Below are 42,273 nucleotides of genomic sequence, written 5' to 3'. Positions count from 1 at the left end.
TATCCGTGCCAACGGGTGAACGAACGATGAGAATTCCTCAACGAAATAAGGGATTTCCCGGTAATGATATTCGGCCAGTCGATAAAAATAAGGGATTTCCCGGTAAATTTAGTGGGGCCTGTAGAGATAAATTATGGATTTCCCGGTAAAGAGAGTGGGGCGAGTCGAGATAAATGAGGGATTTCCCGGTAATGATAGTGGGGCGAGTCGAGATAATTTAGGGATTTCCCGGTAATGATAGTGGGGCGAGTCGAGATAATTGAGGGATTTCCCGGTAATGATATGCAGCGACTCGCCCCTACATCCCCTACATCCCCTACATCCCCTACATCCCCTACATTCCCTACATCCCCTACATCCCCTACATTCCCTACATTCCCTACATTCCCTACATTCCCTTATTTCTTGTCTGTTTTTAGCGAACATCAGTATAAGTAAAACTTGATAGTCTGTCGGTTAACCTTTTAAATCTGTCAAGTAACGCAAATGATACTTTCTATGTTAAGGAATGTGAACACCTAAAAAACAACTGAAAACCCTGATATTGCCGTTGTACCGGGACTGTAGTATGATTTGTGAAGATAGATTAAACATGAGACGTTGGGTTTTTATTCGCTTTTATCGATAAATTGAGTCAAAAAATCTCCCAATTGCCGATTACGCCAACAATCTGATAGTTTTAAGAATCAAGCACTACAAATACTACACGCCGATCTCAATGACATAATTTTGGCAACGCCATCCGTGGCTGATTTGACAAAAAAAACGCTATATGCAGGGGAGTCAGACTAAAAAATGAGCATCCATATCTTTGGCATACGTCATCATGGACCCGGATGTGCGCGATCGCTCTGTCATGCTCTGCACAATCTCAACCCGGATATCCTTTTAGTTGAAGGTCCTCCGGATGGGGATGGGATGCTGCCTTTCGTGACTCATTCCCAGATGCAACCGCCTGTGGCGTTATTGGTTTATAGACCCGACCAACCTCAACGGGCGGTTTATTATCCCTTTGCTATTTTTTCCCCAGAATGGCAAGGGATTGATTTTGCCTTAACTCAAGGGATTCCGGTGCGGTTTATGGATTTGCCCTTGGTGCATCAGTTGGCAGGGGAAGCTGGGGGAGCTCTTGAAGCAGGGGGAGCAGGGGGAGCTCTTGAAGCAGGGGGAGCTCTTGAAGCAGAGGAAGCAGGGGGAGCAGGGGGAGCAGGGGGAGCAGGGGGAGAGGATGAGATTCAGGTTGATCCGTTGGGTTATTTGGCAAGAATTGCTGGGTATAGTGATGGGGAACGTTGGTGGGAACAGTTAGTTGAACATCGCCAGGAGAGTACAGATGTATTTGAGGCGATTTTAGCGGCAATGACGGCTTTGCGTCAGGATTTACCCCCCAGAGATGATCCGAGGGAAGCGCAACGGGAAGCCTATATGCGGAAACAGATTCGGGCGGCGCAAAAAGAGGGGTTTCAATGCATTGCTGTTGTCTGTGGTGCATGGCACGCTCCTGCATTGGTGGATATGCCTGCGGCGAAAGCGGATAATGCGTTGCTTAAGGGATTGGCGAAAACGAAAGTTGAAGCTACTTGGATACCGTGGACTTATGGGCGACTGGCATTTAAGAGTGGCTATGGGGCGGGTGTTGAATCTCCGGGTTGGTATGGTCATTTGTGGGATTGTTATCAGGATGGGGGAGATGGGGGAGCAGAGGGAGCAGAGGGAGCATGTAGAGACGCGCCATGGCGCGTCTGGGGAGCTGGGGGAGTTGATTCAAGTCTGAGTCAGGGCGGGTTTTGTACCAACGTTACTATCAATCGCGACAAGAAAGTCCCTAAACCCGCCCCTACAGATATGTCAGGACACATATCAAAACTCAACGATCAACAATCAACGATCGCGATTCGGTGGTTGATTAAGGTGGCGCAGTTGTTGCGTCAGGAAGATTTAGATGCCTCATCTGCTCATATTATTGAAGCGGTACGGTTGGCGGAATCTTTGGCAGCATTGCGCGATCGCGCGATGCCGGGTTTGCTGGAGTTAAAGGAAGCGACGCAAACGGTGCTGTGTTTTGGCTCTGATCTGCCAATGCGCTTAATTCAAGACCAACTAATTGTCGGTGAACGATTGGGAGAAGTTCCCGATGAGACGCCCATGGTTCCCTTACAACGGGATTTACAACAGCAACAGAAACGGTTACGCCTCCGGGCTAATCCCACCGAGAAACAGTATGAACTAGATTTACGCAAAACAAATGACTTAGCGCGATCGCATTTACTCCATCGTCTGGATTTACTCGGCATTCCTTGGGGGATACGACAATCGACAAGGGGAAAAGGAACCTTTAAAGAAGGATGGCGGCTGCAATGGCATCCAGAATTTGCCGTTAAACTCATCGAAGCCGGAATTTGGGGGAATACAATCGATTCGGCGGCTACAGCATACACCCGACATCAAGCACAACAGGTGCAAGCGTTACCGAGTTTGACTCAGTTAGTTGAAACTGTCTTATTGGCAAATTTACCCAATGCGTTACCCGAAGTGATGCATCGCCTACAAACTGAAGCCACCCTTAACCGAGATGTCGCCCAATTAATGGAGGCATTACCCCCATTGGCGCAAGTCTTACGCTATGGAAATGTCCGCCAAACCGACACTCGGATGATTATCTCGGTGGTGGATGGATTGGTGACTCGGATTTGTCTGGGTTTACCTCTAGCTTGTGCATCTCTGGATGATGAAGCAGCACGGCATATCGATCAGCGTATCCAACAAATGAATTACGCGATTTCACTGTTGAATAATCTGGAGTATAAACAATCCTGGCAACAGGTATTATTACAACTGACCGATCAAGCCAACCTGCATGGGTTACTCGCAGGTCGAAGTTGTCGATTATTATTGGATGCTGGAGTCTTTAATCGGAATGACGCCTCCCGTCGGTTAGCGTTTGCTCTCTCTCAAGCCAGTGAACCCCCGCAAGCGGCGGCTTGGATAGAAGGGTTTTTGCAGGGGAGTGGATTGTTACTCCTGCATGACTATCCCTTGTGGCAAGTTGTCGATGATTGGATGATTCAGCTTCCAGGGGAAACCTTTACCGAGATATTACCGTTATTACGTCGCACCTTTGCCAGCTTTTCCATGGCTGAACGACGCCAAATCGGGGAACGAGTCAAACGGGGAACTTCAGTTGAGACACCGGGGATAGGGGAGGAGGAATTGGATTGCGATCGCGCGAATGCGGTTTTACCCATTGTGGCGCAATTGTTAGGTGTTCGTAGAGACGCGCCATGGCGCGTCTCTACATAAATGATGTGTCCTAACCGCTATGGCGATTGCTATATAAATAGTTGGGGTGAGGAGAAGCTGGGGGAGAAGGGGAAGCCAAGGACAAATGACGAAGGACAAATGACGAATGACTTATTCCCGATACAAAAATAACTCGTCCTCAATATCTTGCTGCACCTCAGTATTTATCTCATCACTGATCCTTAAACAATCCACCAATAATTGATTCGCATCATAATAATCCCATAGCGATCGCGTCTGGTTTCTGCTAAACTGCCAATCATGTTCCCCTTGCTCATGTTGTCCCATGAAAAAGCAAACTTGCTCGATCCAAGAGTGACGATGATTAAACCACCATTGGTTCAACATCTCCACATTCGATTGAAACTGAAACACGGGATGGAGTAAAGTTGTTAGCGATCGCGCTAATGTACCCAGACGCTCAGGATCAACCGCTAGGTTAAATGCTAGACTATAATTCAAGGTAGCGTTCAGGATTAATGCCCGGTATAACGGTGGCGAAAACGACTCATTGGGCAAATACTCCTTCGTTTTAAACGCTAACGCCTCCGGTAATGTAAACTTAACGTCTAACTTTCGGGGTAAGGATAAGCATGAGAGTAATTGCTGTAACGGTGGCGCTTCCAAAGGTTGATCAAGCAGATATGAATTGAGTGTCTGGGCTAACGCCTGATCCAAAATTAAAGCCAGGGCAAAATCAAAGGCTCGCACGGCGGATGACTTGTGGGATAATGGACTAGATTTGGATTGATGGTCTATCCAGTTCACGAATTGCCCTAATCGCTGATCCGGTATCAATAACTGATCCACCCCTTGTTTCATCGCCTGGATTAATTGTTCAGGGTGACGCAATAGGGTGACAGCGAATAAAAATACCTCTCGCCAGGATTGTTCAGTCAAGTGCGTCACTAATTCCGCGATCGCGTCAGGCTTCTGCTCAGTTGTCGTGGTAAACTCTCTAGCGGTGAAGTATTGCTGAACACTCAAATTAGCAAAAGAATAGATGCGCCGCGATCGCTCCACCAATACTCCATGGTGACATTCAATCGCTTTTAAAATCCCTTGACTCTGTATCTGTAAGCCAACCGGATCAACCTCCTGATAATCTGGGAGTGTTTGCAGATAGTCACCAATATAGTGTTCCAACTGAGATTGGGCAAAGCAATACTGCTGTTGGGTAAAGGTAACAGACGCCACTTGATCCAACAGCTTCAACCGATTTACCCAAGCCAACGGTTGTTCAGCAGAATCTCGCTCAACCCCTTTCGAGTGATCCCATTTCTGGAGCAGAAGATCCAATCCTTCCTGATAAAGTCTAGCCTGTTGGCGAGGAAAACGGGCTTTGGATTGGAAGACATGGCAGATGAAACTGAGCAATAGAGGGGTTCTCACCATGTCCTTAATCGTCACGTTTTCCGGATACTCCAGTTGGGCAATAAACTCAGTCGCTTTCGCTAACCCCCTCTCCCAATTAACACCAGCCAAAGCCACAAAGTACTTCCGGGCAAAATGACTAATTTGAGTCAACGTCCAATCGGCAAGTTCCACCTCAGTAAATCCGCCAAACCGATACAATTCCACCCCAGTGCGACAGGTGATCACATAGCGATTTTTAGCATAACGATTACAGAACCAACGCAGTTTGTTGAATAGAGAGAAACGCCTCAACGGGGAGATTTCATCCCAGCCATCTAGCAAAATCAGCAGTTTCCCCTCCTGGAGTAAGGTTTTCACCGTTTCCCCAGAGACACCGCGATCGCTAAAATCTTGGCAGATATAATCCAGTAAGCTTAGAGTATTGGCTTGTTGCACCAAAACCCTCAATTCAATATAAATCGGCACCTGATCCACCGCAAATTTACCGTGAATACACTGAGTCGCCACATACTGCAAAAACGTAGTTTTACCCGTTCCCGGTTTCCCCCAAAGGATTAGGTTGGTTTGTCTTGCCAACACCACCATTGCCAACACTCGTTCCTGAGAGATTCCATCCACACTCAACCCATAACCCCTCTCCCGATTCACTTGAAAATGTCGCCGCCAATCCATCAAGTCGAACCAGCATCGGTTGGGGATATCTTGCAAAACCTCCACATCAATATAAATATCCGCTAGGGAAATTGGTTTCGGCAAATCCCATAACTGCACGGTATCCAATTGAGTCTCAATCTGATCCTGGCAGCAAGCACGAACCTCAGCAACTAAGGCGTTGAGTTCAACCGGCTGATTTCCCGAAAAATTCATCGGTTGGGATAGCCTCTCGTCTGGAACCTGAGTCGCCACCTCTTGCCAGGATAAATCCAGTTGCGAGCAAATCTCGATGAAAATCCGTCGCTCAACGGGACGACCCGCAAAAAATTTACTGATGGATAGGCGAGTCTTAATCCCTACCTTTTTCGCCAGCAGTTGATGAGTCCACTGTTTCCGCGCCATCGCTTCTTTGGCTTGGACGATACCCTGTGCATTTGCCGAAAGCGATCGTTTACCCATATCACACTTCCACCCTTGTTAACTACCGATTCCGCGATCGCAGTCGGGGAGGTTCTGAAGAAACGGTAACACCGCTATACAATAATCCCTTTGTTGATGTTGAATGGACACGACAAGGTGCATCTCAACATCCTATCTGGTTCTCCTCAACTGACTAAATCGGTACTCGATGATACCTCAATTCGGTTCTCTGATTGGCGCTACCGATTTAGGTGATATAGAAAAAACACGCCAAATCATACCAACTTATACATATTGACCATAAATCTCAACGCGATGTTGATATATCACCTTATAGACTAGGATAAAGCTTCTCAAACTAGAGCATAGCATAAGTTAACCTAAAGTAGCACTTTGTTATATTCATTAAAAAAAACAAGCAAATAATTAAGTTATGCAAAAAAGCACAAACGCAAACCATTTTGATTTAAATCATACACATTAAAGTCAAAAAGAATCGACAAGAACCTTGACGATCTCCGGGGATCGTGTACTGTATAAGACAGATTAAAGATTACAAGTTTACAAACTTTTGAAAAATGAGAAGGTAGGTTTTCATAAAATGCAACTTTTACAACAGATAAGAGCCACTGAATCCCGCCAAACTAACTTGAGTCACTTAAAGTACGGATTTACCGATAAAATCTCCCAAGAGCTAGAAGAGTAGATGCTCCTGAGCAAGATTTTCCTCAAACTCCTAGAAGATTTCCGGGGACACCTGAGCGACGATTAAGAGTTAGAGTATCTGCAAATGATTCAAGACTCGGTACACCAGATGACTCAAGCCTTACAGGAGGCGATCGAGGATTTTGTCGCCGAAACCACTTAACCTTTAGTTAACCAGTCCTCCGAGAACATTGAGGGAGATAATCATGATATGAACTTAAAAAAAGAACAGTATTTAGAAATCTTGTCCAAACTGGGATTAGCCTATTGGCTGGAAGTGATTACCCATGATCCTGGGTGTGTTTACTACTTTGGTCCCTTTGGCACAATCCAAGACGCTGAATTATCCCAGCACGGTTATCTGCAAGATATTCTCGAAGAAAGCGCCCAACTCATGAGCGTAACCATCAAACAATTTCAGCCTCACACCCTAACCATTTTTGAAGATAGTCTGGTTTGATATTGGGGTGAACCTGAGTCATTTGTCTCTGGATTTATGGCATTAATTTCTGTTCAAACATGAGGTAAGCGGGTTAAAAGGACAGTATCCTTTTACTGTTTTTATAACCCAATCATTTTTTTAATTAACCATAGATGTAGCTTGCTTCTTTTCGGGAAGCGAGTATGAATTTTCATCGTTAACCTTAATTTTGTCTGACTACTTATAGACACGTAGACACGAAATGCTGTGTCTAGTCAAGACAATTTTGGGGTTAAAGTTCAACGACTGAATCGATGTCCTTGACTTGTGTTACAACCTAAACACCTGAATCGACTTGGAAGTTATAACCATGAGCAACAATGTGCCAGTCCAAACCCGCCTCTTGAAAGTCATTCAAGAAGAAATTGAAAACGCCTTAGACGCTTATCCGAACAAGTTTTGCCGAATTTTTTTTACCTGTACCAACCTACGCCAGGACTTACTATGCTACGTTTTGTGTAAACTCTCGAATGATCCCCAGGCTGTTGCGGTTAAACAAGGCAAAAAACTGTGCAGTAAGCATACGTTTCCCTATTATTCGTTGGAGATGCGATTACACCTGGAATCGTATATTCGTGAAGGCATGAATTGTTTATTGTCAGATACCTACCACGGTTTCAATTTCGGGAATAGGGAATAGGGAATAGGGAATAGGCAATACTCTTCTTTCCCTTCTACTTTCATTGAATTCTTTTTTAATCAACCCATTTTAATCAAATCATGAGAACCATCAACTATGCAGTATCAATCTGTCGTCATTGTGGTCACTATCAACCCCAAAAAGGCTGGGGATGTCACTGTCAACAGCTAGGCGTGGCTGTACAGGGAAAATGGAAAGCTTGTCCTTTAGCCATTTCCCCCTTTGTCACCTGTGCTGAACACCTCGATGGGGTGGACTGTGGCTTAATGCATCGATAATTTGTTCCTTCCTGTGGTATCACTTCCCATGTTTAATTCCTTACCGACTGAATACACCAATCGAATTCTCTGCTACTATACAAATACCAGTAAACAGATTCAGATCATTCGGATCACTGATATTCCCAATTGGTACTTTGAGCGGATTTTATTTCCCCAACAGCGCCTCCTGTTTGAAGCGATTCCCCATGCTCATTTAGAAGTCTATAAAAAGAGATTTGGCGTGGCAGATTTAGCGGCTACGATTCTGTGCGATTTCTTGCAAGTGCAAGAGGAAGCAGAAACGCCTTCTCCTTTATATAGTGCTACGCGCTAGGCAATAGGCAATAGGCAATACTTGTAGTGCGAGCATCTTGCTCGCTCCTACTCCCATTACGGCATAAAACTATGGAACTAAAATCTAGCACTGATCAGGATTTCAGCCATTAACATTACCTAATCTTATAGTGGGAAGGGAGTAAGTCGTCTGATTCTCCATTACTCCGTCAATTCCCCCCGCATCACAGTAACCGCTTGTCCGCCCAAAATGACGCGATACGTTCCTTCGGAACAGGCTCCGCCAACGCTCCCGGTATAACGTACCTTGACTACCCCGCCTCGATGGGAGGCTTGATAGGCTAAGAACTCATTTTTACTGATGCGATCGCGCCAGAAAGGTGCTAAACAACAATGGGCGGCACCCGTCACCGGATCTTCGTCAATCCCTAACCCCGGTGCAAAGAAACGAGAGACAAAATCATACTCCGAACCCGAATCAGCCTGACTGGTAACAATAACATCAGATATCGGTAAGGTTTTGAGTAAGCCAAAATTGGGCTGTAGATGTCGCACCATCTCTTCCGATTCCACTTCCACCAAATAGCCCAAAGAATTCTGCCAAACGGACTGAATCGGTACGCCTAACGCTGACGCAAGGTTTGGCGGGGCGGTTATGGATTGGGAATGATTTACCGGGAAATCTAACTCAATCCATTCACCCTGATGCTGGGCAATGAGTATCCCGCTTTTGGTATAAAAACGGGCGGGTTTATCCGGGGACAGATGACCCTCTGACCACAAAACATGGGCGCTAGCTAAGGTAGCATGACCACAAAGCGGGACTTCTACTGTCGGGGTAAACCAACGCAGATTAAACCCATCCTCTTGCGGAACCAAAAAGGCAGTTTCAGACAGATTCATCTCCTGTGCCACATTCTGCATCCAGCTATCCGGTTGGGGAGCCGACAAAACACAGACAGCGGCTGGATTTCCAGTGAATGGAGTATGGGTGAAGGCATCAACTTGAATGATGGAGTGTTTCATTGCTTCATTTCATGTGCGGGTGTATTGTGCAAGTCTCATCTAGAAGTGCTACAGTTCTTCAATCTCTTCTCTAGTCAGTCCAGTTGCTGCTGTGATGGTGTCAATATCAGTCCCTTGTTGTTTTAAGAGTCTGGCTATGTTAATCTTTTCCTGCTTTTTACCTTGCTCTATACCCTCTTGGATACCTTGCTCTATGCCCTCTTCTAAACCCTCCAATCTTCCCTCTGAGCGGGAACTTTCGATTAGACTAATTTCGTAGCGTCGATTTTCCATAAATCTCAGGTAGTTGGCTCTTTCGGCTTCACTCAAACTATCGACGAGTAAGTTTTCCTTCGCTTCCGCTAATCCTTGAGCAGTAAATTCATCTTTGATTTGGCTCTTTTTCAGAAAATATATCCATTCGTCTAGAGTATCCTTCGCCACCTCGTTAAAGTTGTTAACTTTAATCACATAATACTCTGGAAAAACCTCATAGACATCTTGGATATTAAACAGTTTCCGCTGGTTGATTGATAGCCCCAACCTGTCTTCTATATGCAAGCCCCGAAAATCTAATATCCCTTTATAAATATAATCATCTCCCTGTCCTAAAGAAAAGTAGACGATATTCACTGAATAGACTTTCTTGACGTTGCCGTAAGGTTCTCCTTTTTCCAGAAAGTCGGTAATTAATCTGGATGTGCCGTAGAGCATCCGATGAAAATAATCTTGCTCTGTACTGTTTTGCACTTCAATGAGAATTAATTCTCCCTGGTCATTTTCGGCGAGAATATCGACTCGATTTAGCTTGTCATCTTCGGCTTGTTGATTGCTTTCACCTTCGAGTATTGATTGAATCGTGATCGGTTTCCTCAATAACTCGCTTAAGAAACCTGCCAAAACACCATAATTGGCTTTGTTTCTCAGTAATTTTTTAATCGCCCAATCAAATCGGATGTGTGTTTGGGGCATAACGGCATCGATAGAAACATCTACTGAATCTATTTTGACAGATTTCGTCCTAATGATTCAAGATAAGCGGCTCAATTGCTAGAGTGTCGGTCAAGTATTCCGAGAAACCGGGTTTCTCGTCAGGATGACAACGCAATATAAACCTTTCACCTGGCATAACCCGGTTTCTTGACCGATGTTATAGGACAAGAGTACAGGTTCTAAATGAACCACCCTATCCTCTATGCCAATTGTGCTATAGTTGCTCAATCTCTTCTCTAGTCAATCCGGTTGCTGCTGTGATTGTGTCAAGGTCAGTCCCTTGTTGTTTTAAGATTCTGGCTATGTTAATTTTTTCTTGCTGTTTGCCTTGCTCCATACCCTCTTGTATACCTTGCTCCATACCCTGTTTAATACCTTTCTCAATTCCCTCTTCTAAACCCTCCAATCTTCCCTCTGAGCGGGAACTTTCGATTAGACTGATTTCATAGCGCCGATTTTCCATAAATCTCAGGTAGTTGGCTCTTTCGGCTTCACTCAAACTATCGACGAGTAAGTTTTCCTTCGCTTCCGCTAATCCTTGGGCGGTAAATTCTTCTTTGATTTGACTCTTTTTCAGAAAATATATCCATTCGTCTAGGGTATCCTTCACTACCTCGTTAAAGTTATTGACCTTAATCACATAATACTCTGGAAAAATCTCATAGACATCTTGGATATTAAACAACTTCCGCTGATTAATTGATAGACCTAATTTATCATCTAAATGAAGACCCCGAAACTCTAATGTCCCGTAGTAAATATAATCATCTCCCTGTCCCAGAGAAAAGTAGACGATATTCACGGAATAGACTTTTTTGACGTTCCCGTAAGGCTCTCCTTTTTCGAGAAAGTCGGTAATTAATCTCGATGTGCCGTAGAGCATCCGATGAAAATAATCTTGCTCTGTACTATTTTGCACTTCAATGAGAATTAATTCTCCCTGGTCATTTTCTGCGAGAATATCGACTCGATTTAGCTTGTCATCCTCGCCTTGTTGATTGCTTTCACCTTCGAGTATGGATTGAATCGTAATCGGTTTCCTGAACAACTCGCTTAAGAAACCTGCCAAAACACCATAATTGGCTTTGTTTCTCAGTAATTTTTTAATCGCCCAATCAAATCGGATGTGGGTTGGGGACATAACAGCATTTAGGGGAACGTCTACTCCATCTATTTTGACAGATTTCGTCCTATTCTTTCAATATAAAGCACTTTCCGCTCTTATGGGATACGTTTGATCCCCCTCGCATCCCCCATAAAAAAAAAGCGAAGCAACATCACTAAAAAATCTCCAAGAGCAGACAAGTCACTTATCTACACTACAAGTCTATTTTTGCTAATGACCAGTTAATACCGGGGACATTGGGCAACTCACTCCCATCATCTTTACCAATTTCGGATTGAATACGCTGTTGCAACTTTTGATTCATTGATAAAATTAAATCTTCATTGTCAGACTTGTTCAGAGCAAGATTATTCATTTCTTGTGGATCGTCTTTTAAGTCAAATAACTCCACATCATTGGCAGCATATAAGTCTTCGATACTTGATGGCTGATTGTGTTCAGTTGGAGAAAAATATCGAGTGAATTTATACTGACCATCAAAGACTGTGCGAAGACTACCTCTTTTCTTCAGATTGGGGCGAGTTCCTTCTTTAATCGCTTTTCTTATGCCACCATCTTTATCTTTGACAATAGACAGAAAGCGAACCAGTTCACTATCATTGGTCATTAAACCGCTATAGGTAAATAAAATACTGTCACGTACTGCATCGACCGATACTTGTTCGGGTTGACTCAGTAAAGTTGTTAAATCTTTACCCGGCAACTCCCTTCCTGCTAGATCAGCTTGTTCCTCAACCTTCACTCCAGCCATAGAAAGTAATGTGGGAACTAGATCAATATGGGAGGTTAACGCCTGACAGTTTTGCCCTCCCTCTACATCAGGATGCACGATGTAAAAGGGTAAATGAATGGATTCCTCATAAGCAAACGGTCCTTTCCCACGCAGTCCATGAGCCCCCGCCATTTCACCATGATCTGAGGAAAAAATGATGATCGTCTGACGGCTTAAATCTAGATGATCTAATTCTTGTAAAATTCGATTAATGTGTTGGTCAACCTCTCGAATACAGTTGATGTAGTAGTTATTTAAACGCTGCCAAGGTTCTTCTTCAGGTGGAACTGTACCCAAAATATACCCCCACATTTTATGAAACTCATTGTGAGCTTGGGGACGACCTAATTCGTCAAAGGATTGGTATAAATTACTCGGTAAAGGTAAATCCCAGGTCTTTTGATAAAGCTGATGATCCGGGGCTCTGGCAGCTTCCATTGCTAGATTGCCATTATCTTGTCGGTTTTCCCCCTTAGCGTCGGTGTTGAAGTACATAACATCATGGGGATTGACTAGGCTAACGGTCAAACACCAAGGTCGCTTCTCATCATTCAGCATACGCCCACGATTTCGTAGCCAACGAATTGCGCTTCCTGCTACTAAATGGTCATTGAGATAGCCGCCTAAAGTATGACCAATGATATCACCCGGATCGTAGTAATCAGAGAAGCCATACTCTGCCATTGCCTGGGTTAAATCCAAAGGTTTATGCTCGGACTCAAAATCACGGCTGAGATGCCACTTCCCTTTATAGGCAGTGTAATAGCCAGATTGACGGAGTAGATGCCCATAGGTGGGAATGTCAGTGGATAGATTGGAAATGTAGCGTACATCGGTATTTTCAAACATACCCGTGACTGGAGTCGATAGCCCAGTTAAAAGCACTGATCGTGATGCAGTACACATCGTTGATGAGGTGTAGTGATTGTGGAACGTAATACCGGTTTGTTGTAACCGTTCATGTCCCGGCAAAGTGAGTCCTGATGGTTTTTGAGGAAAATATCTTTCTTGATCGGTGAAGATGAACAAAATGTTGTAACCCTCGGCTTGGGGAGATAAAGGCGGCAACTCCAAGTCTTGGGATTGAGAGTGCGATCGCTTTTGGCGGCAACTCCCTAATAGGCTTACCGTGGCGGTTCCGGCAACGGCATACTGAATAAAAGAACGTCTAGACAATGAATGATGGGTCATTTGATTGGTTAATTATATGAATAAATCAGTGCCGATAAAGTGGCAACATCCAGAACAGTATCCCATCTACCTGGTAAAACTTGGAAGGAAGTCGAATTTAAGCTGTCATAGCTAAGAATACTCTTGCCACTTGGACTAAATATTAGAAAACAATCATTATAGGGGCAATTGTCAAATACAGCGGCTCTCCAGTAATCAGGGTGATAAGTCTCCCGGTGAAGGTAGGTAGTGCATCGCGGCAAAAATACTTGAGCAGCTTCGTAGAGACGATGAAGCTGGGGGAGCTGAGGGAGCTGGGGGAAATATTAGCTGTTCAGTTATTTCTGCCTTCTTGCAGTAGTTAGGTATTAGGTGAGTGTTAGATTGTAGTGCGAGCGTCTCGCTCGCGATTTGGGGGATTTGATCTCTTTTAACTTAAAAGACGGTCAATCAGCTTGCCGCTTGATGATGGGACTTTAATAATTTCTTTACAGTCTCGACGATTTCTTGGGGATGACAAGGCTTGGCTAAGTAAGCATCCGCCCCTTGCTTCATTCCCCAGTAGCGGTCAAAATCCTCTTTTTTCGCCGAACACATTAACACTGGGATATTCTGAGTGTCAGGTTCCGATTTCAGACGACGACAGACTTCATAGCCATTCATCCGGGGAAGGACAATATCCAAAATCACCAAATTTGGGTGAAACTGCTGAATTTTCTCCAACGCTTCCACCCCATCCCCAGCCGCAATCACTGTCAGCCCTACCCGCTCAAGCAGCTTAGAGAGCAAATGTTGTTGGGTGAGATCGTCTTCTACGACTAACACTGTACTCATAACAACCTATACCTACTATAGCTCTCTAGCTTTTAGGTATTATAACATTTACTCTGAGCGACAAAATATCGTCATAAGGCTGATTTCAGGTCACTCAAGTTCCGCAATCTGGCTGAATTTGGGAGTGCAGGGGTGCAGGAATGATCGTGACGTATTCAGCACCGCTGTTCCTTCGCTTCTCTCAGGAGGATAAGGGAGATGGGGACGTTCCAGACGTAGCCGACATCTGGAACAGTCACTCAGACATCCGTCAAATAAACTTAAGATTACCGAATCGGCGGACAATTCAAATCAATTAAATATCCCCCTGCCTCAATCACAAAATCATCGAAATCATCATCACTGCCAGCTTCTACCTGTCCTCCATCTTCCCAAGACACGCGACTTCCTGTGATATTACCCTTTCTCCCCCCGTCCAAACGACCATTAAACTGAGCCAAGTTTTGGGTCGAAACAATACGGCGTCGGGTTTGACCCGTAGGACTTACGGATTCAAGAAAGAAAACATAGCGGTTATTGGCTTTAAACATAAACTCGTTGAATTGATTCGATATCGTTCCCCCCTCAACTGTTCCGACAAAATCCGCTTGCGTCCCCAGATCGTTTTGACCACGAGAGGTTTGTATCGGCTGGTTTGTGCCAAAAGCATCATAGGGTTTGACTTCCTGAAACAGAATCGTTTCTTCCCCGGTTGTTTCATTCCGTACACCAAGCGCGGCTTGGTATGATCCATGAGATTGCAGGAATTCAAATTCCACAATCGTATCCTCTGGGAATTGCAGTGTCCGATTATCAAAGATATCCTGAGCTTGCACAGACGCTGCCAAGGTACTCATTAATCCAGTCGCGATCGCGCCAATGAACCAAGATTTGCTGTAGAGTTGTCTCATTGCGAATTATCCTTATTATCAAAACCCTGTTCTTGAGCGAAGCGAAGGATCAAAACTTAATCCTTTACCACGCCAACAGCGCCAGATTTGACCAAGAACATCTCGCATCTAGTCCGGTAATCTGAATCATCTTTTAGCTTCAGTTCTCAGTTGTTCTAACGCTGACAAGCAACAGGTACTGGTAACGTTAACATCATCATCTCGCACCCTAGCTTAATAACTACTATTATAGAGTGTTGCGATCAGTACTATATTCCACGGAAATATAAACACTTAAAGTTATAAACACTTAAAGTTGGCGACTCGCCCAACTTTTATAGCAGTAGACACATCGATTAGGACTTTCCGAACTGTTGTTCTCCTTCGTTGCAACGAAGGAGAACAAATGATGCTTAATGCTTCCCCCGCCGTCAATCTGCCCCCAACAGGACGATGCCTACAAGCAGAGCTAATCAATGATAATAGTTTTTTATATTTGCGCCGTCGCTAAATTGGGTTAAATTATGAATAGAGACAAACAAACCACACACACGGAGCAAATCAAACCATGTATACCACCTACCAAAACGGACTGATCAATTCCACTCCTGTTGAAGTCAAGACAAACCCCATCACCCCTCCCACCTCGCCCCAACAACCCATCAAGCCACTGCAAACCATCAAGCAATGGTTAGAGAACATCGAAATTCACAACCCCACCAAAGCTAGATTCTTCTGCAAAATGATTCCCGCCCAATGCCCCTTTGAACGCGATATCTGCCTCTTTGGGCGTCGGGTTGCCCACATTCCTCCCTTGTGCAAACTCAATCCTTTCTATGACGAATTCGTTAGCCTCCGCTTTCGCGCCCTTTGCTACTTGGCTGATCAATGTGGGGAAGATATCAGTGCTTATTGTTAGTCATTTGTTATACTCGCTTCGCGAGAAGCAAGCTACATCCTTTGTCATTCGTCATTCAAGACTAAAAATTCATGACTCGCTGCAAAAATGCCCACTTATCGGCAATCTCTTCAATAATCTTAGCCGTCGGTTTTCCCGCACCATGACCCGCCTTAGTTTCAATGCGAATTAAGACCGGATTATCCCCAGCATGTGCCGCTTGTAACGCTGCTGCAAACTTAAAACTATGGGCTGGAACCACGCGGTCATCATGATCTGCAGTCGTAATTAATGTGGCTGGATAAGCCGTTCCTGGCTTGAGATTATGTAACGGAGAATAGGCATAAAGCGCCTTAAACTCCTCCTGATTTTCCGGTGAACCATAATCAGAACACCATGCCCAACCAATCGTAAACTTATGGAAGCGCAGCATATCCAGAACCCCAACTGAAGGAAGTGCAGCACGGAATAAATCGGGACGCTGAGTCATACAAGCCCCGACTAATAAACCACCATTACTTCCCCCACCAATTGCCAGTTTTTGCGGATGAGTATATTTATTCTCAATTAACCACTCCGCTGCGGCAATAAAATCATCAAACACATTTTGCTTATTCAGCTTTATCCCGGCTTGATGCCAATCTTCCCCATACTCTCCACCGCCTCGGAGATTTGGAATCGCATACACGCCTCCCATCTCCATCCACACCAGATTACTAATCGAAAAGCTGGGAGTGAGGGAGATATTAAACCCACCGTAACCATAGAGATAGGTAGGATTATTGCCATCCAATGCTAACCCCTTTTTGTGGGTAATAAACATCGGCACTTGTGTCCCATCTTTACTCTGGTAAAACACTTGCCGCGTTTCGTATTGAGTCGGATCAAAGTCTACAGTCGGTTGGCGAAATAGGGAACGTTCCCCAGTTACCATATCGTAGCGGTAAATCGTGGCTGGGGTGGTGAAACTGGTAAACACATAGAAGGTTTCCGTATCATAACGCTTCCCGCCGAATCCCCCGGCTGAACCAATTCCCGGTAATTCCACCTCCCGGACGAAGGCACCATTGAGGTCAAAAATCTTAATCGAAGAACGGGCATCTTTGAGGTAATCGGCGACAAACTGGTTATTCAGAACGCCGACACCTTCTAAAGTTTCTTCGGCTTGGGGAATAAGTTCTTGCCAGTTTTCCCGTGCTGGGTTATGAATATCAATGGCAATCACCCGACCTCGTGGTGCGTCTAAGTCAGTTTGAACCCAGAATATTGACCCGTCATTGTCAATTAGACTGAAATTTGCTTCAAACTCGGAAATCAATTCGACAATAGGAGAATCGGGAGTTTGTAAGTCTTTGTAGAAAACCAGATTCTTCGGATCAGTTCCTTGACTGACATAAATAATCAGATAATGCCCATCTTCTGTCACCGACCCATTAAACATCCATTCTTTCTGGTCAGGACGATGATAAATTAGCAAATCATCAGATTGGTCTGTGCCGAGTTTGTGATAATAGAGTTTGTGATAATAATTAGCATCTTCTAATTTTGTGGCATCATTGGGTTCGTCATAACGGCTATAGAAAAATCCTTGATTATCGGTTGTCCAGGATGCACCGGAAAACTTCACCCATTGGAGATGATCGGATAAATCTTCTCCGGTTTCTACATCCCGCACTTTCCATTCTTGCCAATCGGAACCGGAGGTGGATAAACCATACGCCATGCGGTTCCCATCATCACTCATAGCGGCACCCGATAGGGCGATAGTCCCGTCTTCGGAGAGGGTATTGGGGTCAATCAGGACTCTGGGTTCTCCATCGAGAGAGGTTAAGGTGTAGAGAACGCTTTGGTTCTGAAGTCCATCATTTTTGAAATAGAAGTAGCGGTTCCCTTCTTTATAGGGAATGCCATATTTTTCGTAATTCCAGAGTTGGGTGATCCGCTGCTTCAGGGATTCTCGTTGGGGGATGTCTTCGAGATAGCCGAAGGTGACTTTATTTTGCGCTTCTACCCAGGCTTTGGTTTCTTCGGAGTCGGGATCTTCTAACCAGCGATAGGGGTCAGCGACGTTCGTGCCATGATAGTCGTCTACTTGGTCAGCTTGGCGGGTGGTGGGGTAGGTCAGAGGTTGGTGAGAAGATGGCATAGTCGGGAATGTGAGGCAGTGTTTTCTAGGGTAGCACTCTTTGGGGAAGGGTTAGGAAGCGGTAAGCCTTGTATACTTTTGGGGAAACAGGATTAGGAATCCTGAATCGTGGTCAGTTCTTGTAGGTTGGGTAGAGCGATAGCGAAACCCAACAGGCTAACCCGTTGGCGTTGGGTTACTCTCCGAGAAGGCTTCGCCTACGTTTCTCAACCCAACTCTACTGGCGTGGCACAGCTAAAATGGTGGATTAGATTGGACTATTGAATCGGGCGCACGTCTGTGCGCCCCTACAGTTTCCGGGCGTGGGGTTAATTCATCTTGCTAGGTGTGCCACGCCACTACACAGGTGACATTCTCCCTAATTTTTTTTGCTGTTGAAGGGCATAGCTGATGATGTTATTAGCTAGGGTATGAGTACTCGCCGTTTTGCCCGGTGAATCAGCCAGTTGCAGGGCTTGTCGAGATGCTGTGATGGCTTCTTCCCAGCGACCTTGAGCCGCCAATGCTATACCTAAATAAATGTAAGTCCAGCCATTATTTGGTTCATTTTCAATAGACTCCTTAAAGGATATAATGGCTTCTTCCATGGAGTCTGGATCACCGGTGAGCATGGCTCGATTTAGCAGCATAATACCGAGATTGTAGTTAGCTACGGCAAGAGCTTTAGTGTTCAACTCATCTGTTGGTTCTGGAATAGTCTCGGTTTCTATGAGCATGATATCTTCTAAGCCTAGATTTTTGTAGACTTGAGCATACTTCGGTACAGCCGCGATCGCACGATTTATTGTCTCCTGGGTGTCTTCCCTAACGTCTTCTAACTGTCCGAGGGATTGAGCCGTAAATTGCAGGTCACAAAACGCCGATTTATATTGCCTGATGAGAAGCCGATGGGGAATGTCTAAAGTGTCCATCGCTTCTGATAATAGGTGACAACTTGCGGCATTACCGATGTAAGGGTTGATTTGAATCCCACGGCGAATAACCTGAATAGATTTATGGAATTCACCCACCTGACGCCATGCGATGGATAGATCGGTGTAGGAATTGAGATCCTCTAAGGAACGCATCTGTTCAGGTAGACGTTCGACAGCACGCTGAAACTGAGTTGAGGCGTCCTCAATTTGTCCCTTATGGTGGAGAGTCACCCCTAGATTGAGGTAAGCTTCAAAGGAATGGGGTTCAAGTTCAAGGGCACGACGAAACGAGGCGATCGCCTCTGCTAATTGTCCTTGATCACTCAGGGCTTTGCCTAGATTTGTGTAAACTTGAGCGTTGTTGGGTGCAAATTCCAGACTTCGACGAAACGACGCGATCGCGCCCTGAAATTCTTCCTTCTGGTAAAGGGCAATCCCTAAAGCGTTGTAAGCTGTGGCATCATCAGGGATATTCACAATACGGCGATAGGTTTTAATCGCTTTTTCCCATTCCCCTCTCTCACCCAAAGCATTTCCCAAAAGTTTATAGGCACGATCTAGGCTAGGATCTAATTCGATGGCGCGACGGTAGGTTTTAATCGCCTCATCCAACTGCCCAGCCTCGGCTAGCGTCATGCCTAGATTGGTGTAGAAATTAGCATTTTCCGGGTTGAGTTCGATGGCGCGGCGACTGGCGGCAATGGCGTCTTCAAACTGCCCCATTTCTGATAGGGCATTGCCCAGATTGTTGTGCGCTAAAGCCCAGTTGGGTTCAAGTTCAATCGCCCGACTAAACGCCGCGATCGCTTCCTGCCAATGTTCACTTCTAGCCAGTGCTATGCCTAAATTGTGGTAAATGCTAGCATCGTTGGCATTTCTCTCCAAAGCATAGTTCCAAATCTCGGTTGCTTGTGCTTGGGTTTTCAGCATAAGGGCTAATATGTTTGGGTCAAGTTGAATAGCCTCATACAACGCCTCGGTTGCGGCATCTTTTTGATCCAAATCACGCAACGCTTGAATCAAACCGCTACGGGCGACGGTAGATTCAGGATCAAGTTCGATGGCACGGCGGAAGGCTTTAATGGCTTCCTCTAGTTTCCCTTGAGCGTAAAGATTGAAGCCCTCTAATCGATAGTTCCCCGCCTGATCAGAGTCGAGTGCAATAAACCTTTGCGCCATTATTTCCGTGTTAGCCAAGTTTTCCGGGATTGCCGTAAAACGAGAGTATTGAATTAGTGTCTCTAGAGGGGACAAGTGGTGTCCTGCAGTTAGTAGAGAGGTAGGTTCAGCCTTGATATTCCCTGTTCCCTGGGAGTTAATAACTGTAGGCAGCAAATAATCTTTTTTAATACTAGAAGCAATGGCTTTGTGTTTAGCAATAGCCAACTCTGCCTGCCATAAAACTGTTGTAGCTGTCAGTGCCAAACCGATTTTAATCCGTTTCATTATCATAAAAGCCTTCATCTTGCCAGAAAGCCGTAAATTCGCCGAAGTGCTAGTGATGTTGAGCATCTCGTTGTTGCTTGTACGCCATGCTATCTACATTGTAGTCTGTGTTCTCTTATACTACTCTGGACAGCAATCTCTCACCTCCTGAACATCAAACCCCAACACGTCCGCTACTTATCCCACACTCAACCCCATATCCAACAATTGAGGTATTGATTGCCTGTTCCCTCAGCGAAGCTTAATGATTAATGATTCAGGTGTAGAGAAAGATATGATCCCAAATGTAATCAATTAATCGTTTAGCATCATCTAAAGGCAGAACCTGACAACATCCTCGCTTATCTTTCGTCAATAACGGAATGTCCGGGAGACTTGCCGTATCTTTGCCATCTTGCATCAGTTTCCCCCGGATATTCTCTAAATTATGAATCGGACCATTGATATCAAAATCTATCTTTGTGCCAAACTTATTATCCATCCAACTTTCAATTTGGTTGTCCAACTGTGCAGGAGTTAGGAGATTATGGCTAATTAAAAGATGGTAATAAACTAGAATGATCTCTTTACATTCCTCTTCTTCTGCCGCATCAATTAAGGCATGAAACACGCTGGCATTATTTGCCATATTCTTAAAAAACAGGGTTTCGGTTACAGTTTGACGGAATTTAATCTGCTTACTCTTATAATTGCTATACTGCTTATAGGCAAAACCTCCTAATGTCACCAGTAGCGATAACACAGCAACTAGGACGGGCATAATATCACGCACCTCCTCTTCACTTGCCTGAATCGTGTCCAGAACCGATGGTCCCATGGTAAAAAATAAAATAGCCCCAATCACAACGAGAAGTTTAGGCAGAACTCTTAGGATGACTGGAACAGCGGCACCAACAGCCGGAACGATTAAGAAGAGACGGTCTTTCCAGGTCATGCTAATTTTGATATTAGGGAAAAGGATTTCCAAGTCAAACTTAGGGATATTCTTGTAAAAATAGAGATACATTTTCCCTGGTGTGAACTGGAGAGAATCTAGTTCATCGCCTTTGTGTTTTAAATAATCGGCATCTTTGAATTTAATCAATAAAACAACTCGTTCAAAAAGACTTATTGTTTTGTCTTTTTTCTTCAAAAACTTTTTAACCTGAATCGTTTTTTCATAATCCCCGCGACAGTAGCAGACGAGTTGATCAAATTCATCAAAATTAACCTCCGTTTTCAGTTGAATTAAAGACTTTTCATTAAAGGCGCGTTGTAAACTATTCGGAGAGAGGGGAACATAATTGGCGCGTTCGAGAATCGTCTGAAAGTCGGTAACCACATTCGCTTCGCGTTCGGCTAACTTATCGGGAGTGAGTTCAATTCTCGATTGAGTATCAGCATCAGGGTTGAACGGATCATAATTATTCTTGAAGCGTTCCAAATAGGCATGAAACTTAAAATGATAATAGGCGGAAAGTAGGGTACAAAAATCCCGGAATTGTTGCACCTTCTCGTTAGGCAACTGTCTATCGTCTAGGCACAGTTCGATTAAATCGCTACGGCTATAGGGAATAAACGCTTCTCGGTCTTGATAAGTTGCCATATCTGACAATAGACTAAGTAGTCGGACTTTCATTAAAGTTTACAGTTGAGACTAGGGAAAAGGGAACAGAAATGACCCTTCGCCTCGCTAGTCGGATACGGCGCGTGATTGTGTAGGGGCGGGTTTCACCACTATCCTTTCCTTAGCACCTAGATGTAACTAAACCCGCCCCGACTGAGTGCGAGAGTTTTGACCCTTCACGTTGGAAAGAGAGCATGGTTTTGACAATCTTTAACTCAGTTAACAAAATTGATGTCCAGGTACTTATTTCACAGACACAAATCCAGCACTAATTCCCTGTGACGGGTCACGAAGCCTGATATTTTTAATCGGTACGGCTGAACAGGGTAACGGAGATGCCCAACATCGGATTGTAAAGTTGGCTGGATAGACATAAGTAACATCATTCACTTGGTCAGATACTAGATTAACACTCGGTAAGGGAGGAGGTAAAATCAACCGGGATTGAGCATTATCCTGAATCAGACCAACGGTAGTCAAACCAAGTAAAAATAGGGAAGTCAACAGGATTCAGTCCTAAAGCTATAGCTGTCAGTCCAGACTCATCTGAATCCGAAAATACCCACCAAAACTTGATGGGTTGAGTTTCCTTTACAGCTTTTTCGATGGAAACTGACCAAGGCAGGTCGAGGCACATAAAGGTTGAAGGATACAGGGGACATCCGGATGTGGTCAGGCTATATAAAACCATGGGTGAGAGCAGTAATATCACAATGGCACTGCCTGTCAATAGCCGCTTAATTTTTATTGTTAACTGATTTCCCATTAGATAAAATAGAAATCCTATGGGGAGTAGCGGTAGCGCCGAAAGTTTAATAGTTACGGCTCCGGCTGATAGAATTAGGGGAATGGTTTTAGCCAAAGTGATAAAGTCCGGTGTCAAACCAGACTATTTTTTGACTGGTAAAAGCGGCAATAATTAGTTCTAAGGTAATAAATCCCACCATAAAGCTGGGAGAAAAAATTGAGCGAAGTGTCGCCAGTTCACGCCGGGTTGACTGAGACAGAAGAGATAGGGCGACTAAACCAACGACAAGGGCGAAACCAACGGCGCTAGATAAGGGTAAAATCAGGGAGGTTGCTAGCATAGAGACGCACAGGACAACGATTCCCAGCCAGACGGCGGCGATGAAGCGATCGCCTCTGCGATCAATGCGATCGGCTTGCAACCCATTTACGATAGCTGTGCCAATTGAGAAACAAACACCAATCAGAAAAAGCCAAGTGATAATAAAATAAAGCATTCAGCACCTCTAGTCATAATCCGCGCGATCGTCGCTATTTCTCATTTTCATCTACTTTACGCCCAAAAGGTACGTTATTAGACCGCGTGGACTGTAGCAATTTTATTGCTAGTGCCACATTATTATAGGCTTCCAGATGACCGATGAGGGCGAGTCGATCAAATTAATAGGCTTCCCCATGCAAGACAATCCAGCAACTCGCCCCTACAAGACATACTTATTGATTTGAAACTCCCTTCGGATCAGCACTAATTACCTCTTTCCCATCTCCCCCAACCCTATTTGTTTGCTCTCCAGCATTCAAGTAGAAATGATTAGGTTCGTTTCTTGAGGATTAAACAGTTGGCGTTGAGAGGCATTGAGAAACTCGATACTAATGGGTTCGCCAGTTTCGTCATAACTAACAATCACGCCTCCTGGTTCAGAAATAGCATTGGCTGGAAAAGCATCACGCAAAACAAAGATGAGAATATCTGCATCTGAATCATATTTAACATTCATCAGTTTACCCCTGCCAGTATCGATTGACTTGATTTGTCCAGTACAAGGTCAAAATTCGTTTTGTGTTACCAATTTCAACAAAGATAACTCTCAGTAAACCACCTCCACGCCTAGATTGTGCAACGAAGACATTATCTTCTACTATAACTTGTTGAGGATTCATCAATACTGTTTCAACTTCTTGGCGAGTGATCTCTAATCGTTGTTGCCATTGTTGCTGACGCTCCTGTGCATGTCTTGTCCAAACAATCTGCATTTCGGTGTATTGTCCTCATCGAGTTTCCAGCTTTTAAATATTCTTCCAATTCTATAAAATGCAGCAATCCACCCGTTCTGTAAATAGACCTCAAACCATTACTAATGACAAATGACCAATGACCAATGACCATCAGCGCCGTTAACTTTCCGGTGTGTCTACCGACTTAGTGAAGTAATCTATTGACTTCCACTTCTACTTCTGGCAAGGCTAATGGTATAATTATACCCGTCGAATACTTGACCACAGATTGATACTTTCCCTGGTTAGGTTCACGATGCACCCACAACTGACTCCCGATAATATCGATCACCCAATAGTCTCGTATGTGATGCCGTGCATATATCTGAGCCTTATCGTTTAAGTCATAGGAAAGGGTCGAATTTGATACCTCAATTAGCTAATAAATATCCTTCGGTTGGGGATGACGCTGATCATAACGAGATTCCGGGGGTATAGCGATACAAATATCCGGTTGCGGCTCACCATCGCTGGGTAGTGTAACTGGAGCTATGGCAAAGACAACCGCTTGAGTCCCTAAAAGAGCTTCTAGATACTTAACACCCCGTCTATAGGTAACCCGATGAATCGGAAGTTCTGGAGACATATCGATAATTTGTCCATCGAGTAGTTCAACCTGGCGACCTGCCAAAATGCCGCTTTCAATCATCTGATGATAATCGGCGACAGTCCAGTGGGTTAATGTTCTGACCATAGGGATTTTCGGCTATTGGAATATTCAGCTAAATCACCGGAAAGGCATAGTGCGATCGCAGCAAGTCCTATTTTACTCTCTGATAGTGAACGCGATCGCGGATCAACTGGTAGCGTTAATCACAGGCAGTTTGAGACAGTTGGCGTTTAGCCGTTGACGTTTGAGCTGATCGTTCCCAGAAAAAACCTGCGACATTTGCTATCTGTGACAATAAAAACAAGATGGCAAGCAATAAAATGGGTTGTTTGGAGGGCTGGGAAAATGGATAAATCAGTAGGTTGAAATAAAAGGAGAACGGTTCTACCTTAATCTTGTCTAAAATCTTGTCTAAGCCACGTTTAGCACGGAGTTGGTGAAAATGGAATGCACCCCGCCCATAGTTGAAATGCTGTCGCCAGAAGCGTCTGAGTGTTAGATGATGAGCATGGTAGACTTGGGCTTGTGGAGCATAAATCATCCGGTAACCATGATGTAACCAGCGATCGCACCATTCCCGATCTTCTCCTGCGGCTAGGGGAAAGGTGGTGTCGAAACCGCCTAACTGATGAAAAGTTGCTTTGGCAAGGGCGAAGTTGTTGGAGGCGAAGAAGGTGGCTTGATCGGGATTGGTATTGTAGTAGTCGTAGAGGTAATCAATGAGTAATTGACTAGCCGTGGAGAATAGGTTCCCCAAGCCGCTCCTTTTATACCCTGCGCCAGCCAGTCATGGTGAAGGGAAAACAAATCAGACTGTTGAAACCCTGTTGCGAATAACGCCAGTGCAATATAGCCTACACTAACCATTAAAATCGGTCGCACTCTTCCAGGCACAAATAATACAATCCAGAAAAAGGGAACGGCTAGGGTGGGTTTGACCAGTGCTGCAATCACGAGTACACTTGCCCACAGATCCTTACCCCAGCCAATTGGCCTTCGGCACATCAGAGTTAATCCAGCGACTAAACTGACGAGGATATGAAGGGTAAGTTGACCATTGCCAATGGTATCTCCTGTTGGATACATCGCTAAGAGCAGCATGACTAGCAAGACTCTTGGCATCACCTTTTTGATCTGAGTTTCATTAATTAGCAAATAAGCCAGCCAAATCAGTGCCGCGATTGATGTAATTGCCCAAAGCCACCTCGTGAAACTGAGTGAGGGATAGCCAAGGAAGGGCAAGAGCATCGTATAACTGGCTGGTGGGTATACGGCACTGCCTAGTTGGTCATATATAGGCTCTCCAGCAAACCAGAGATTTACTTCTTGGTAACGCAGCTTGAGGTCAATTGCCCCATTAAAATCATCAGATAGCCAGACCAGTCGCGCAAACTGGTAAGCTAGCCGAGAGAAGGCAATAGCACTTAAGAGTGCGATCGCGCCACCCAGTAGTAGGGAATGGTAGTTTGCCAAAATTCTCTGAACTTGTAACGTGGTGTTGTTGATCCATTGGTTAGGGAAACGTTTCATTTAACTTGCGGGGGTTGGGGGAGAAGTCTTCAGGAATTACTGAATTGACGGTTTAAATAAGAGCGAATCATAGAACGAACTAAGGCAATCTCGCTGCCACTGAATTCACCGAGTATGAAGAATAATAAGGGAATTAGAACACTGATAATTAGCAATTTCAACAGCAACCAAAAACCGGGAACCAACCAGTAAACTGCCACAATGTACGCGCATCCACAGACTAAGAGACTGCGCCCGATGGTTAGGTAGGGAGGCAAAATCTGCCAGATATGGTAAACCGCCAGTATAGTTGCGATCGCGCCCAAGCTGGCACAGACGGTTGTGACAATCGCAGCGCCCATGGCTTCCCATCGAGGAATCAATAAAATGTGGCTGATTGTGGCGATAGGTATCAGGGGTGCAACTAAAGTAAACGTCCAATTTGGCTTACCCGCAGCCGTTAAAATAGCGGTGGCAACCGAAACCATGACTAACGCTAAAGCGCCGCATATCAATAGCGCCAATAAGGGAGCTGCTGGTAAAAAGGCTTCACCATAGATTAAACGTACAATTTCTGGGGCAGCTCCCGCACTCATCGCCGCAAAAGGTAGCAATCCGATTACCAGGCGCAGGGCGTTGCGTCCCATTTTCTGGGCTTGAGAGAATTCTCCACTGCGGAGGATACGGCTTAAAGTCGAGAGTAACAGAGGGGAGAAGGAAATGGCAAAGATACTGGGAACAAAGGCTAAATTCTGGGCAGCACCATAGATACCCGACTGTTCAGCTGTACCACCGAGTATCTTGAGCAGGAGCAAGTCCAATTTATCGTAAAGCCGCAGACTCAGGGCAAATAAAAATAATGGCACAGCATAGCCAAATAATCGCTGGGGGGGAAAATGAGATTGACTGAATAGAGAAGGGCGGACAAAGCATCGGCTAATGACTAATTCCATCAACGACGCCCCGATGCTACCTAAAATCGCACCGGACACAGAAAAGCCCAATTCTAAAAATAGGATAATGAATACCAATCGACCGATCCAACGTCCGGCACTGGCAATCGCCCGCTGTTTGAAGTCACCAATTCCGATTAAAATTTGGCGATGGGCGCTGGCGAGACTAAATAAGGGAATGTCCAGAGCAAAGAGTTGGAGATAGGTGGCGAGTGCGGGTTCATGGAAAAGGAGTGCGATCGGGGTAGCGAAGAACCAGAGTAGTAAGGTAACCCCGATACTTACACCTAGATACAGCCGGATTAACGTTGTGCCAACGGGTTGCCAATCCTCCGCTTCACTGACAAATTTGACGGTTGTGCGGCTAAAGATTGAGGTGATACTCCATTCTACCCAGGCGATCAGGACTGATGCTAGGGTAAATAATCCGTATCCTTCTGGACCCAGTTTACGAGTGAGGAAACCCGCTGTAATTAAGCCAGTCGGCAGAATCAGGGCTTCGGCGAGGAAGATCCAGATTGTCCCTTTGACGACATGACGACTTGACGGTGATGAGGCAGAGTTCACAAAGGGTTCTGCCCAACGTGAAGGAACCGCTTGTACCCAAGCTTGGGCAAAGTATTCTTCCATCTGCGAACGGGACAAGTGACCCAGCATTGAGATAGACTCAGATAGCCCTAGATCAGCAATCAGTTTTTCCAGGCGATCGCGCTCTGGTCCATCTCCAGCGATTAATAGCCTTGCGTCGGGAATTTGGGATACGACTGGGGCAAAAGCTTTGACTAATACATCGACTCCTTTTTCCCACACCAATCGACCTGCAAACACGACGGTTGGTGGTAGGGTAAAGGGGAGAGGGCGTGAGGATTGGATGGGAATGCCATACCAGACGACTTCTACGGGTTTAATCCCTTCCGCCAACAAGCGTTCCTTGACAGCGTTACTGTTAGCTACAACCAGATTGAATACATCGCGCCAGCGTTGCCAAAGCTGCATCTGTAGCATCAGCGGTAGCCAATCACACCCAGGTAGGCAATGATGGCGGTAACAGGCGACACCGGCTGAATACTGACAAACGTTACCATCGGGTAGTGTCTTATTGCCCAGGGGACAGATGGGGCGATACCAGGCGACATGATATAGGGTGGGGATCTGCCGCAGCAACGGCAAGATTAAGGGGGACAGTTGGGTGAGAAATATTTTGACGTGAACCACATCGGGCTGAAATTCGGCTAAGACTCGCTTCAATTGGACAAACGCCCAAGGGTTGGCAGTTTGGAGCAAGGTGCGAAAACTAGAGGTTGTCCCCAAGCATTCGTAGTCGGCTAAACTATCAGAGGTTTGGCGTTGGGCAGAACTAGCAAAGAGTCGAGCATCATGTCCCCGTTTCCGTAGTCCCTTTCGCAAGGATAGCATTGCCAGTTCCGCTCCTCCTGTGGGTGTGGCGTAGTCATTAACCAGCAAAATTTTCATTTGTCATTTATCATTTGTCATTTGTTTGCCTATTACCTATTGCCTATTACCTATTGCCTATTGCCTTCTGCCTTCTGCCTTTATATATAGCCTTTTTCCCGATACCAGGCAATTAACCTTGACATCCCCTCCTGGATTGATACCTTGGGACTGTATCCTAATTCATGTTGTGCTTTAGACATATCCAGGATTTTATCTTGGAGAAATAAGTCATACCGATGAGACAACGGCAACTGAATCGAAAATGTTTTATACACTAAATTCGCGAAGTCATTAAATAGGTTAAAAGGAGCCACCGATATCTGAGAATAGTCGCGTTTAATTCCTAATTCTTGGGCAATGATCGCGACTAACTCCCTTAATTTTATCGGGTATTGACCCCCAATTAAATAAATTCTTCCTTCAATGCCCACCTTTTCGGCACAGAGCCTGATTCCATCAATTACATCCGTGATGTATCCTAAGTGATTGTGGTTATTCCCTGAACCGATAATCTGAAAACCCGGGGCTGATATTGCCCGAATCAGACCTAACCAATTAAATGATCGGATGCCATAAACACTAGATAGACGGGGAATTACCACAGGCAATCCTTCTTGCTTATACTTTGATAAAAGCACCTCCTCTCCTAACAATTTTGTTGTTCGATAAAAAGAGTTAGGGTTTGACGGAGTATTTTCATCAACGGGGGGATTTTTGATTGTGCCATAAACCCCAGCACTACTACAATAAATGACCCGATCAACCCCAAATTTTATTGCCGCACAGCCTATATTGTTTGTTCCTTCCACATTAATCGCATAATACTGATTTTTCGATAGTTTCGACCGTGAGGCAGCGGCGGCGACGTGATACACTTGTTGACAGCTTTTCACGGCTTTATTGACAGCCTGACTATCTGTAATATCTCCAGAAATGATTTCCACATCCAATGGTTTCAGAAATGAAATATCACTCGTTGACCGCACCAGCGCCCTGACTTCATAGCCGTCATTAACTAGCCGTTCAGTTAGGTGACTTCCGACAAATCCGGTTGCCCCTGTGACTAAAACTTTCATCTTGATTCTAGGATTAACGTTTCATTTGTTCAGAACCAGGGTTTTATTTTTGTACTTGACGTCGTTATTCTTTTTAAACCCTTCATCAATGAGATCTAGCAGAACCTTGCCTTCCATATAATCCGGAATTTCTTGTCCCATCAAATACAGCAGTGTTGGTGCCAAATCCACAGCTTTAACATCAGTCAGCGTTGAGGCTGGATTAATTTTTGAGCCAGTAGCAATCAGAAATCCATTGCCAGTATGTTGGGTTTTTCGCAAGCCGTAATAGGTTCCAGAAACTAAACCAAAGTCTGGGTGTTCAAGCTGATTTATTGGTGCATCTTCCGCCCATTGAATAATCAGATCTGGTAACTTGTGAATATTTTCGCCTTGGAGTAATTGGTGGGTTTTGATCACATTTGCCACAGCAGGTTTTCCCGTTTCTGGATTAACCAAGCGTTTTAATTCATCGGTTATTTGTTGGCAAATCTGTTCATACTCTGCTCCTGGCTCGACGACACCATAGGGATCACGCCCTTTTAGGTTGATACTAATAAATCCCTGAAAATGACCGATCGGTAAAAAGAATGCCTTGGTGTTGCACCAATCGATACTGCTAATAAATTGCTGGGAATGCATCTTATCGTGGAAATGCTGAGGCAGTATCCAATCATTGATAAAATCCCGAACTGGCATCGGGATTAATGATTTTAATCCTTGGATCAGTTTCTGAACTGAAAAATTGCTCTGATTCTGTTTCGCTTTCGGCTTAGCTTGAAAACCCAGTTTTTCTAACACCAATGGCATTAAATGGTTAGCCGAATAATTCGTATCGACACCGTGAACAGAAATAACAAAAACAGTTACGTGGTCAGAAACATCTTGAAGTAGGGTTTTCAGAGCATTATCCAGTTCCCCATAAATGTTAGGTAAGGCATCACTTAATTGAGTGGATACTTGCGGATCGTATGCCCAATGATCTTGATTAAACAGATGATAGAACAGGTGATTACCATAGTGAGCTTCGCCGAAAGACGTCATGAATAAATCCCACTCTCCGGCATTCATGACAAACTGAACCGCCTGGAGCTTTTGTTGGATATTAGACATCAACGTTTGATATCGTCGCACCTGTTGTGAAATCAATCGGGGATTGAGGATTTCTCGGGGATGATGATAGTTACCAAATCGTGATGATAGTTCTGAAATAAAATTAGCAGGTAACGAACAGGATTCAATTAGAGGGTATTCTTCTCCCCAGGCGGAAACTTGGATGCCTTCCAATCCCTCAATCGGATACGTCTTAGGTACATCAAATGTTGTTACCCTTTTGCCTGTATTTCGCAACCGTGACCAGAAGGGCAAGTAAGGACAAGAACGAGTACTCACTCGGAGAATTTCCTGACAACGTTCCCACATCATTCCCGGTCCCAAAATCGGGTATTTAAATTCCTTAATTAAACTTTTGGCATTTTGGCTGCCGAACACAGCATTGATCACCGCTCGTTTGAGAGACATATTTTGAATACGCTGTGCTGCCCAGTCGGCGCGAATTTGAGTACAGGGAATTCCCCAAACTTTCTCAGTGTAGGTCTTAAAGAAAATTCTATAGAGGCGACGCCCAAAGCAGTCAATCACCCACTCTTCAAACGTTTCTGGCTCAAAATCAGGGTTTAATCTAGCTCTGAGTTTTGCCCTTAAGTAACTCAATAGAATTAAGCAACTATCGGCTTTTTCCAGGACGATGGGTTTAATTCCTCGTTTGAGGAGTTCGTAACCCGCCGTCAAGCCAGCAGGACCTCCTCCAATAATGACAACTGGATGATGGGTCAAGGATTTGCCTCCTAAATTTTTTATAGTCTTTGATACGTAGAGGACTAGAAAGAGTTGCCAATTACTAAAGAAACGAGAATTGAGGCACCGACTAATTCACGAGAAATTGACGCAAAGATCCGTTTCTCAATCGCTAACAAGTTGCCGGGAACTGTTTTCCAGGTTGGGATAATCGGTTGATAGGTTTGCCAGTGGTGACGAACTAGACCGATGGCAAAGGCTAATCCGCTATAAAAATAGTACAGCCAGTGCCAGGGTACGGTTTGCAGGGCGAAGAGGAAACCGCGTTTTTGATAAAAGAATTGATAGACGGAGGCGTTGATTGCCAATAGCCCTAGACTCAATCCCGCGACGCCAACCCATGCAGTCGGTATCCACCAAACGGCGATGAGTGCCGCTAATAAGGTATAGACCAAGACTACACTGATGCGGTTGGAGAGGTTGAGATTTAAGTCATTGACCATTTCGCGATCGCGTAATATGATCGCTGTCCAAGGGATTGCCCGATAAAAGATATCCGCTCTCAGCAGGGAGTAGGTTCTCCAGCATTTCAGATGTTTGACTTGGATGGTTTTTCGTAAGCCAATTTGATACCCTTGGCGTTTGAGTCTATTGCCTAATTCAATATCTTCTACACAAGGGAGACGGTAACTCTGATCAAAGCCGCCAATTGCTAAGAAAATATCCCGCCGGATTGCACCACAAGCGCCCCAGAAAGTAGAGGCGTCTTCTGATCCGGTTTGGTGGGTATAGTGATGGAATAAATTTTTATACTGGGACAATAAATTAGGTGCCCCTGGCTGATCATCGTAGGAGCCAATTAGGGCGGCGAGTTCAGATTCCTGGTGGAAGGTTGTCGCAACTTTGCCGATGGTGTTATTATATACTTCGACATCGGCATCGACGAAGAAAAGAATATCACCACTCGCTGCTTTAGCGCCTAAGTTACGAGCTTTCGCCGGTCCGCCAGAGGTGGGAACTCGAATCACTTTAGCTCCGAAGTCTTGAGCGAACTGCCCAGAGCCGTCAGTATCACCGTCAGCAACGACAATCACTTCTAATGGCTGGGGTGAGGCTTGCGCCAAACTGGAAAGGCAACGACGAAATGCTTCACCACCGTTATAAACAGGGATAATTACCGAAATTGTCGGTGTTGCGGTAGAACGTGTCATCTGGCTCCTAGTCATGTGGGTTGTTGGGGTGATTGTGTGAAGTTTTCGTGAAGCTTGATAGAATGTAACGTCTAATACAGAAATAAAAATTAAAATAATTGACCTAACGGTTCAGAATAAACAATGAACCTTTGAGCAGAGGGCGACGCGATCGGATTGAGTGGACTACCCGTTGCGAATTAATGCAAGCGGGTCGCCCCTACATGACATAAGACCTATGACATTCTACGCGATCGCTTGAACCTTTGGGCGGAGGGCGACCCGATCCAATTGAGTGGACTACCGTTGTGAATTAATGCAGGCGGGTCGCCCCTACATGGATATTGACGCGGTGTGGGTCGCCCCTACATGACATAAGACATAAGACATAAGACCTATGAACAATCACATTTTATGCGATCGCCTGTCCAATCTTGTGAACTTTGATCAAACTCGTGGTTCCTGGCGTACCAATGGGAACACCGGAGGTAATCACCACTTTGTCTCCGTATTCGGCTAACTCCATCTCCACCGCAGCATTCACCACATTAGTTAACATCTGTTCAGCATTGTGTACCGGGGAAATCAGGTAAGGTTGCACTCCCCAAGACAAAGCCAACTGGCGATAGGTACTTTCTTCTGGTGTAAACGCAATAATCGGAGTTTTGGGGCGATACTTAGACACCAGTCGGGCGGAACCGCCGGATGAGGTGTTGCACATAATTCCCCGTGCGCCTAATTGACTGGCAATATGACAAGCGGCTTCAGCGACAGATTCGGTGGTGCTAATACTGCAAGTGGGAAACTCTGACGCGGTTTGCAATCCTTCGGCTAGGGCTTTTTCCGTCTGGATAGCTATATTGTTCATCATTTCCACAGCAGCGATGGGATATTCTCCCACGGCGGTTTCACCCGAAAGCATTACCGCATCCGTCCCATCTAAAATTGAGTTGGCGACATCTGTGGCTTCAGCCCGCGTCGGATCAGGAGCGTTGATCATTGACTCTAGCATCTGGGTGGCTGTAATCACAGGTTTACCGAGTTGGTTGCAGCGACGAGTAATTTCTTTTTGAATTAAAGGTACCCGATCCAATGGCGTCTCAACTCCCAAGTCACCGCGAGCAATCATAATTCCATCGGCAGTATGGAGGATTTCCTCTAAGTTTTCCACCGCTTCCCGTTTTTCAATCTTGGCAATCACACGGGTTTTCGCGCCTGCGGCTTCAATCATCCGCCGCACGGGTTCTAAATCACTGGCGCTTCGCACAAAAGACACCGCCACCCAGTCAATCCCCGATTGCAACCCAAACCGTAAATCGGTCATGTCTTTTTCGGTGACGGAGGTGACAGGTAAATAGGTTTCAGGTAAGTTAACCCCCTTTTTAGAAGACAAGAGTCCACCAATTTTCACCAATGCCCGAATACTATCTGTATCCCGTTCCGTGACTATCAGCTTGACTCGACCATCATTAATTGAAATCGGTTCACCCACGCGCACCATAGCAAACAGGGTGGGAATCGGCAAGGGAATCTCATCCGGATTGTTGCCTTCCTCGTTTAACACAAAGGTTACTTCATCACCCGTTTGCACCTTAATCCCATCGGGAGGCAGTTTTCCCAGACGAATTTTCGGTCCGCATAAATCTTGGAGCAGGGCGAGGGGTTTGCGATGTTGGCTACTAATTGCTCGGAGTTGCTGAATCGTCTGTCCGTGAAACTCATGGGAACCGTGGGAAAAGTTTAACCGGGAAACATCCATCCCCGCTTCGATTAAGGCATCGAGGCGTTCGGGTGAGGCGGTAGCCGGTCCAATGGTACAGATAATTTTAGTGCGACGCATAAGATACTGGGTCATAACGGTAATAGAACAGATGTTCTCTGTAGCGTTTAATTTTCAGGGTCTACACACCCCTACTAATTCAACGTTCGCCTAACCGGATGATTTGTGATCCAGGATGGCGGAGGAGAACACCTGTCATGAAGAATAGATCAACTTTCTGGAAAAGGGGGTGATGGGGTGATGGGTGTCGGGTGTCGGGTGTTGGGGAGCTGGGGGAGCTGGGGAAGTCGTGAGTTAACTCAAAACTCTACCTTACACTTTTCCCTGTTCCCTTTTCCCTGACCAATGACTAATGACGAATAACAAATGACCAATGACTAATGACTAATGACTAATGATCCGTTACGACTATGGGCAGATTTTTCGGGCAACCCTGATTAGCACTCCTACCCCTTAACCCTAACTTAAGGTAGAAGTAATCCTCTGATGAGAATTAGTAGGCTTGTTATTGAGTGTGCATCATTTTTCCGTCCTCTCAGACATCTGAGGCGGATTAGTGAGGCGCTAAACCCTAGTTTTAAAACCTAACGATCATCAAGTTCTATAAATTGCTACTAAGCTGTTCGGCATTTAAATAAACCTTAATGTCAATAATGGCAAAATCCTTGTAGTGCGAGCCAGAAAGCTCGCTACTAATACCCAATTTAAATGCATGACAGCTTATCAAACCATTGGCATCTTGAATGACTGCAAGTAACTAAGGAGGATATAAAATCACTAGATCGGGGCGGGTTTAGTCACATCTGGGAGAGGTAAGAAACGCTAATTGTGAAACCCGCCCCTACAGATTCAAACGTCAAACTTAAACAAAGGGCGGTTTCTGCCCAAAGGTTATCATTCATCACCAAACGAAAGTCTCTAAGTAGTATACTAACTTGAAAACCCCTGTAAGAGTGTGGAAACCCGCGCAGGCGGGTTTCGTTTGTATAGCTGCGGTTTCAACCGCCCAGTTTGTTGGACATGAATATCATTGCGCTGTAGCCAATCCTTTATTTAATCGCCGCATATACTGATCTAAATCCCCAGCCACTTGACCCGATAAAAAATAAGCGCCGAGTAAATTGGGAAACGACATAGCGATTAACATGCCATCGCTAAAATTAATCACCACACCGGAACTTAAAACCGCACCCGTAAAAACCGCCAGGATAAACAACACCTTATAGAGTATTAAATTATTCTGCCCAAACAAATAATCCCAACAGCGTTCGCCGTAATAACTCCAGGAAATCATCGTCGAGAAGGCAAAAAAGAAAATCGCGATCGCAAGCATAAGGGGAAACCAGGAAATCGCTGTACCAAAGGCGGCTGAGGTGACTTCCGCGCCACTGAGTTGAGTAAATTCGGGATTGCGATAGACGCCTGTAATCACAATCACTAACGCCGTCATATTACAGATCACCACCGTATCAATAAACGGTTCTAAAAGTGCTACAATCCCCTCCCGCACAGGTTCTTGGGTTCTGGCGGCGGAATGTGCGATCGCGGCTGAACCTACCCCCGCTTCATTAGAAAATGCCGAACGCCTTAATCCCTGAATCATCACGCCAAACACTCCCCCTTCCACCGCCTCTGGAGATAATGCGCCGTTAACAATCGTCAGCATCGCGGTTGGAATTTCCATAAAATTCGTCACCAGAATCCACAGCGCCGCCAAAAAATAAATCACACACATCGCCGGGACAATCGCACCAGCCACTTGACCAATCCGTTTAATCCCACCAATAATCACCATTCCCACGAAACAAACCAGAATCAAGCCATAAAGCCAACTGCGCCCCACAAACCAGGGTACAACTATAGTTATCGCTGCATAAGATTGGTTTGCCTGAAACATACTCGCGCCGCCAAATGCGCCACAAATACCCAGAATGGAGAAGATAACGGCTAACACCTTCCCCAGGTTCTGATGTCCCATTTCCGCCAAACCCGCCGACAAATAGTACATTGGACCCCCAGCCACCGTACCATCGGGTTTAATTACGCGATATTTCTGACCCAGAGTACATTCAACAAACTTACTCGTCATCCCAAACAGTCCCCCCAGCGTCATCCACACCACCGCACCGGGACCCCCTAAACTAATCGCGATCGCGACTCCAGCAATATTACCCAATCCCACAGTAGCCGAAAGCGCCGTTGCCAGGGCTTGAAAATGAGACACCTCCCCGGCTTCTGTCGGATCATCATACTTTCCTCGTAACACCTCAATTGCGTGCCAAAAGCCCCGGATGTTAATAAATTTCATCCGCAGGGTAAAGAAAACTGCACCGCTAATCAGCCAAAGGACACTGATCGAAAAAATACCTAGGGTCAAAAACTGCACTGTGGTCTGCTCACTCAGGATACAATGGTATGTCCTTCTTAGTGTGACAGTGCATCCTCCCTTCTTCAACTGCTTTGCGGTCTATGGGTGATTATCGAGGCACATAGCGATTATCTTACTTTTCTTGCTCTCCTATATTCAATCCGAAGCTGTTGTACAGAAGGATTCTCAGCTTCAATAAAGCTATCCCGCTGAACTTCCTCTAATCCTAAGTCCTGAAATTGGGCAAGTTCCTGATTAGAAAGCGCCCAAGGTAGACCATCAGGTTCAGCCTCTGTCTGGCGAAATCGCGTGATTACTAACAGGATTCCCTCTATAGCCACCAAAGCCGCGATCGCATCAATCACAGTTGATCGTACATTTAATGGTAACGCTTGGATATTCCGGCATTCTAATACCAAGTCAAACTGATGACGCCAAGCTGGATCTAACGCGAACAAATCAGCGACAACATAGCTAACTGGGGAATTGGGAAATCGTTGCTGACACCAGGCGATCGCGGTTGGAGAAATATCAAAGGCTGTCACGTTGAAACCCACTCTCGCCAAGGCTTCCGCATCATCACCTAATCCACAGCCAATGACTAAAGCCGAGCGATGATTGCCTTGGGGCTGATTTTTATTTAGCCAATCTTGGAAATAGGGATGGGGTTTTAAACGCGCCCACGGTACTTGATCGGGATCACGATTGGCTTGGGAATATAAGCGATCAAACCATCCAGAGGGATCGGATTTGTTTAGCGCTTCTGTTGCCAATAATTTGACTTTCTGCCGTAATCCTTCGGGTTGTTGTTCAAACATCAAACAGTCTCCAAGGGGGGCAAGGGGGGATGGAGAGGGGCTGGGGATGAGGGCTGGACTAAACCCTACCTATGCGGCATGTAACTCCATCTGACTCCCTAAAATCTGCTGAATCTTCTGGTATAACTCGGCTTGGGTATGAGGTTGAAGCATTTCCAAAGACGCCAGTAACCGTTGCCTATCGGAGAAGGGTAACATTGCCATCAACTCGTCCGCCTCTTCTAGCATACGCTCTTGGGCTTCTGGAATTAGGTTCATCCAATTCGATAACAGCAAGTTACGCTCTATAATTGTTAATTTCCACTGATATTCAGGCATCCTGATCGGCTCCTCTATTCCTTCGTTTTCCTTTGTTCAGGATTTACTGGTGTGGATCAGGATGCAAAGCTTGTTAACTCACAACTCTCTCATCTTCCCAACTTTGTCCCGTTTCGCTAACATCTTCCTCATCTCCTATAACAGGTGGATCAATCATCCCACGCTTTCCAGAATCAGGCTCATCCTCGGATCACCGATTTCCTCGCCCAATCTCTCGCATTTTCCATATAAATCAGTATCCGTTTCCAATATTTTTTCCAGTCTCCCTCTATCTTCAAGCAGTTTTTGACCGTCTCTAGGTAGAAAATAGTCGTGCGGCGTTCATCATTGTCAGGGCATCGCTCCAAAATCAGATTGTAGAGCTGCTGCCAATGATATTGCCAGTTGCCTTGCTCCGGATGGAAAATTGCCTCAAACAGGTTTCGCCAGAAAAACTCAATCGTGCCAATATCCTTAAGATGTTCTGGCGTTGGTTTATCCCAGCCAGTATGGCGAGCGCGTAAATCACTAATCGGCGGCAGATGTCCGCTCATAGATAACAAGGGGGCTAAAATCACTGATGCATATTTTACCTATACCTAGAGATAATGGGATGGTGGATGGCAATAGGGTACGGAAGCAGAGGGAGCAATGTAGAGACGCGCCATGGCGCGTCTGGGAGCTGGGGAAGATGGGGAAGATGGGGGAGCAATGTAGAGACGTAGCATGCTACGTCTGGAAGCTGGAGGAGACAAGGACGAATGACGTAGCTTGCTGGGAGCTGTTCGAGTATGACGAATGACTATCCCTACCGTTAACTTTAATTGTCCCCACCTACTTACACCTTGTCTAACTTGCCCAACTAAAAAACAGCGCGGCTAGGATAATCAACCCCAAAAGCGCTAGAGGAACCCAGAGATTCGCCAGCTCGATCATTTGGTTGTGTTTTACCGTTGGTTACGGGAATGAATCCATTGATTATCGATAAACAAACTATAAACTAAATTGGATGATGAGGACAGGATGACCTATCTCGACCTAGTGACATGGCTGCGAGAACGCACCGCTTTTAGCATTCTCTCCGATGAAATTTTACAGGCGATCGCGCCCCGAATGGAAGCGCTAGCGGTAAATGCCCAGGAGCGTCTCGTTATCGAAGATACCCCGGTAGACTATCTCTACATTCTGCAACAGGGGCGTATTGAAGGCTACCGAACCAACCAACTGGGTTCGATTTGGGGCGTCAGTTGGCTTCCTGGCGCTGTGATTCATTTACAGGAGTTACTTCTCAATCAATCGGCTCAAAGAACCATCGTTACCCGCAGCGACAGTCATCTGTGGCGCATCCCAGCCGAACAATTCCGAGACTTAATCCACCACTATCCAGAAATTTCTCAAGCTTTCTCACCCCAACTTGCCCAAGACTTGGCACACCTGTCGTCTCAACTCAAGGTTGAACAAGAACGCCAGGTGGCGCTGCGCCCCTATTTAGTCAACAAGGCGAAACGGGGAATTATTGGTAGAAGCCGTTATGCGGTGCGACTGCGACAACAAATTAAGCAAGCCGCCGATACTCGCCAGTCTGTACTCATTTTCGGTGAACCGGGACTGGAAAAAGATAACACAGCTGCATTGATTCACTTTGGTTCAGCCTATCGCCGCGAACCTGTGATTAAAATCGATTGTAGTAAAGTGCAAGCCAGTGGTGCGGAACTGTTTGGGCGGGAAGGGGGCAAACCGGGACTCATTGATTCCCTAAACACAGGAACGTTGATTCTCAATAATGTGGATGAATTGCCCCAGGATTTAATGCCTCAATTGGTAACTCTATTAGAAACCGGGACGTATCAACCTGTCCGCCGTTCTCTAGAACAATCGACACAAGTGAAACAGTGTAGCGCCCGGATTATTATGATTACGGAAACGGCACTCCCCACAATTAGCCCTCTGGTTGGGCAAGTGATTAAAGTTCCGCCACTACGGGTGAGAAAAACCGATATTGGCGACCAGATGAACTATTATATTAGTCTCTTATGTCGCGCCAAAGGGATTAATAAACCCAAAGTTACACCCGAAGCCCTACGTCAATTACAAGGCTATGATTTTCCTGGCAATCTTCGGGAATTAAAAAATTTAGTGGAACGGGCGCTGGTTCAATCCGACTGTGGTAAAGAACTCACGGAAGAACTGCTGTGGCCCTCCCAGAGTAAGAAAAAACAATTCCGCTTTAATCTCTTAAATACTTATCCCCAACTGCGGCGATTTTTAAGGAGTGATTGGTGGCCCGATCGCATTAACTATGGGTTTACCTTAAGCTTGTTTGCTTTTGTCGTAATCATGGGCTTTATCGGACCTCAAACCCGTGAGGAAAACTTTACCTTAAATCTCTTTTGGGCATGGTGGTGGCCCCTCGTCTTGATTGGCTTTCCCTTTGTGGGACGCCTCTGGTGTGCGGTGTGTCCGTTTATGATTTACGGAGAAGTGACCCAGAAATTATCCCTGTGGCTATTTCCGCGTCCATTAAAACCGTGGTCACGACAATTAGCTGAAACCTGGGGCGGCTGGTTTTTGTTTGGCTTATTTGCCCTAATTTTCCTGTGGGAAGAACTCTGGGATTTAGAAAATACGGCGTATCTTTCCGCTTGTTTACTCCTATTAATTACGGCGGGGGCGATGATTTTCTCGGCGATTTTCGAGCGTCGCTTTTGGTGTCGCTATTTGTGTCCCATTGGCGGAATGAATGGTTTGTTTGCCAAGTTATCCATGACGGAGTTACGGGCGCAGCAGGGAACCTGTTCGGCAGAATGTACCACCTATCAATGTTATAAGGGTGGACCGCAGAAAGGGGAAGGAATGGAAACTAATGGCTGTCCGTTGTATTCCCATCCCGCCCAGTTACAAGATAATCGGGATTGTGTCTTGTGTATGACCTGTTTAAAAGCTTGTCCGCACCGTTCTGTGGAGGTAAATTTGCGTCCACCAGGGATTGAGTTGTGGACAACTCATATTCCTCGTAGCTATGAGGTGGCGTTATTGTTGCTGTTATTAGGCGGTGTGTTTCTGCATCGCTTACCGGAGTTAAATCAGCAACTGAATTTACACCTAGATTTGAGTCAATTTGGCACACACGCTTGGTTTTCGTTGGCGGTTTTGAGTCTCCCGGCGTTGATTCCTTTAATTGCTTATGGTGGAATTCAATTGTCTTACCGACTGATTCAGACGCTCAATTTAACGATACCTAATCCCAAGCCGCGATCGCTGATTGAGTTGGCGTATGGATATTTACCTTTGGTGTTGGCGGGAAATCTGGCGCACCATTTACGTTTGGGGTTGACAGAAGCGGGACGGATTTTACCTGTAACCTTTGCCACGTTTGGGTTAAATGGTGAGGGATTACCTGTGTTTGTGGCGCATCCGGCGGTGATTGCGTTTTTACAGGGAGTGACGTTGATTGCAGGTGTACTGCTGAGTATGGTTCTGACACAGAAAATTGCCAGTCAGCCTGTGCGATCGCTCCTGATGCAACATTTAGGGATAGTGGCTTTAGGGATAAGCCTTTGGGCGATTATTGTGGTGTAGTCATTCGTCATTAGTCATTCGTCATTCGTAAAGGCGGGGCGGGTTTAGTTGCATCTGGGTGTAACCGAAAAGATAGTAGTGAAACCCGCCCCTACACAATTTCCTCTATCTCCCTCATCTTCCCCGCACCCCTGAACCTGTAGAGACGCGCCATGGCGCGTCTCTACAATTTTGAAGAGCATCAATACCATTAATTAAGTTATTTGTCAAAACAATAGCAATAGGTTTTTGGGAATAAACCTTAAGTAGGGTAACTAGCGAAACCTCTATCTCTCTGGTTTTCCTGGGGGATTGGGGAAAAATTCTCTAGTTAATCTTTATTCTCAGAATCGCGATGAAGCACAGTGATTGGTTGCGCCTAACCACAGAAGGTGAACGTCTTTGTTCAGTTCTCAGACAGCAGGGGTACCAATGTCAAAAACAACCTCGCCGTCTAGCTTGGAACGTCACTAAAGCAGAAGAGTCTCAGACATTGACCTATTTACCCGCACCTGTAGCCGGTTGGACAGTTCTACCCAATCAGGAAACTCCCGCCCGAAAACAACTGATGTTATTGGTGCGTAATGCGCTCAAACAGGAACGGTTAGAGACACTGACGAGTCAGTCGGATCTTGAAAAACCCATAGACTTAACCCGCCCTTGGGCAATTATCCGCTTATTGAATGATGCTCGTCGCTATACGGTAGCCCGATTTTACAACCGTCAAGACGCTGAAGATCACAAACGGGTACTCCGTCGCTTTATGCGTGGGGCTGAATTTGAGGTGATTTTTGACCCTTACGAGGATTGATGGTATTGGTCATTGGTCATTGGTCATTGGTCATTGGTCATTGGTCATTGGTCATTGGTCATTGGTCATTGGTCATTGGTCATTGGTCATTGGTCATTGGTCATTGGTCATTGGTCATTGGTCATTGGTCATTGGTCATT

General features: G+C 45.4%; 33 protein-coding genes and 3 pseudogenes. 8 read left to right on the top strand and 28 right to left on the bottom strand.

The window, feature by feature from the left end; translation table 11 throughout:
• Window positions 1–795: 795 nt before the first annotated feature.
• On the top strand, window positions 796–3,300 hold the full coding sequence (locus RIG27_RS09160; RefSeq protein ID WP_446344436.1) for a DUF5682 family protein: 2,505 nt from the start codon (window positions 796–798) through the stop codon (window positions 3,298–3,300).
• A gap of 111 nt (window positions 3,301–3,411) precedes the next feature.
• Here RIG27_RS09160 and RIG27_RS09155 read toward each other — a convergent pair whose 3' ends face one another.
• Window positions 3,412–5,790: an NACHT C-terminal helical domain 2-containing protein gene (locus tag RIG27_RS09155; RefSeq protein ID WP_446344434.1), complete on the bottom strand. Its 2,379-nt coding sequence runs from the start codon at window positions 5,788–5,790 to the stop codon at window positions 3,412–3,414.
• Between the two features lie 877 nt (window positions 5,791–6,667).
• On the opposite strand from RIG27_RS09155, the gene RIG27_RS09150 reads away from it, so the two are divergent.
• The 4 genes from RIG27_RS09150 to RIG27_RS09135 all read left to right on the top strand — a co-directional run bounded on the left by RIG27_RS09150 (window position 6,668) and on the right by RIG27_RS09135 (window position 8,171).
• Window positions 6,668–6,916 carry a DUF1816 domain-containing protein gene (locus RIG27_RS09150; RefSeq protein WP_446344432.1) on the top strand — a complete coding sequence of 83 codons (249 nt, stop codon included), beginning with the start codon at window positions 6,668–6,670 and terminating at the stop codon, window positions 6,914–6,916.
• 331 nt (window positions 6,917–7,247) lie between these two features.
• Entirely contained in the window at window positions 7,248–7,577 is a 330-nt protein-coding gene (locus RIG27_RS09145) for a hypothetical protein (RefSeq protein ID WP_446344430.1), read from the top strand.
• An 80-nt stretch (window positions 7,578–7,657) separates the two neighbouring features.
• Window positions 7,658–7,855, top strand: a complete 198-nt coding sequence (locus tag RIG27_RS09140; protein WP_446344428.1) for a hypothetical protein — start codon at window positions 7,658–7,660, stop codon at window positions 7,853–7,855.
• A 28-nt stretch (window positions 7,856–7,883) separates the two neighbouring features.
• The gene (locus RIG27_RS09135; RefSeq protein WP_446344426.1) at window positions 7,884–8,171 is read left to right on the top strand and encodes a DUF1830 domain-containing protein; all 288 of its coding nucleotides are present in this window, start codon (window positions 7,884–7,886) and stop codon (window positions 8,169–8,171) included.
• 161 nt (window positions 8,172–8,332) lie between these two features.
• On the opposite strand, the gene RIG27_RS09130 is transcribed toward RIG27_RS09135, so the two are convergent.
• The 6 genes from RIG27_RS09130 to RIG27_RS09105 form a co-directional block, all read right to left on the bottom strand.
• Window positions 8,333–9,157 carry a PhzF family phenazine biosynthesis protein gene (locus RIG27_RS09130; RefSeq protein ID WP_446344424.1) on the bottom strand — a complete coding sequence of 275 codons (825 nt, stop codon included), beginning with the start codon at window positions 9,155–9,157 and terminating at the stop codon, window positions 8,333–8,335.
• A gap of 48 nt (window positions 9,158–9,205) precedes the next feature.
• Window positions 9,206–10,108, bottom strand: coding sequence for an Rpn family recombination-promoting nuclease/putative transposase (locus RIG27_RS09125; RefSeq protein ID WP_446344423.1), 903 nt, complete (start codon window positions 10,106–10,108; stop codon window positions 9,206–9,208).
• Between the two features lie 235 nt (window positions 10,109–10,343).
• On the bottom strand, window positions 10,344–11,270 hold the full coding sequence (locus RIG27_RS09120; protein WP_446344421.1) for an Rpn family recombination-promoting nuclease/putative transposase: 927 nt from the start codon (window positions 11,268–11,270) through the stop codon (window positions 10,344–10,346).
• A 178-nt stretch (window positions 11,271–11,448) separates the two neighbouring features.
• Window positions 11,449–13,218, bottom strand: a complete 1,770-nt coding sequence (locus RIG27_RS09115) for a sulfatase-like hydrolase/transferase (protein WP_446344419.1) — start codon at window positions 13,216–13,218, stop codon at window positions 11,449–11,451.
• Between the two features lie 429 nt (window positions 13,219–13,647).
• A complete protein-coding gene (locus RIG27_RS09110; RefSeq protein WP_446344417.1) occupies window positions 13,648–14,031 on the bottom strand; it encodes a response regulator transcription factor in 384 nt (127 codons plus the stop codon).
• A gap of 266 nt (window positions 14,032–14,297) precedes the next feature.
• Complete coding sequence (locus RIG27_RS09105; protein ID WP_446344415.1) at window positions 14,298–14,921, bottom strand: hypothetical protein; 624 nt, start codon at window positions 14,919–14,921, stop codon at window positions 14,298–14,300.
• Between the two features lie 547 nt (window positions 14,922–15,468).
• Here RIG27_RS09105 and RIG27_RS09100 point away from each other — a divergent pair.
• Window positions 15,469–15,819, top strand: a complete 351-nt coding sequence (locus RIG27_RS09100; RefSeq protein WP_446344413.1) for a Mo-dependent nitrogenase C-terminal domain-containing protein — start codon at window positions 15,469–15,471, stop codon at window positions 15,817–15,819.
• 61 nt (window positions 15,820–15,880) lie between these two features.
• Here the strand turns inward: RIG27_RS09100 and RIG27_RS09095 are convergent, their stop codons facing one another.
• The 21 genes and pseudogenes from RIG27_RS09095 to RIG27_RS08995 form a co-directional block, all read right to left on the bottom strand.
• Window positions 15,881–17,944 carry a prolyl oligopeptidase family serine peptidase gene (locus tag RIG27_RS09095; RefSeq protein ID WP_446344411.1) on the bottom strand — a complete coding sequence of 688 codons (2,064 nt, stop codon included), beginning with the start codon at window positions 17,942–17,944 and terminating at the stop codon, window positions 15,881–15,883.
• 338 nt (window positions 17,945–18,282) lie between these two features.
• On the bottom strand, window positions 18,283–20,304 hold the full coding sequence (locus RIG27_RS09090) for a tetratricopeptide repeat protein (protein WP_446344409.1): 2,022 nt from the start codon (window positions 20,302–20,304) through the stop codon (window positions 18,283–18,285).
• 256 nt (window positions 20,305–20,560) lie between these two features.
• Window positions 20,561–21,922, bottom strand: coding sequence for a TMEM143 family protein (locus RIG27_RS09085; RefSeq protein ID WP_446344407.1), 1,362 nt, complete (start codon window positions 21,920–21,922; stop codon window positions 20,561–20,563).
• A gap of 231 nt (window positions 21,923–22,153) precedes the next feature.
• Window positions 22,154–22,390 carry a hypothetical protein gene (locus RIG27_RS09080; RefSeq protein WP_446344405.1) on the bottom strand — a complete coding sequence of 79 codons (237 nt, stop codon included), beginning with the start codon at window positions 22,388–22,390 and terminating at the stop codon, window positions 22,154–22,156.
• Window positions 22,362–22,772: a hypothetical protein gene (locus tag RIG27_RS09075; protein ID WP_446344403.1), complete on the bottom strand. Its 411-nt coding sequence runs from the start codon at window positions 22,770–22,772 to the stop codon at window positions 22,362–22,364. The genes RIG27_RS09080 and RIG27_RS09075 overlap by 29 nt, the downstream gene beginning before the upstream one ends.
• The gene (locus tag RIG27_RS09070) at window positions 22,765–23,154 is read right to left on the bottom strand and encodes a hypothetical protein (RefSeq protein ID WP_446344401.1); all 390 of its coding nucleotides are present in this window, start codon (window positions 23,152–23,154) and stop codon (window positions 22,765–22,767) included. Before RIG27_RS09070 ends, RIG27_RS09075 begins: the two co-directional genes overlap by 8 nt.
• Window positions 23,155–23,454: 300 nt before the next feature.
• Window positions 23,455–23,655, bottom strand: coding sequence for a DUF2283 domain-containing protein (locus RIG27_RS09065; RefSeq protein ID WP_006099321.1), 201 nt, complete (start codon window positions 23,653–23,655; stop codon window positions 23,455–23,457).
• Between the two features lie 4 nt (window positions 23,656–23,659).
• Window positions 23,660–23,911, bottom strand: coding sequence for a DUF4258 domain-containing protein (locus tag RIG27_RS09060; RefSeq protein ID WP_446344399.1), 252 nt, complete (start codon window positions 23,909–23,911; stop codon window positions 23,660–23,662).
• Between the two features lie 166 nt (window positions 23,912–24,077).
• A pseudogene (locus RIG27_RS09055) lies at window positions 24,078–24,626 on the bottom strand (Uma2 family endonuclease).
• 115 nt (window positions 24,627–24,741) lie between these two features.
• Window positions 24,742–25,293: pseudogene (locus RIG27_RS09050) on the bottom strand (glycosyltransferase family 2 protein); the annotation flags it as partial.
• Between the two features lie 86 nt (window positions 25,294–25,379).
• A pseudogene (locus RIG27_RS09045) lies at window positions 25,380–26,072 on the bottom strand (glycosyltransferase 87 family protein); the annotation flags it as partial.
• A 29-nt stretch (window positions 26,073–26,101) separates the two neighbouring features.
• Complete coding sequence (locus RIG27_RS09040) at window positions 26,102–28,477, bottom strand: glycosyltransferase (protein ID WP_446344397.1); 2,376 nt, start codon at window positions 28,475–28,477, stop codon at window positions 26,102–26,104.
• Window positions 28,478–28,557: 80 nt separating this feature from the next.
• Window positions 28,558–29,535 carry an NAD-dependent epimerase/dehydratase family protein gene (locus RIG27_RS09035; RefSeq protein ID WP_446344395.1) on the bottom strand — a complete coding sequence of 326 codons (978 nt, stop codon included), beginning with the start codon at window positions 29,533–29,535 and terminating at the stop codon, window positions 28,558–28,560.
• 21 nt (window positions 29,536–29,556) lie between these two features.
• Window positions 29,557–31,350: an alkaline phosphatase family protein gene (locus tag RIG27_RS09030; protein ID WP_446344393.1), complete on the bottom strand. Its 1,794-nt coding sequence runs from the start codon at window positions 31,348–31,350 to the stop codon at window positions 29,557–29,559.
• Between the two features lie 44 nt (window positions 31,351–31,394).
• On the bottom strand, window positions 31,395–32,522 hold the full coding sequence (locus RIG27_RS09025) for a glycosyltransferase family 2 protein (RefSeq protein WP_446344391.1): 1,128 nt from the start codon (window positions 32,520–32,522) through the stop codon (window positions 31,395–31,397).
• A 391-nt stretch (window positions 32,523–32,913) separates the two neighbouring features.
• Window positions 32,914–34,341 (bottom strand): pyruvate kinase, encoded by a 1,428-nt coding sequence (gene pyk / locus RIG27_RS09020; RefSeq protein WP_446344438.1) that lies wholly within the window; start codon window positions 34,339–34,341, stop codon window positions 32,914–32,916.
• A gap of 967 nt (window positions 34,342–35,308) precedes the next feature.
• Complete coding sequence (locus RIG27_RS09015; RefSeq protein ID WP_446344389.1) at window positions 35,309–36,667, bottom strand: alanine/glycine:cation symporter family protein; 1,359 nt, start codon at window positions 36,665–36,667, stop codon at window positions 35,309–35,311.
• A gap of 110 nt (window positions 36,668–36,777) precedes the next feature.
• Window positions 36,778–37,467 carry a class I SAM-dependent methyltransferase gene (locus RIG27_RS09010; protein ID WP_446344387.1) on the bottom strand — a complete coding sequence of 230 codons (690 nt, stop codon included), beginning with the start codon at window positions 37,465–37,467 and terminating at the stop codon, window positions 36,778–36,780.
• Between the two features lie 69 nt (window positions 37,468–37,536).
• Window positions 37,537–37,785: a hypothetical protein gene (locus RIG27_RS09005; RefSeq protein ID WP_446344385.1), complete on the bottom strand. Its 249-nt coding sequence runs from the start codon at window positions 37,783–37,785 to the stop codon at window positions 37,537–37,539.
• 179 nt (window positions 37,786–37,964) lie between these two features.
• Window positions 37,965–38,318: a hypothetical protein gene (locus tag RIG27_RS09000; protein ID WP_446344383.1), complete on the bottom strand. Its 354-nt coding sequence runs from the start codon at window positions 38,316–38,318 to the stop codon at window positions 37,965–37,967.
• Window positions 38,319–38,363: 45 nt separating this feature from the next.
• Window positions 38,364–38,492 (bottom strand): hypothetical protein, encoded by a 129-nt coding sequence (locus RIG27_RS08995; RefSeq protein ID WP_446344381.1) that lies wholly within the window; start codon window positions 38,490–38,492, stop codon window positions 38,364–38,366.
• A gap of 295 nt (window positions 38,493–38,787) precedes the next feature.
• Here RIG27_RS08995 and RIG27_RS08990 point away from each other — a divergent pair, with 295 nt between their 5' ends.
• Entirely contained in the window at window positions 38,788–41,343 is a 2,556-nt protein-coding gene (locus RIG27_RS08990) for a sigma 54-interacting transcriptional regulator (RefSeq protein ID WP_446344379.1), read from the top strand.
• Between the two features lie 334 nt (window positions 41,344–41,677).
• A complete protein-coding gene (locus RIG27_RS08985; RefSeq protein ID WP_446344377.1) occupies window positions 41,678–42,133 on the top strand; it encodes a hypothetical protein in 456 nt (151 codons plus the stop codon).
• Window positions 42,134–42,273 lie beyond the last annotated feature (140 nt).

This window comes from Coleofasciculus sp. F4-SAH-05, assembly GCF_040222985.1.
Classification (GTDB): domain Bacteria; phylum Cyanobacteriota; class Cyanobacteriia; order Cyanobacteriales; family Coleofasciculaceae; genus Coleofasciculus; species Coleofasciculus chthonoplastes.
The sequence above is the reverse complement of the archived record's forward strand: the minus strand, read 5'-3'. Positions and strand labels throughout refer to the sequence as shown.

Coding starts and splice junctions, on each gene's coding strand:
- RIG27_RS09100 (WP_446344413.1), top strand. CDS start 15,469: ATGTATACCACCTACCAAAACGGACTGATCAATTCCACTCCTGTTGAA.
- RIG27_RS09160 (WP_446344436.1), top strand. CDS start 796: ATGAGCATCCATATCTTTGGCATACGTCATCATGGACCCGGATGTGCG.
- RIG27_RS09025 (WP_446344391.1), bottom strand. CDS start 32,522: ATGACACGTTCTACCGCAACACCGACAATTTCGGTAATTATCCCTGTT.
- RIG27_RS09005 (WP_446344385.1), bottom strand. CDS start 37,785: ATGCCTGAATATCAGTGGAAATTAACAATTATAGAGCGTAACTTGCTG.
- RIG27_RS08990 (WP_446344379.1), top strand. CDS start 38,788: ATGACCTATCTCGACCTAGTGACATGGCTGCGAGAACGCACCGCTTTT.
- RIG27_RS09065 (WP_006099321.1), bottom strand. CDS start 23,655: ATGAATGTTAAATATGATTCAGATGCAGATATTCTCATCTTTGTTTTG.
- RIG27_RS09145 (WP_446344430.1), top strand. CDS start 7,248: ATGAGCAACAATGTGCCAGTCCAAACCCGCCTCTTGAAAGTCATTCAA.
- RIG27_RS09085 (WP_446344407.1), bottom strand. CDS start 21,922: ATGAAAGTCCGACTACTTAGTCTATTGTCAGATATGGCAACTTATCAA.
- RIG27_RS09010 (WP_446344387.1), bottom strand. CDS start 37,467: ATGTTTGAACAACAACCCGAAGGATTACGGCAGAAAGTCAAATTATTG.
- RIG27_RS09130 (WP_446344424.1), bottom strand. CDS start 9,157: ATGAAACACTCCATCATTCAAGTTGATGCCTTCACCCATACTCCATTC.
- RIG27_RS09150 (WP_446344432.1), top strand. CDS start 6,668: ATGAACTTAAAAAAAGAACAGTATTTAGAAATCTTGTCCAAACTGGGA.
- RIG27_RS09105 (WP_446344415.1), bottom strand. CDS start 14,921: ATGAGACAACTCTACAGCAAATCTTGGTTCATTGGCGCGATCGCGACT.
- RIG27_RS09070 (WP_446344401.1), bottom strand. CDS start 23,154: ATGCTTTATTTTATTATCACTTGGCTTTTTCTGATTGGTGTTTGTTTC.
- RIG27_RS09155 (WP_446344434.1), bottom strand. CDS start 5,790: ATGGGTAAACGATCGCTTTCGGCAAATGCACAGGGTATCGTCCAAGCC.
- RIG27_RS09035 (WP_446344395.1), bottom strand. CDS start 29,535: ATGAAAGTTTTAGTCACAGGGGCAACCGGATTTGTCGGAAGTCACCTA.
- RIG27_RS09110 (WP_446344417.1), bottom strand. CDS start 14,031: ATGAGTACAGTGTTAGTCGTAGAAGACGATCTCACCCAACAACATTTG.
- RIG27_RS09125 (WP_446344423.1), bottom strand. CDS start 10,108: ATGCCCCAAACACACATCCGATTTGATTGGGCGATTAAAAAATTACTG.
- RIG27_RS09120 (WP_446344421.1), bottom strand. CDS start 11,270: ATGTCCCCAACCCACATCCGATTTGATTGGGCGATTAAAAAATTACTG.
- pyk (WP_446344438.1), bottom strand. CDS start 34,341: ATGCGTCGCACTAAAATTATCTGTACCATTGGACCGGCTACCGCCTCA.
- RIG27_RS09040 (WP_446344397.1), bottom strand. CDS start 28,477: ATGAAAATTTTGCTGGTTAATGACTACGCCACACCCACAGGAGGAGCG.
- RIG27_RS09090 (WP_446344409.1), bottom strand. CDS start 20,304: ATGAAACGGATTAAAATCGGTTTGGCACTGACAGCTACAACAGTTTTA.
- RIG27_RS09135 (WP_446344426.1), top strand. CDS start 7,884: ATGTTTAATTCCTTACCGACTGAATACACCAATCGAATTCTCTGCTAC.
- RIG27_RS08985 (WP_446344377.1), top strand. CDS start 41,678: ATGAAGCACAGTGATTGGTTGCGCCTAACCACAGAAGGTGAACGTCTT.
- RIG27_RS09115 (WP_446344419.1), bottom strand. CDS start 13,218: ATGACCCATCATTCATTGTCTAGACGTTCTTTTATTCAGTATGCCGTT.
- RIG27_RS09060 (WP_446344399.1), bottom strand. CDS start 23,911: ATGCAGATTGTTTGGACAAGACATGCACAGGAGCGTCAGCAACAATGG.
- RIG27_RS09095 (WP_446344411.1), bottom strand. CDS start 17,944: ATGCCATCTTCTCACCAACCTCTGACCTACCCCACCACCCGCCAAGCT.
- RIG27_RS08995 (WP_446344381.1), bottom strand. CDS start 38,492: ATGCTACGTCTCTACATTGCTCCCCCATCTTCCCCATCTTCCCCAGCT.
- RIG27_RS09000 (WP_446344383.1), bottom strand. CDS start 38,318: ATGAGCGGACATCTGCCGCCGATTAGTGATTTACGCGCTCGCCATACT.
- RIG27_RS09140 (WP_446344428.1), top strand. CDS start 7,658: ATGAGAACCATCAACTATGCAGTATCAATCTGTCGTCATTGTGGTCAC.